This is a genomic window from Frigoribacterium sp. Leaf186 (assembly GCF_001423905.1).
Taxonomy (GTDB): domain Bacteria; phylum Actinomycetota; class Actinomycetes; order Actinomycetales; family Microbacteriaceae; genus Frigoribacterium.
Genome location: NZ_LMPQ01000010.1, coordinates 368,618 through 413,817, shown reverse-complemented (window position 1 = coordinate 413,817; position 45,200 = coordinate 368,618). Strand labels below are relative to the sequence as shown.

Below are 45,200 nucleotides of genomic sequence, written 5' to 3'. Positions count from 1 at the left end.
CCGCCCTCGTCTCCGCTCCACCTTCCATCGCCTGCTGCCAGTCAAGAGTTCCTCCCCCTCCTGTCCCTCCGCCGCTGATCCGGTACGTACCGGATCAGCGAAGGAGAGTTCGTCCCTCCCTGGCTGTACGTCGACGCGGCCGCAGCGGCCGTCCGGTGGAGCGAGCAGGCGCGGGGCGGCTCACACCGGCGGCAGCGGGTCGTACTGGATGCCGCGCCGCACCTGCCGGGCGCGCTCCACCCCGCCGAGGCGCGCCACCAAGTGCAACGCCATGTCGATGCCCGCCGACACCCCGGCCGAGGTGATCACGTCGCCGTCGTCGACGAGGTGGGGGCGGGTCTTCGTCATGCGGCCAGGCCAAGCGCCCCCACTACGGGGCAGCTGCCCGCCCGCCGCTTACGTCGCCCCGTGCCCCGCCGATAGAGCGCCGTGAGCACGGATCGCTCGCACACCCCGGCCACGGATCGGCCCCCCGCACTCCACCGACCCCACCGGGACAGGCATGCCACTCGAATCCGTGACGCAAGCGGCGCTGCAGAGCGCCCTCGACGGTCTCTCGCTGCGCCAGAAGACGATCGCCGCGAACATCGCGAACGTCAACACGCCGAACTACACCGCCAAGCGGGTGCAGTTCGAGGAGGCGCTGGGCCGGTCGGTCGCGGCCGGCAGCGGGGCGGTCCAGGCGTCCACGTCGCGCAGCCTCGAGCCCACGCGCCTCGACGGCAACAACGTGAACCTCGACACCGAGACCCTGTCGAACGTCGACACCGTGCTGCGGTACCAGTTCGCCACGCAGGCCATGAACTCCGAGCTGACGGCCGTCCGCGCCGCGTTCAGGACGAACTCGTGACCGCCTTCGACGCGATCGGCATCGCGAGCACCGGCCTCACCGTGCACCGCAAGTGGCTCGACGCCGTCTCGGACAACATCGCCAACGTCAACACCGTCAAGTCGATGGACGACACCGCGTTCCAGGCCCGCTACGTCGAGGTGCAGGAGGGCGCCGGCACCTCGGGCGTCTTCGTCAAGGCCGACCGCTACGGCAGCGAGGCCGGCCGCGTCACGTACCTCCCCGACCACCCGCTGGCCGACGCCGAGGGGTACGTGCGCATGCCCGACATCGACCTCGGCGCCCAGATGGGCGACCTGATCATGGCGCAGCGTGGCTACCAGGCCAACGCCGCCGTGGTCGACCGTGCCAAGACGGCCTACGAGGCCGCACTCCAGATCGGACGTGGCTGATGCCCATCGCAGGAATCCAGGCCCTCGGGGCGGTGCAGCAGTCGGGCTACGCCGACGTGGGCTCGCTGATGCGGGCCGGCGGCGCGTCCGACGTGACGGGCGCGACCGGCACGACCGGCGCCTCCTCGGCCTCCGGCGCGACCTTCGGCGCGACCATGACCGGTGCCGTCGAGGGGTTGCAGCAGCTGCAGTCCGAGGCGAAGACCCTCGCCGTCAAGGCGGTCACGGGTGACCTGACCGACATCCACGACGCGACCATCGCCGCGACGCGCGCCCAGGTGACGCTCGAGCTGGTCAGCGCCGTCCGCAACAAGGGCGTCGACGCCTTCAACGAGATCATGAGGATGCAGGCCTGATGCCCACCGCCGTCAAGGGCCAGCTCGCCAAGCTGGGTGCCGCCCTGAAGAGCTTCACGGTCGCGCAGCGCACGATCGCCGTCATCCTGCTCGCCGCCCTCGTGCTGGGCGTCGTCGCGCTCGTCAGCTGGCTGGGCAAGCCGACCTACACGCCGCTGTTCAGCGGCATCGACCCCACCGACGCGAGCGCCATCGTCGAGCTGCTGCAGGCCGACGGCGTGCCCTACCAGCTGACCGCGGGCGGCGGCACGATCCTCGTGCCCGAGGGCGTCGTCTACGACGAGCGCCTCAAGGCCGCCGCCGCCGGGCTGCCCGCCGCGAGCGCGGACGGCGGTTACTCGCTGCTCGACACGATGGGCGTCACCTCGTCGGAGTTCCAGCAGAACGTCACCTACAAGCGCGCCATCGAGGGCGAGCTCGCCAACACGATCAAGGCGATGGACGGCGTGCAGAACGCCAGCGTCCAGCTCGCGATCCCCGAGGACTCGGTCTTCGTCTCGGAGCAGCGCGACCCCACCGCCTCGGTCTTCGTCGAGACGCGGGCCGGCGCGACGCTGGACTCCAAGCAGGTGCAGGCCATCGTCAACCTGACCAGCGCCTCCGTCGAGGGCATGAAGGCCACCGACGTGGCCGTCACCGACGCCTCGGGCACGGTGCTGTCGGCCGTCGGCAGCGGAGCCGTGGGAGGCGCGGGCGGCGACGCGAGCGACTACGAGTCGAAGGTCCAGGCCTCGGTGCAGGCGATGCTCGACAAGATGGTCGGCCCGGGCAACTCGTCGGTCGTGGTCGCCGCCGACCTCGACCAGAGTTCGGGCACCAAGGTCACCGAGTCGTTCTCGCAGCCCGAGAGCGGCCCGATCGCCCTCAACGAGTCGGGCTCGACCGAGGAGTACGGCTCGGGTGCGAACGGTGCCGGCGGCACCGGCGCGACCGGCGTGCTCGGCCCCGACAACATCGCCGTGCCGACCGGCACCGACGGCACGACCACGGCCGGCACCGGCACCGGCGCCGACGGTGGCTACACCAACGAGTCGACCACCAAGAACAACGCCGTCGACAAGGTCACCGAGAGCCTGAACGTGCCGGCCGGCGAGGTCAGCCGACAGACCGTGTCCGTCGCGCTGAACTCGGCCGCGGCCAACGGCGTCAACATGCAGAGCGTGCGCGACCTCGTCAGCGCCGCCGCCGGCATCGACGCGGCCCGCGGCGACACCGTGCAGGTCGCCCAGGTCGACTTCGACACGACGGCCGCGGACGCCGCCGCCGAGGCGCTCAAGGCCACCGACGCGGCGAGCGCGAGCGAGGCCATGTGGGGCACGATCCGCACCGTGGGCATCGTCGCGGCCATCGCGATCGCCGCCGTCGTGGGCCTGATCGTCTTCGCCCGCCGCAGCCGTCGCCAGGACCGCGAGGATGTCGACCTCGGCGAGCTCGCCCCGCAGAACGGCGCCCAGACCTGGGACGCCACGATGCCGCTGTCGCTCGACGACGCCGTCGCCACCTCGCGCCTGACCCTGCCCGGCATGGGCGAGGCCAAGACCGAGCTGCTCGAGGTCGACGCCCCGACGCCCTCGCCCGAGTTCGTCTCGGCCGAGCGCCGCCGGGCCGAGATCGACGCGATGGCCGAGCGCGACCCGGGCAAGACCGCCGAGCTGCTGCGCGGCCTGATGGACGACCGGCAGCCCGCATGAGCCTCGTCCCCACCGCGTTCGGCGCCCCCGCGGCGCCCGGCGTCGGCAAGCCGCTGACCGGGTCGCAGAAGGTCGCCGTCATCCTGATGCAGATGGACCAGGCCCGCGCCGCCGCCGTCATGAAGGAGTTCAGCGAGGTCGAGGCCGAAGAGATCGCGGCCGAGATCGTGCGCCTGCGACGCGTCGACCCGTCGCTCGCCGACGCGACCGTGGCCGAGTTCCACGACCTCAGCGTCAGCGGCCGCTACCAGCGCCGGGGCGGCCACGACGTCGCCGTCGGGCTGCTCGAGGCCTCGTTCGGCTCGGAGCGTGCCGCCGGCGTCATGGAACGCATGGCGTCGAACATGGCCGGCAAGTCGTTCGAGTTCCTCGACGAGGCCGAGGCCGGCCAGGTGGTGACGCTGCTCGACGGCGAGCTGCCGCAGACGATCGCCCTGGTGCTCGCGCACCTGCGCCCCCAGCAGGCGTCCGCCGTGATGTCGGGCCTCGACGTCGAGCTGCGCGCCGACGTCGCCCAGGCCATCGCGACGATGGGCACGGCCACGCCCGAGTCGGTCGGCATCGTCGCGGCCACGCTCAAGGTGCGGGCCGGCGCCGTCGTCGCGCCGCGCGAACAGGTCGAGGTCGTCGGGGGCATCCAGCCGCTGATCGAGATCCTGAACCGCAGCGACGTGGCGACCGAGAAGGCGTTGCTCGAGGGCCTCGACGAACGCGACCCCGAGCTGGCCGAGGAGGTCCGCTCGCGCATGCTGACCTTCGAGGACGTCGTCAAGCTCGAGTCGCGCGACATCCAGCAGGTGCTGCGCGGCATCGACGCGGCGATCCTCGCCACGGCGATGAAGGGTGCGCCGACCGCGGTGACCGAGGTCATCCGCGGCAACGTGTCCGAGCGCAACCGCGAACTGCTGGACGACGAGCTGCAGTCGATGGGCCCGGTCCGCAAGTCGCAGATCGAGGAGGCGCGGGCGTCGGTCGTGCGCGCCATCCGCGAGCTCGAGGCGATGGGCGCGATCACCATGCATCGCTCCGACGACGACGCCCTCGTCGAGTAGCCCACCCGCCGTCCCGCGCCGGTGCGGGACGGCGGCCCCCCTTCGGGGCGAGGGCTAACGCCCACCGGCCGCAGGCCGAGAGTCGCCTCTGAGCACGGATCGCTCACCCACCCCAGGCCACGGATCGGCCGTCACCCCCGAACGCCGAACGGCCCGTGATGCTCGAATCCGTGATGACCCCCGAGGGCGCTGCCCCGGCCTTCGCGCGCGTCAGCTACCCGTCCGTCTCGCTGCCGGGGTCCGACGCCGCCACCTCCCGTCAGGCGCACGACGCCCGGGCCGAGGCCCGCGGTCACGCCGCCGGGTACGCCGCCGGCCTCCGCGCCGCCGAACTCGAACTCGCCGCCCGCCGCGCCGTGCTCGAGGCCGAGCACTCCGACCTGCTGCACCGGCTGCAGGCCGCGACCGTGTCCGCCGTCGGGGCCCTGGCCGCCTCGGCCCGGGCCCTCGACGCCCGCGTCGCCCCGGTGCTGGACGACGCCGAGGAGGCGCTGGTCGCGACCGCCTTCGAGCTCGCCGAGGCGGTCCTCGGGTACGAACTGCGTGCCTCCGAGTCCGTCGACGCCGTCTCGCCCGGGGCCGACGCCACCGCCCGGGGCGCGGGTGCCACCGACCCGTCGACGCGCACCGCCGACCCCGCCCCGGCCGACCCCCGCGCCGGGCGCACCGCCCGCGCGGCCGTCGCCCGGGCGCTCGCCGTGACCGACCCCGGCGATGTCGTGACCGTCCGCCTGCACCCCGCCGACCTCGCGCAGCTCGACGCCGCGACGCTCGACTCCGTCGCCGCGGACGTGGCGTTCGTGGCGGACGCCTCCCTCGCCCGCGGCGACGCCGAGGCCGAGCTGCGCGTCGGCCAGGTCGACGCCCGACTCGGCACGGCGCTCGACCGTGCCCGGACGGCGCTGCTCGGCGACCCGGCGTCGGACGGGGGCGCCTCGTGACCCTCACCGCGCCTCCTGCCCTCACCGCGCCTCCCGCCCTCACCCTGTCTGCTGCCCTCACCGCGACGGGCGACGTCGCCGCCTCGGCGGGCGTCGCCGTCGTCGACGCGCGTCGCCCCCGCGTGCCGGCCGTCGTCGCCCCGCGCCTCGCCGCCGCCCGTGCCGCGTCCCGCCCGCAGCGCGTCGGCCGGGTCAGCTCGGCCGTCGGCCTCGGCCTCACCGTGCGCGGCCTCGACGCGGCCGTCGGCGAGATCGTCTCGGTCGGCGACGGACGCGCCGACGCCGGCTCGGACCTCGCCGAGGTCGTCGCGACCACCCCCGACGGCGTCCGCTGCATGCCGCTCGGCCGCCTGACAGGCATCACCACGGGCACGCCCGTCCGTTCGACCGGGCGACCCCTGCTCGTCCCGACCGGCACCGGCCTGTTCGGGCGCGTGCTCGACGGCCTCGGCCGACCGATCGACGGGAAGGGGCCGCTCGTCGGCTCCGACGGCGGCCGGGTCGACCTCGTGCCGCTCGACCACGAGACCCCGTCGGCCATGCACCGCGCCCGCATCGACACGCCCCTGCAGCTCGGCGTGCGCGTGCTCGACACCCTGACCACGGTCGGCAAGGGCCAGCGCGTCGGCCTGTTCGCCGGCTCGGGCGTCGGCAAGTCGTCGTTGCTGTCGATGATCGCCCGCGGCTCGGACGCCCAGGTCAGCGTGATCGCCCTCGTCGGCGAGCGCGGCCGCGAGGTGCGGGAGTTCCTCGAGGACGACCTCGGGCCCGAAGGCCTCGCCCGCTCGATCGTCGTCGTGTCGACGAGCGACGAGCCCGCCCTGATGCGTCTGCGTGCCGCGTTCGTCGCGACCCGCATCGCCGAGTCGTTCCGCGACCAGGGCGCCGATGTCGTGCTCATGATGGACTCGCTCACGCGCGTGGCGATGGCCCAGCGCGAGATCGGCCTCTCGGTCGGCGAACCGCCCGCGACCCGGGGCTACCCGCCGTCGACGTTCTCGGTGCTGGCCGGCCTGCTCGAGCGCGCCGGGACGGACCGCGTCGGCTCGGTGACCGGCCTCTACACGGTGCTGGTCGACGGCGACGACCACAACGAGCCGATCGCCGACGCCGCCCGCAGCATCCTCGACGGGCACGTCGTGCTCGACCGGAAGCTCGCCGTCACGGGGCACTTCCCGTCGGTCGACGCCCTCGGCTCGGTGTCGCGCGTCGCGTCGAAGGTGACCAGCCCGCCCCAGCGCGCCGCGGCGACCACGCTGCGCAAGGTCATGGCCGCGCGTCGCGCCGCCCAGGACCTGCTCGACGTCGGCGCCTACCAGCGGGGCAGCAACCCGCTCGTCGACGCGGCCGTCGACCACCAGGGCGCCATCGACGCGTTCCTGCAGCAGGGCATGGACGACCGCGCGGCCTCGGCCGACTCGTGGAACGCCCTGGCCTCGCTGACCTCGCGCCTCGGAGGGATCTGATGGCCCGCCCGTTCTCGCTGCTCGGCCTGCTGAGGCTGCGGCACGCCCAGCAGGACCAGGCCGGGGCCGTCCTCGCCGACGCCAACGATCGCCTCCGCGAGGCCGCCGACGAGCGCATGCGGGCCAAGCGCACCCTGGCCGACGAGCCGTCCGAGGTCACCGACGCGGCGATGCTGAGTGCCCTGGCGGCATCGCGGGCCTCGTCTCGCGGCATGCTCGCCGAGCTCGACGCGGTCACGCAGCGGCGTCAGGCCGACGCCGACGCCGCACAGGCGGCCTTCACCGAGGCCCGCCGTGCCGCGCTCGGCCTCGAGAAGCTCGAGGCCGTGCACGTGGCGGCCGAGGCGGCCGCCGACCTGCGCGACGAGCAGATCGCGCTCGACGAGATCGCCTCGCGCCCCCGGCCCGACGGCTCGCCGTCCGGCACCGACCCCGAGAACCCAGGAGGCGCGGCGTGAGCCCCGTGACCGAGGTCCTGTCACGAATCCAGGACATCCAGTCGACCATCGCCCAGCTGCGCGCGGGAGCGACCGGTGCGGCGACGACCGCGACGGCCACCGCCGCGTCCACGACGTCGGCCACGGCGTTCGCCGACGCCCTCGCCGGGACCTCCGGCACGGGCGCGACGGCGACCAGCGCCTCCGTGGACGCCGTGGCCGGATCGGTCGCCGGCGGCAGCGGTGCCGACGGCTCGGACGTCGTCGAGGCCGCGAAGAAGTACCTCGGGGTGCCCTACGTGTTCGGCGGCGAGGACCGCACGGGCATGGACTGCTCGGGCCTCGTGCAGACCGTGTTCAAGGACCTCGGCGTCAGCATGCCGCGCGTCGTGCCCGACCAGGCGAAGATGGGCGCCGAGGTGTCGTCGCTCGCCGAGGCGAAGCCCGGCGACCTGCTCGTGCCCAAGGGCGAGGGCCACATCGTGATCTACCTCGGCGACGGCAAGGTGCTGCACGCACCCCGCCCGGGCAAGGACGTGCAGATCGTCGACAACTGGTACAAGGACTCCGACCTCGGCACCATCAGGCGGATCGTGCCGGCCGAGGGGACGGCGGGTGCCGCGTCGGCGTCGAGCGCGTCGTCGGCGCTGTCGGGCCTGTCCGGCCTGTCCGGTCTCTCGGGTCTGTCGGGCTCGTCGGGTCTGTCGGGCCTCGGGGGTCTCTCGGGTCTGTCCGGCGCGTCGGGTGCGGCGTCGTCGGGGACCGACCTGACGACCGCGGCCCTGCAGAAGCTGATGAGCGCGGGGGTGGCCTCGTGAGCCTGTCCCGTGCGCTGCCGTTCGCGCCTCCCGCGCTGTCCGACGCGTCGTCGCTGCGCGCCCCCGCCGGGTCGCGTGCGCCGGGCGCCGGTGGTGCACGAGACGCCGACCGGGCCGCGGCCGGTTTCGGCGCGGCCATGCGCGACGAGCACGCGTCGACCCGGGCCGCCGACCGGCGTGACGCCGGGCCCGCCGAGCGTGACGGCCGCCCGGTCGACAAGAACGCCGACCGGAACGCCGACCGGAACGCCGCCCGCACCGCGGACCGGAACACCCCGGTCGCCCGGGAGGCCTCGACCCCCGTCTCGGACGAAGCAGTGGCCTCGTCGTCGCTCGACCCTGCGTCCGTCTCACCGTGGCGCCGGTCGTTCGCCGATGCGACCTCGGCGTCGACTGGTGCAGCGGGCGAGCCCGGAACCGCGACGGCCGCCGACGAGCCCACCCCGACGACGGACGGCGAGTCCGCCGCGTCGACGGTCGCCGCCGGCGAGACGGTCCCCGAGACTGCCGCCGGTCTCACCGGCACGGGCCTCGGCGCTTCCGCCCTCGGCGCCGCTGCGGCCCTCTCCGCTGCGGCCCTCACCGACCCGGCCTCGGCCCCGACGGCCTCGGCCGCGCTCTCGTCGCGCCCCTCCGCCTTCGGCGATCCGGCACGCACCGGAGCGTCGACCCCCGGTGACGCCCCGGCCGTGACCAGCGATCCGGTCCGTACCGGATCGGGCGCCTCGTCGACGTCCGCCGTGCCCGCGTCCGCCACCGCCTCCACGGCACCCGGGACCGACTCGGTGCCCGACCCGTCTGTCGCCGGCTCGGGCGCCGCGTCGTCGTCCGCCGTCACCTCGACCGGAGCTGCTGCCTCCGCTGCTGCTGCCGCCGGGATCGCTCTGCCCGCCGCCACCGTCGCGCCCGCGGCCCTCGCCGCCTCCTCGTCCGTCGGGATCGGGGCCCCGTCCGCGACCGACGGCACGGGGGCAGCGAGCGCGGGCGCAGCCGGCACTCCCGCCGAGTCGACTCCGGTGAGCCCGCTCGATCCGGCCCGTGTCGGATCGTCCGTCCGTCCCGACGCGTCCTCCGTCAGCGGTGATCCGGTCCGTACCGGATCAGCACCCGCGAGCCCTGCCCCCTCGACCGCCGCGTCGTCGGACGGCGGCCCCCTCGCCTCGTCAGCCACCCTCACGTCCGGCGCGACCGGCGCGACCGGCGCGACCGGCTCGACCGGCGCAGCCGGCACGTCCGGTCCCTCGACCTCGTCGTCGACGGTGCCCGGTGCCGCCACCGCCTCGGCGTCGACCCCGGCGACCGCACCCGTCGACCCGATCGTGCTCGCCGTCCCCGGGGTCGGCGCGACGTCCGCGGCCCCTGCGACCAGCGCCTCCTCGTCCGCGACGACGGCCTCGGCGGCCACGCAGCCGGCGCCGCTCACGCAGCAGCTCTCCCGCCCGCTGTTCACGCTGGCGGCCGCGGGCCCCGGCGTGCACGTGGTCACCGTCGACGTCGCCCCCGAGGCGCTCGGCCCGGTCACCGTCCGCGCCCACGTCTCGGCCCAGGGCCTGCACGTCGAGATGTTCGCGGCGTCGGACGCCGGTCGCGACGCCGTCCGGGCGATCCTCGGCGACCTGCGCCGCGACCTCGCGACGGCCGCGAACGCGGCTGGCACGGGCCAGGGAGGCGCGGGTCAGCAGACCAGCGTCGACCTCTCGTCCCAGAACCAGCCGTCCGACCCCCGGGGCGACCGCTCCGGCCAGGCCGGAGCGGCCGGCGCCCAGGCCGGCGCCGACGGCGGCTCCGGCCGTCAGGTGCGCGACGCTGCCCGTTCCGCCCGCGCGCTGCGCGACGCCACCGACCCCCTCGACGCGACGGGTGCGGTCGACCGTGCCCGCGCCTCCTCGTCCCTCTCGACGTCGATCGACGTCCTGGCCTGAACCGGAGACCCCATGCCCTCGATCGACCAGATATCGGGAACCGTCGACGTCGCGACCCAGATCGCCGCCGCCAATGCCGCGAAGGGCGGCTCGAGCCGTTCGACGTCGAACACGATGGACAGCGAGATGTTCATGAAGCTGCTCGTCACGCAGCTGAAGAACCAGGACCCGTCGACCCCGATGGACACCAACGCCATGATGTCGCAGACCACCCAGCTGGCGATGATGGAGCAGGTCACGGCCCAGACGACGACGGCCAACGAGAACTTCTCGCTGCAGATGCGCATCGCCGCCTCGAACCTCGTCGGTCGCGAGGTCAGCTACACGGGCGCCGACGGCGCCGAGGTGACGGGCACCGCCACGAGCGTGTCGTTCGCCGAGGCCGTCCCGAAGGTCACGGTCGGCGGGAAGGAGGTCGCGTTGGATCTCGTCTCGGGCATCGCCGCCACGAAGGCGTGACTCGACCCGCACCACCCGCGACACCCGCAGCACCCGCGACACCCGCAGCACCAGCACCACCAGCAGCACCCCTCGAACCACACCGGGAGCAGGACGCGACCGGACCCACCCGCGCAGGACGCGCCTCCAGAGTTCTCCCCAGCTGAAAGGCAGCACCCATGCTCCGCTCCCTCTACTCCGGCATCTCGGGCCTCCGGTCGCACCAGACGATGCTCGACGTCACCGGCAACAACATCGCCAACGTCAACACCGCCGGCTTCAAGTCGTCGACCACCCAGTTCCAGGACACGCTGTCGCAGATCACGCAGGGCGCGGGCGGCCCGCAGACCGGCATCGGCGGCACGAACCCCGCCCAGATCGGCCTCGGCGTGCAGGTCGCCGGCATCTCGACCAACTTCTCGCAGGGCTCGGCGCAGGCCACCGGCAAGGCGACCGACCTGATGATCTCGGGCGACGGCTTCTTCGTCACGCGCCTCGGCAACGACACCGTCTACACGCGGGCCGGCGCCTTCGACTTCGACGCCGACGGCCGCCTCGTCTCGGGCGACGGCAAGATCGTGCAGGGTTACTCGGCGACCAACGGCGTCATCAACGACGGAGGCGCGCTCGGCGACATCACGCTGCCCCTGAACGCGGCGGCCCCGGCCTCGGCGACCTCGAGTGCGACCGTCGGCGGCAACCTGCCGAGCGAGTCCGCGGTCGGCGACAAGATCGTCCGCGACACGAAGGTCTTCGACGCCAACGGCCTCGAGCGCACCCTGACCCTGACCTTCACCCGCACGACCGGCGGCTGGGACGCGAGCGCGACCGACGGCAATGGCGGGGCCACGACCTCGCTCGCCTTCACCGACGGCAAGCAGACCGGCGCGGCGGCACTCAACCTCAACGGCGTCACCGTCGACCTGTCGGGCGTCACCGGCTTCGCTGCGCTCAACACGACCTCGATCACCGACCAGAACGGTCGCGCGGCCGGCACCCTGCAGGGCTTCTCGCTCTCGAAGGACGGCACCCTGATGGGCCAGTTCAGCAACGGGTCGACCGTCGCCCTGGGCCGCGTCGCCCTCGCCACCTTCGCCAACCCCGGCGGCCTCGAGAAGGAGGGCAACTCGGGCTACCGGGCGACCGCCAACTCGGGTGCCGCGACGGTCGGCGCCCCCGGCTCGCCCGGCATCGGCTCGCTGGCCAGCGGCTCGCTCGAGATGTCGAACGTCGACCTCTCGCAGGAGTTCACCAACCTGATCGTCGCCCAGCGCGGCTTCCAGGCCAACGCCCGCATCATCACCACCTCGGACGAGGTGCTGCAAGAGCTGACGAACCTCAAGCGCTAGTCGCAGGACGCTGCGGCGGCCCACCGCACCCTTCGCACCGCGTTCCGTGCACCGCACCCGATCTCGTCGCGGTGCGCTGCACGGAACGCGGTGCGTTCGTCATGCGGAAGCGCGGCGCCAGTCAGGAGGCGCGGTGCCGGTCAGGAGGCGCGGCGCGCGTCACCGGGGGACGCGCGCGAACGCGGCGCGCAGCCGGGCCCCGCGCTCGGGGTTGAGCTGTTCGACCCAGCCGATGCGACCCCACAGCTGGGCCGCGAAGTCGGGGTGCCCGGCCCGGTTCTGCGCCTCGAGGCCGGTGCGGGCCGCGTTGTGCAGCACGGCCCGCAGCCGGTCGTACTCGGAGCGCACCGTGTTCGTGCCCTGGTTGACGACGACCCCGGTGACGACCTGCCGCGTCGCCGCGCCGCGCACGCGGGTCTTCGCCGGGTTCAGCTCGTGGCCCTCGTCGCCGACGATGCGTCCGACGCCCCGCACGAAGGCGTCGGCTCGCCCGGCGAGCGTCGCGTCGCCGCTGAAGGCGAGGTCGTCGGCGTAGCGCGTGTAGGTCGCCCCGGCCGCGCAGGCGTACCCGGCCAGCCGCGAGTCGAGTCGTCGCAGGGCGACGTTCGCGAGCGCCGGCGAGGTCGGCGCGCCCTGGGCGAGGTGGGCGACCGAGAGCGCGTGGCGCAGGGCCGAGCGCTGCTCGGGGCTGCCGCCGGCGGGCATGCCCGACAGGACGCCCGGCGGCACGGAGTTCGTGCACAGCCCGGTGAGCACGTGGGCGACGGCGTCGGTCAGCCCCTCGCGACGCAGCGCGCCGAACACCTGCCCGGCGGTCACCCGGGCGAAGAACGAGGTCAGGTCGAGGGCGATGACGACCTCGCGGCCGACGTGTCGGCGGGCACCGCTGATCGCGCCTCGCCCCGGGACGAATCCGTGGGCCGCGTCGTGCAACGGCACCGCGGCGAGCACCTCGTCGAGCACGATGCGCTGCAGGTCGCGCAGCCGGAAGCCGGGCACCTCGAGCAGCCGTGGCGTGCGTCCGGGGCGGGTGCGCCACTCGTACCGGTGGTGCTGCAGGGGTCCGCGTTCGACGCGGCGGTTCCAGCGACCGGGGTCGGCGAACCAGTCGAGCTCGCCCACGGTCAGGTGCAGCAGTCGGGCGACGTCGGCCACGGTGCCCACGCGCAGGAGGCGCGGGTCGGCCGAGCGCGCCTCCTGCGTCACCGGCGCGTGGTGGACGATGCGCAGCGGGCGGCCGTGCACCCTCGCGTCGGCCACTGCGTCGCCGAAGGCCGGGTCGCGGGCGATGAGGGTGACGAGGGTCCGCGGGTCGTCGTGGGGTGCGCGGGGCAGGGCACGGACGAGAGCGCGGGCCAGGGGCCGCCAGAACCGGGTCGGCCCGTCGATCGCCTCGCCGGCCGCGGCCGTGAGCCCACGGACCGTCCACTCGGCGGCGAGCAGGGCGTCGGCGAGGCCGACGGCCACGGCGTCGGGCCCCGGGTCGGGCTCGCGGGCCAGGGCCGCCGACGCGGGGGAGGGGCCGCTCACCCGGTCGCCGTTCGCGCGACGGCTGCGAGCCCGGCTGCCGTTCGCCGGTCGGCGGTCCGCCGGCCGGTGGCGCGGGCGGCCGCGTCGGGGACGACGGGGTCGGGGTGGGTGCGGCGGTGCCTCGGCGACTCGTGCATCGGTGCGGGCCCCTCGCCGCGCGGAGCGCGGTCTCGGGCTGGCGGAGCGGTGCCGTGGTCGATCTGCGTGCCCCGGGGTAGCCCCGGAGAGGAGGGCACGACGCGCGTGCCGCCCACCTCGCCGAGACACCGTCGCATGCGGTCACGCTAACGGAGGCCACCGACGCCCGTGATCCCTCGCGGGGTGGAGCCGGTGCCGGCCGGGGTGCCCGCCCGGGACGCGAAGGAGGCGCGGTGCCTGCCCTGCAGACGCCGCGCCTCCTCGGCTGCCCGGCTGTGGTGCCGGGGCTCGACGACTAGTAGGTCGTCGGCATCGAGTTCATGAGGGCGGGCACGACGGCGACGACGTACACGATGCTCAGGATGATGAAGACGGCGCTGAGGATCACGCCGGCGAGGGCGAGGCCGTGGCCGCGCTCGCCGGTCTTCTTGATCTGCGACAGGGCGATCAGGCTGACGATGAGGCCCGCGAGGCTGAAGACGAACGCGAGGATGAACCCGACGATCGAGAGGACGTTGTAGCGCGCGGCACTGCCGGCGGACTGGGGCATGGCGGTGTTGGACATGAGGACTCCTAGGTGTGGTGACGTCGGGTGACGTGAGGCAAGACGAGATGGACCGCTTTGAGACGAGAATGCCTCAAACAGACCGGTCGCGCACGGAAGTCTGACAGAAACCTGAGATCACGTGTGGCCGACGTACCGACCGGCCTTGTGGTTCATCGCCAGCACGAGGTTGAGCACGACGGCGCCGAGGGCCGAGAGCAGGACGATCCAGGGCGAGACGACGGTCAGCGAGGTCAGGACGATCAGCACGTCGAAGCCCATCTGCACGTAGCCGGCGCGCAGCCCGGCCCGTTCTTGCAGGACGAGGGCGAGGATGTTGATGCCGCCGAGGCTGGCCCCGTGGCGGAAGAGGATCAGCAGGCCGACGCCGACGAGCAGGTTGCCGGCGAGGGTGCCGTAGACGGGGTTGATGCCGTCGATGTCGAACATCAGGGGGTGCAGGTACGAGAACGCGGACAGCATCACCACGGTCAGCACCGTGCGCAGGGTGAACGGCCAGCCCTTCTTCCACACCGCGAGGGCAAAGAACGGCACGTTCACCAGGACGAACAGGACGCCGAAGGTCCAGCCCGTGGCGTAGCTGGTCAGCAGGGCGAGGCCCGCCGTGCCGCCCGAGACCGCCCCGCTGGCCTTCAGCAGGAACAGCCCGAACGACGCGAGGAACACGCCGGTCACGACGCCCATCACGTTCTCGCCGAGCGTGTGCTTGGTGGTGTCGACGGTCTCGATCGAGCCGGTCAGGGCCGGGTCGTCGATGCCGTGGCGGGCGGGGGCCACGGCGTCGGGCGTCGCGGCGTCCGGTAGCCCGGCGGGCGACGACTCGGTCGGGGCCGACGAGGCGTCGGGTGCGCCCGGTCTGGCGGCGCTCGTCGTCGGTGCGTCGTAGCCGCGGGCGGCGGGGGAGGAGGCGGTGGTGACGTCGTCGGCGCGGGCGGCGGGGGTGGTGCCGGGGCGCGACTCGTCGAGGGGTTCGTGGGTCACCGGCACATCCTGCCAGCCCCTCGTTTCGCGCACGTGACGCGCCGCGCCCGCCTGCCGCGCGGCCTGCCGCGCCTGCCGCCCAGCCTGCCGCACCGTCGAGTGGACAAGACGCCGCCGCACTCGACGGCGTCTCGTCCACTCGACGGTGTCGTGCAGCAGTGGTCAGGCCGCGCCGGCCACGACGACGGCGAAGGGCACGATGACGGCGAGCAAGGCGACGAGCGCCACGAGGGCGCAGAGCACCGGGCGTCGCGTAGTGATCGGAATGACGCCCGGGACGACCTGGGCGGCCTTCTTGCCCGAGAAGACCTGATCGGCGGGCATGATCGTGAGCCGTGCATGCTGGGCGATCGCGCGCAACTGTTCGCCGGGCCAGTTGGCCTCGGTGAGGACGATGCGGCGGCCCTTGCCGTCCCGAACGGTGAGGTATGCGAGGTTCTGCACACCCAGGTTGAGGGTGCACAGGATTCCGCGCTGTGAGCCGTCGAGCTCCACCGTCGTGGTGCGTCCCCACCTGCGTCTGCTCACGGCACTGTCGGACACCGTGAGGCGCGTCGTTCGCAGATACAGCCACAGTCCGATCCCTGCGATGGCGATCGTCGCAATGACGACGGGGATGAACGCACCACCCAGGCGGTATCCGCCGAGGAGGAACGCCACGGGAATGAAGATCAGGCGAGCTTTGGCCTTCGACCAGAAGTGCGACCAGTCGGGGCGGTATGTCACGGGCGGGGTGGTCGTCGCGTTCATGCACATTCTTTCTGTGGGGAGGTTCGGTGTGGGGATCGGGGTTCAGGACGCCAAGACAGGCCTCTCGCGAGATGGTTGACGAAAGTGGCTGGCTCGCTCGTCATGCGCTCGACGCCGCGACGACCGAGGGAGTTCTGAGTGACCAGATGGCCAGGCCGAGAAGGACCGCGGCGACCATCGTCAGGCACACGGTGATGACGAGCGTCGCCCAAGGGTGCCGCTGGAACGGCGACAGCATGCCGGGCGCCAAGGCGTCTGCCTCCGCAGGGCTCAACAGGCCGTTCCCGTTGGAGTACCTGAGTGGAAAGTGGCGCGAGATCCGTTCCAGGTCGGGAGTGGACCAACAGGCGCCGGTCAGCCGCATGATCGGCTGCCTGCCCCGTCCCAGAATGAGCCGGAGAACGGGCCGAGGGCCGTCAACGTTGGCAAAGATCCCCGAAGTCGGGCGTGTCCTCGCGATGTGTCGAGCCACGAAGAAGCGTGAGTAGCTCAATCCGTCGTCCAGCAAGATGACGCGGGTGGTCAACATGTAGATGCTGATGCCACCGAGGACGAATGCCAGGACTACTGCGGCAAGCGCCCAGCCCAGCGCTGAATCCCGGACGGTGAACGGGATCAGGCCCGTTGACCCGACTGAGATGATCACGTTTCGTGCGTAGTGTCGCCACCGTGGACGCAGAACACGATTCACACCGCTGCCCTTCCACGTCGGTGACGCCTGATCACTCACGCCGACCTCGAGATCCGGAGGTGCCGCGCGATGTCGTCGACCTCGGGTACGACGAGATCCGCGGGTCGGGGGTGGGGGCACTCGGTGACGAGGAGAACGACCTGGCGGGCACCGTCCGCATCGGGGACGACCCAGGACCACGTGACGCGCGTGACCGCAGCACACGACGTCGGGTCCAGGCAGGGTCCGAGAATGCGCACGTTCTCGGTTCGGCAGGCGGGGCCCATGATCGTCGAGGGGTGGTCGTGGTCGGGTCGGTCGATCCTCCGGCCTCGACCGAGAGCATCGAGGTGCGGACAGGAGACATCCTCGGCGTCTTGCACGATGACCACTGCGGCCCAGCCGATCAGGCCGGCTGAGGCGTCGATGCGCGCCAAGGCGAAGTCGAAGTCCACCAATGCGGCCATGAGCTCTTCCACACCCTGCAGCCCTCCACCGTCGGACAGATCGACGCGCTGGGGCGAGTGCCTGTCGTGTACGAGTCGCCAGGCGTCGTCATGGGTGAAGGTGATGTTCACGGAGCATCCCCAGTTCGTGAGCCCTGGACCTCTCGAGTCGTCCGAGACGTCGATCGGGACATGGCGATCAGGCGGGCGAGAACGCTCGTGAACGCGACGACCGAGATGACCGTGGAGACCGTCGCCACCCCGACGAGCAGCTCGGTCTGCGAGGACTCGAGAGTCGGGCCAGCGCCGGAGCGGAGGAAGACCACGCCCACGATCGACAGGGCGATGAGGCGGATGCTCGGGGCGAGCATTCGTGTCTGCAAGGCACTGTTCCCGGCGGCTGCGTCGACGTGCAGCCCCCGGTTGAACTCGGGCCCGAACGAACAGGCCTGCTGGGGCGCTGGCCCGGGCAGCTGCGTCTTCGTGAGTCCGGCCGAGTTCAGGACTTCGAACAAACGGTTGCGACTGGTGTCGTCCGGGGCCCAGAGCGTCATGGGCAACGTCACTCGTTCGACCCCCGAACGGTCGACGAGCGCGAGGGACCCCGCCGTCTTGCGAGAACGAAGGGCGTACGACACCAACTCGGTGTCGGAGGCCACCCGGCGGGTGCCTGTGACGAAGGCCATGCTCACGGAGAGTTGATCTCGCAGGTGCAACCCGTCTGCTTCCGCCCAGAGACAGGCTCGGTGCGCGAAGCGTCGCGGCGATCGGGGGCGGACGGCGTGTTCGCGGCGGTAGCGCCTCGTCGGGACCGGTAGCCATTCGACACAGGACGCCGAGACCGTCACACCCGTGCAGGCGAGTGCGACGCTGAGAACGGTCTCACCGACCACGAAGGGTGACGCGTCCTTCAGCTGCACGGTCAGCCAGGAGGTCACGGCGACCACGACGAACGCGAGAACGACCGTGATTGTCGCAGCCACCTCGACGCCGAGCCAGAAGCGCTTCTCTCGAGTGGGTCGGAGGCCGACGAGGACGAGGTCGCCGGGGGCCGGGGTTCCCGACAGGAACGGGTCGGCAGCGACCAGGGGTACGTCGAGCTGCTCAGCGAGTGACGCGAAGCCGGCACTCCGCATCATGAGGTCGGGACGCAGGTATCTGTGCCCCGGCCACCATTCGTGCAGGGGCCAGACGAACGTGCCCTGTCGGGTCTCGATCCACGCTGCGCCCTCCTGGCCGAACGGCGTCAGCGGAAACGTCTGCGACTCCGACGAACTCCAGCCGACCCGGATGACGTCCTCTCGGGGGGAGAGCACGCGGAGGCGCCCCCGAGCATCGACGAGGACGAGGGCGCCCCGATCGTCGAGTCCAGCAGCGACGTGCGCTCGAGCCCCGGCCAGGAGGGGGCTCCTCGACGTAGCGGTGACGAAGGGGACCGCTGCCCGTGTCGACGTCAGCCCGTCCACGAGAACGTCCTGACGATCGAGTCGAGATGGGCGATCTGCGCTCCGAGCAGCGACGTCCCGAGAGTGGACCCGGACAGGACGAGGAAGTTTCCCGGTGAGTCCCGGATGTCCGTCGCGTAGTGGACGGTGCCCTGCGACAAGGAAGCCGACGTCCTCGCTGTTCCTGCAGCGATCGCATCGAGGTCGAACGCGTCGTGCAGGACACCTGTCCACTCGTGCACCGATCGGCTCACCCGCTGGACGCATCGAGACCAGGCGACCTCTGCGTCCTCGAGAGCTCCGATGGAAGACGGGGGAAGTCCCAGTCGGAGCAGAGCCCTGGTCGGGTCGCCCTCCTGCGGGCCCGCACGCACGACGAGCGACATGAGCGACATCGGTCCGATGCCCGTCCGAGATGTTCCGGCGAAGAAGTACAGATCGAGTGCGCCGACCGCACGTGCTCGCGTGACCGGTGTCACGAGGGCCTCTCGGTAGCGGCGCCGCGCCAACGTGACGTCCCGAGAATCCCTGTCGGGGAGTCCGTCGAACGCTGCCCTGGCCAGTCGTTCGCATTCGACCGAGCTGTCGTTCCTCAGATCGGCACGTCGCCAGGACGCGGGAAACGTGAGCGAGAAGGTCTCGCTCACAGGGAGCCCACGACCGGTTCGCGTCGTTTCTGTCGATACGACCCGTCGGTGAGGTCGGACACGATCGTCTTGATCGTGACCACGTCTCCGACGTGTCCCACGAGTCCCACTGGTCCGCTGATGCCAGCCCAGAGCATCCCGGGGCCGTAGTGGGCGGTGGCGGAAGGCCCACCCCGTGCCAGGCGTCGGACGAGGAAGAGCTCGAGGCCACCGCCGCCCACCAGCTCGTCCACGAATCGGACCGTCGGATTGCGTCCGATGGCATCCGCTCGGGCCAAGAGCTCACGACGAGCCTGCGCCCTGACGGCATTGGCATGCTTCGGTGCGGCCGCGTTGGCTCGAACGGCCGCCCCGGAGTGGGTCACCGACGTCTTCGTGGCCGTCACGGCCCGGCTGACAGCGCGGAGTCCGCCCAGGCCGACGCAGGCCATCCCGAGGTTGGCGATGTCACCGAGCACGTCTGCGGGTGTCGCGTCGCCGGCCACGGCCTGGGCCAGCGTGATCAGGAGTGAGAGGGCCGCCACGGCGATCGAGAGTCCGAGCAACAGCGGAGCCAAGGGGCCGGCGAACATCGCGGCGAGGCCGAGGACGAAGCCGAGAATGCTGAGGACGTCCTTGGTGATGTTCAGGGCTTCTTGCGCGTCGTGCACCACCTGCTTCACCCCGTCCCACCAGGTGTCGCGCAGCTCGTCGTCGCCGGCCAGGCGGATGGCCGCGATCGCGCGGTCGTTGAGGGCGCCGTACTCGCCCGAGGCGTCGCCTCCGCTGCCGACGAGGCGAGTGATCACCGCCTTCGCGTCGGCGAGGTCGGCGTCGGCGAGCTCGACGGCCCGCGTCCGGGCCGCCTCTTGTCGCTCGACCTCGACGGGGTCGGTCTCGCCGGGGACGACGAACCTGTCGGCCGTGCGCCGCGCCTCCTTCGCGTCGTCGGCGTCGAGGCGGGCTCGATCGGCCTGCCGCTGCAGGTCGTCGAGGCCGTCCGCGTACGTGTCGAGGGCGGCGGCGAGATCGAGGTAGCGCTGCTTCGCCCGGTCGATCGCGTCGGCGAGGGGTTCGGCCGACGTCGTGAAGGTGCGCCCCGACTCGGAGTCCCACCCGTCGGCCTTCGCCAACCGCCGCAACCGTCGCGACTGCGTCTCGATCGACGTGCCCGTGGCCCGAGCGGCGGCGGCCGACGACCGGATCTCGGTCGGATCACCGGGGACGGGGTGGGCGGGCAGGTCGAGGGGGCTCCAGTCCCACGGGCGACTCACGACGCACCCGCCGCGTCCGACGGCTCGAGGGCCCGGGCGAGGTCGCCGTCGACCTGCGTGAAGGTCTTGCCGGCGCTCTCGGCCATGGCGCCCACCGCCGCGACCGACTCGAGCATGCGCCCGCGGGCGATCGCCCAGTCGTCGGAGAACGCCTCGACGGCCGACCGCAGTCGTGGCGAGCCGATGCCGTCACTCGCGGCACCGGCGCTGCCGGACGACAGCTCGGCGTGCAGGGTCTGGAGGTCGCGCGACAACGCGGCCAGCGCCTCCAGATCGATGTCGATGTACCGCGCCACGGCGGCTCCCCTCGTCGATATGAGCAATGTCACACACCATAGCGAACGTGATGGCCGCAGCGGCAGCCCTGGGGACAACTCCCTGCGATGCCGCCGAACCCCCACACCTAACGCCCCGCCACCACCGGCCGATAGTGCTCCGTAGCCGCTCAGGACGAGCAGCGACACCTGCCCCCACGGACGGAGGCAGCGGACACAGACCTAGGACGGGCCGATGATCGTCGTCACGCGACTCAACGACAGCAGATTCGCTGTCAACCCTGACCTCATCGAGCGCATCCACGAGACGCCCGACACGGTCCTGATCATGGTCGACGGCGCCAAGTACGTCGTGACCGAGCCGATGGCCGAGGTCATCGAGATGATCGCCCGCTACCGGGCTCGCATCGTCTCGCTCGCCTACGACGAGCCCTCCGCGACCGCGCCGGCCAGCCGGGCGCTCGGCAACCGCACCTCGACCGGCCCCCAGCTCGGCATCGTCCGCGGCTCGAGCGGCTCGGGCGGCTCGAGCGGTTCAGGAGGCGCGGGTCGCGTCACCGAGTTCCGTCCCCCCGTGCAGGCTCCCGCCGTGCACGCCCCGTCCGACACCACGCAGGGACGCTGACCGTGGATCCCGCAACGATCATCGGCATCGTCCTCGCGCTGGGCGCCCTGTTCGGCATGATCCAGCTCGAGGGCGTCAGCATCGCCGGGCTGCTGCTGCCCGCCCCGATCATCCTCGTCTTCGGTGCCACGATCGGCGTCGGCATCGCCGGCACGACGATCAAGGACGCCATCCTCAGCTTCAAGAAGATCCCCCGCGCGTTCACCGGCAAGGTCGTCCCGCCGCAGTCGGTCATCGACGGCGTCGTCTCGCTCGCCGAGAAAGCCCGCAGCGAGGGCCTGCTCTCGCTCGAGCAGGAGGCCGAGAAGCTCGACGACCCCTTCATGAAGGGCGCCCTGCAGAACATCGCCGACGGCACCGACGGTGAAGAGCTGCGCATCCTGCTCGAGGACGAGATGGAGTCCCGCCTCGCCGCCGACCGCACCGCCAGCAAGTTCTTCATGAGCCTCGGCGGGTACGCCCCGACGGTCGGCATCGTGGGCACGGTCGTCAGCCTCACCCACGTGCTCGAGAACCTCGCCGAGCCCGACAAGCTCGGCCACATGATCGCCGCGGCGTTCGTCGCGACCCTGTGGGGCCTGCTGACGGCGAACTTCCTGTGGCTGCCGCTCGGCGCCCGCCTGAAGAAGCTCGCCGACCTCGACGAGGCCCGCATGACGCTGCTGCTCGAGGGGGTGCTGGCCGTCCAGGCGGGAAGCCAGCCGCGCCTCCTCGGCGAACGCCTCAAGGCGATGGTGCCGACCCACGCGCTCGAGGGCGCGGCGGGCAAGGGCGCCAAGGCGAAGGTCGGCGCGAAGAAGGCCGGCGACGACCAGGGGCTGGCGGCATGAGCGGCTCGCGCGGCGCCCGGAAGAAGAAGGGGCACGGCGAGGACGAGCACCCCGACGAGCGCTGGATGGCCTCGTACATGGACATGATCACCGTGCTCATGTGCATGTTCATCGTGCTCTACGCGATGTCGACCGTCGACCAGGACAAGTACATGGCCCTGCGCAACTCGCTCGCGACCGGCTTCGGCCAGACCGAGGTCGGCAAGATCGACACGGCCTCGGGCACGGTCGTCGCCGCCGACGACGTCACGCCCGAGGGCGCGGGCTACTCGACCGGCACCGAGACCGACATGAGCAAGACGGCCGCGTCGGGCGAGGAGCAGACCGCCGAGCAGGCCGCCGCCGCCTCGACCGCGGCGCAGGCCGAGCTCGACGACCTCACGGCGATCAAGGCGGCCGTGGCGGCGAACCTCGAGGGCTCTGGCCTCAGCAGCGACGTCGAGTTCGCGGTCGACGCCCGCGGGCTGACGATCCGCCTGATCGGGTCCGAGACGTTCTTCGGCACGAACAGCGCCGACCTCAGCGGCACCGCCGTCAGCGTGATGAACGCGATCGGCCCGGTCCTCAAGACCGCCGGCCACGACGTGTCCGTCGAGGGCCACGCCGACCAGCGCAGCTCGACCGCCCCCTTCGCCACCAACTGGGAGCTCTCGTCCGCCCGCGCCACCCAGGTGCTGCGCGACCTGGTCGAGCGGGGCGGCATGGCGCCCGACCACATCCAGTCCGTCGGCTACGGCTCGTCGCGGCCGCTCAGCACCGGCACGGCCGACGCCGACCTCGCCGCGAACCGTCGCGTCGACATCGTCGTCCTGTCGAACCAGTCCGACGCGGTCAGCGCCCTGCTGCCGCAGCTCGAACAGGCGGCGGCCGCCGGGGGAGGCGCGGTGACCGACGGTCGCAACCCCACCGTCCAGCAGGCGGCCGACACCTCGACCACGGCCGAGGCTCCCGCGCAGAAGCAGCCGAAGGCCGAGACGAAGGAGCACGCGACCGAGAAGGAGGAGACGTCAGGGCACTGACCCCGTCGACCCAGTACGGGGGGTACGCGTGATCCTGGGCTAACGCTCAGGTGGGGTGGGCCGATAGCTCCGTCCGTGACACTCCTCGACGCCCCGACGGGCAGCACCGCGACGACCGTGACGGTCGGTGCGTCGGCGCGCCCGCAGAAGACCGTCGAGGTATACGACTTCCGCCGCCCGACGACGCTCGCCCGCGAGCACTCGCGCGTCCTCGAGCTGGCCTTCGACACCTTCGCCCGCCAGTGGGGCACGCAGCTCACCGCCAAGGTGCGGGTGCTGTCGTCGGTCACCTGCGAGCAGGTGCAGATGCTCACCTACGACGAGTACGCCTCGTCGCTGCCGGCGACCACCGCGATGGTGCTCTGTGCACTCGAGGGCGTCTCGGCCAAGGCCGTCATCCAGTTCCCGTCGTCGGCCGCCCTCACCTGGGTCAGCCACATGCTCGGCGCGGTGAAGCCCACGGCGCTGCCCGAGCGCACGTTCACGCCGGTCGAGCAGGCCCTCGTCCGCCGCCTGATGGACGACGCCCTCGACGACCTGCGCTACTCGTTCGGCACGATGCTCGCCGACCCGATCAGCGTCGGCGGGTTCCAGTACAACTCGCAGTTCGCCCAGGCTGCGCAGAAGTCCGACCTGATGATCGTGGCCTCGTTCGAGATCCGCGTCGGCGAGCGCGTGGCGCCCGGCACGGTCGCGATCCCCGCCGACGTGCTGCTGTCGCAGCTCGGCGAGTCCAACCCGACGATCGACGCCGCCGACGCCCGCGACCTGCTCGGCGCCCAGCTGGCCTCGGTGCCGGTCGGCGTCTCGCTGACCTTCGCCCCCGCCGCGGTGCTGCCGAGCGTCGTGCTCGGGCTGGCCGTCGGCGACCTGCTGCCGCTGCCGCACCCGCAGCACCGCCCCCTCGAGATCAGCGTCGACGGTCAGGCCGTCGGGCGTGCCGCCGTCGGGGCCGCGGGCTCGCGACTGGCCGGCATCGTCGTCTCCACCTCCCTGACCGGCACCGAAGAAGGAACCTCATGACCGGCACGACCATCACCCTGCACACCGCGGCGGCCGAGGCGCTGGTCGCCCAGCTGCCGACCCCCACGCCGCTGCGTGCCGTGGCCGTCGACGCGGCGTCCGCCCCCGGTCTGAGCGTCGCGGGCTCGTCGGTCGTCGTCACGTCGTTCGTCGGGTCGGTCTCGGCCGACACCGCGGTCGTCCTGACCGACATGGACCAGCTCGCCGCCGCCGCGGGCACCGACAACCCCCTGGTGTCGGTCTCGGACGTGCTGCGCCCCGCCCTCGAGGCGGCGACCGGCGTGCTCGGCACCGGAGTGCTCGGCGAGAGCCGCCGCGAGTCGGCCGACGCCCTGCTCGCCGACCCCGAGACGGTCGTCTTCGAACTCACGGCCGCGGGCCAGCCCGCCGGCTGGTTCGCCCTGCGCCTCCGCGAGACCGGCACGATCGCCGGCCCGTCGTCGGCGTCGCCGAGCGCGGGCGCGGTGTCGACCGGCAACCTCGGCCGCATCAACAACGTCGAGATGGCGCTGACCGTCGAGATCGGCCGCACCCGCATGTCGGTCCGCGACGTCCTCGGCCTCGAGCCCGGCGCCGTCATCGAGCTCGACCGCTCGGCCGGTGCGCCCGCCGACGTGCTGCTCAACGGCCGCCTGATCGCGCACGGCGAGGTCGTCGTCGTCGACCAGGACTACGCCGTCCGCATCACCAAGATCCTCGACGTCGCCGACGGTCTCGCCTGATCGTGGACACCGTCGTCGTCGGCCTGCGGGTCGTCCTCTCGTTGGGCGTGGTCCTCGCCCTGCTCTGGGTGCTGCAGAAGCGCCTGGTGAAGGGCGGTCGTGCGGGCACCCGCGCCACGTCGCAGGTCTCGGTCGTCGCCCGTCAGGGCGTCGGGGCGAAGGCGAGCGTCGTCGTCGTCGACGTCGAGGGCGAGCGCCTGGTGCTCGGCGTCACCGAGTCGTCGGTGACCGTGCTGGCCGCGGCCGACCGTCCGGTCGACGCCGGTGCCCTCACGCTCGTCCCCGAGCCCCGCGTCGACGATGTCGCGCCCGAGGCCCAGGAGGCGCGGGTCACCCCGATCGCGCCCGTCGCCTTCGCGTCCGTCCTGTCGGCCGAGAGCGCCGCGGTCCGCGACGAGCTGCCGGCCCGTCACGTCGACGCGACCCCCCTCGACTCCACCCCCGCCGAACTGCTCCGCCCCCGCGGTGCCGCCCGTCGTGCCGCCGCCTCGCGGCCCCGCGACCTCGCCGAGCGCCGCAGCGGCCGCGGCCGTGCCGCGAAGTCGATCGAGGGCTCGATCCTGGCCCCCGACACGTGGCGCCAGGCGGCAGCGGCCCTCCGCAGCGGACGAGCCGGATGACCGGCCGTCGGTCGTCCGCCCCCTCGACCCGCCCCTCCTTCGCCGTCGCCCTGCGTCGGCTCGTCCGCCCGACGCTCCGCGACGGCCTGCACGGCGCCCCGCTCGGCCGCTCGGTGGTCGGCACGGCCCCGGTCCGCTTCGCCGAGACGCGCTTCGCCCGGGCGGTCGTCGTCACGCTGCTCGCCCTCGTCGTGGCGTCGGCCCTCGTCATGCTGATCGGTCAGCAGGCGAACGCCGCACCGGTCGCCCCGACGGCCCCCACCGCCCCCACGGCCCCGGCCACGGACGGCACCGGCACCGAGGGCACCACCGGCACGACGCCCACCGACTTCACCGAGACCGACCAGACGACGTCGGACGGCACGGGCACCGGCGGCCTGAACATCGACATCAACGGCCCCGACGGGGCACCCAGCCAGGCCGTCGTCACCCTGATCGGCATCACGCTGCTGAGCGTCGCCCCCGCGCTGCTGCTCATGATGACGTCGTTCACGAAGATCTTCGTGGTGCTCGCGATGACCCGCAACGCCCTCGCGCTGCCGTCGATCCCGCCGAACCAGGTGCTCGCCGGGCTGGCCCTGTTCTTGAGCCTGTTCATCATGGCTCCGATCCTGACCCACATCAACACGGACGCCGTGCAGCCCTACCTCGACGGCCGCCTCGACCTGCAGGGCGCGATCGACGCCGGCATCGCGCCGCTGCGCGAGTTCATGCTCGCCCACACCCGCGAAGAGGACCTCGCGCTGATGACCCGCTCAGCGGGCCAGCCGAACCCCGACAGCCAGGCCGACGTGCCTCTGCTGACGCTCATCCCGTCGTTCATGATCAGCGAGCTGCGCGCCGCGTTCATCATCGGCTTCGTCATCTTCATCCCTTTCCTCGTCATCGACCTCGTCGTCAGCGCCGCCCTCATGTCGATGGGCATGATGATGCTGCCCCCCGTGATGATCTCGCTGCCCTTCAAGATCCTGCTGTTCGTCCTCGTCGACGGCTGGGGACTCATCATCAAGAGCCTCATCGAGAGTTACCAGGTGGGTGCCTGATGGATTCCAACGCCGTCCTCGACCTCTCGATGCAGGCCCTCATCATCACGGGCAAGCTCGCCGCGCCCGTGCTGATCACCTCGCTCGTGGTGGGGTTCGCCATCTCGCTGCTGCAGTCGATCACGCAGATCCAGGAGGTCACGCTCTCGTTCGTGCCCAAGGCCGTCGCCGTGGGCATCGCCCTCGTCGTCTGCGGGCACTGGATGATCAGCGAGATGGTGTCGTTCACGACGACCGTCTTCGACCGCATCCCGCAGCTGCTCAGCGGCGGGTAGGGGCGACCGTGTCGTTCGACCTGAGCTGGCTCGAGGCCACGCTGCTCGCCGCCGTCCGCATGACCGCGTTCATCGTGGTCGCGCCTCCGTTCTCGTACCGGGCGTTCCCAGCGCGGGTGAAGGCGATGCTCGGCATCGGCCTGGCGCTCGCCGTCGCCCCCCGGGTCGCCCCCGGCTACGTCTCGCTCGAGACGGGCCCGTTCGTCATGGCGCTCGTCCTCGAGATCGTCGTCGGCGCCGTCCTGGGCTTCTTGGTGTTCGTCGCCTTCGCGGCGGTGCAGGCCGCCGGCAGCCTGATCGACCTCTTCGGCGGCTTCACGCTCGCCCAGGCGTTCGACCCGCAGTCGATGGTCAACGGCGCGCAGTTCACCCGGTTGTTCCAGATGACTGCGCTGGCACTGATGTTCGCGACCGGCGGCTACCAGCTGATCATCGGCGGGCTCACGCGCTCGTTCGACGCCGTCCCGCTCGGCCTCGGCATGGACCTCACCCGCCCGGTCGAACTGCTCACCACGGGCGTCAGCCAGCTCTTCCTCTCGACGATCCAGATCGCCGGGCCGCTCTGCGTCGTGCTGTTCCTCGCCGACGTCGGCCTCGGCCTGCTCTCGCGCGTCGCGCCCGCCCTCAACGCCTACGCGATGGGGTTCCCGCTCAAGATCCTGATGACGGTCATGCTGGCCGGCGGCGTGTTCCTCGCGCTGCCCGGCGTCGTGGCCTCGCTCACCGGCGACGCCGCCGACATGCTGCTGGGGGTGGGCTGACATGGCGGACGACTCCGGCGAGCGTTCAGAGGCCGCGACCGACAAGCGCATGAAAGAGGTCCACTCGAAGGGCCAGCTGTCCCGGTCGCAGGACCTCAGCGCCTGGGTGGGCGTCGGCGCGGCCGCCGTGATGATCCCGTCGACCATCGAGCGGGCCTCGTCGGCCGGAGTCGACCAGATCTTCTCGATCCGTCAGGCGATCGCGCACCCCGACTCGTCGACGGTCGTCACCGAGCTGATGCAGGGCGCCGGGTCGATGGCCGCCACGATCGGGCCGATGCTCGCGGTGGTCGGCGTGGCCGTTCTCGCCACCGCGATCGTGCAGGGCGGCGTCCACATCAAGCGCATGACCGGCAACTACGAGCAGTTCAACCTGCTCAACGGCCTGAAGAACACCTTCGGCACCCAGGCGCTCTGGAACGGCGCGAAGGCCCTCATCAAGACGACCGTCGTCGGCCTCGTGCTCTGGTTCGCGATCCAGGGCCTCATGCCCGTGCTGATGAGCGGCGGCGGGCTCAGCGTCTCGGCCGTGCTCGAGGAGGCCAAGGCAGGCACCGGCATCCTGATCAGGGCGGCGATCGCGGCCGGCCTGCTGCTCGCCTTCGCCGACGTCTTCGTCGTCATGCGTCGCAACCGCAAGAAGACGCGCATGACCAAGAAAGAGGTCAAGGACGAGAACAAGTCGAGCGACGGCGACCCCCTGGTCAAGTCGCAGCGGCGGTCCCGCCAGCTCGCGATGAGCCGCAACCGCATGATCGGGGCCATCGCCGACGCCGACGTCGTCATGGTCAACCCGACCGACTACGCCGTCGCCGTGAAGTACGAGCCCGGCAAGTCGGCCCCCCGCGTCGTCGCGAAGGGCGCCGGCACGGTCGCGGCCCGCATCCGCGAGCAGGCCACCGCCGACGGCGTGCCGCTCGTCGTCGACGTGCCCCTGACCCGCGCCCTGCACGCCGCCTGCGGCCTCGGCGACGAGATCCCGGTCGACCTCTACACGCCCGTGGCCCGCGTGCTCACCTTCGTCATGGCGCTCAAGGCCCGCGGCACGCTGACCGGCACGCACACCCCGCCCCGCGTCACGACGGCCGACGAGGTCGCCGGCGTCCTCGCCCCCGAGTCGCTCGAGGCCGACGCCGTGCCGCGCCGCATCCGCATCGCCCGCGAGGTCGCGACGGCCGCGACGGCCGCGACCGCCGCGGGCTCCGCGGGCTCCGCGACCTCCCGCACCGCGCCTCCCGCGCCCCCACGCTCCGTCCGCCCCGCCACCTCTGGAGGCACCCGATGAAGTCCACCCTGCCCAAGCTCGCCGTCCCGGTCGGCATCGTCGGCATCGTGCTGTTGCTCGTCGTGCCGGTGCCCGCACCGCTGCTCGACGTGCTGATCATCCTCAACATCCTGTTGGCGCTGGTGATCCTGCTGACCACGCTGTTCGTCAAGAAGCCGCTCGACTTCTCGGTGTTCCCGTCGCTGCTGCTCGTCGCGACGCTGTTCCGCCTCGGGCTGAACGTCGCGTCGACGCGGCTCGTGCTGGGCGACGGCTACGCGGGCGACGTCATCGCCGCGTTCGGCCACGTCGCGGTGAGCGGCTCGATCATCATCGGCTCGGTGATCTTCCTGATCCTGGTCGTGATCCAGTTCGTGGTCGTCACGAAGGGTGCCGAGCGCGTCGCCGAGGTGGGCGCGCGCTTCACCCTCGACGCCATGCCCGGCAAGCAGATGGCGATCGACGCCGACCTCAACGCCGGCCTGATCACCGACGAGGTCGCCAAGCAGCGTCGCGCCGACGTCAGCGCCGAGGCCGACTTCTACGGTGCGATGGACGGCGCGTCGAAGTTCGTCAAGGGTGACGCCATCGCCGGCATCATCATCATCATCATCAACCTGGTCGGCGGCATCGCGATCGGCGCCCTGCAGAACGGCATGGCCATCGGCGACGCCCTGTCGCACTACGGCCTGCTCACCATCGGCGACGGCCTGACCACCCAGATCCCCGCCCTGCTGATGGCCGTCTCGACCGGCATGATCGTCACCCGCTCGGGCGCCGACACCGAGATGGGCGCACAGGCCGCGTCGCAGCTCGGCCAGTCGCGCATCGCGCTCGCCGTCGCCGGCGTCGCCGCGATCGGCATGGGGTTCATCCCCGGCATGCCGATCGTCGCCTTCCTGCTGATCGGCGGCGGCTTGCTCGTCGTCGCGTACCGGCTCGGCGTGGCCGCCAAGGCCGAGGAGGCGCGCGCGGCCCTCGCAGAACAGCAGGCGGCGGTCGTCGCCCCCACCGACACCACCGACGACCTGCTCGAGCAGATGCGGGTGCACGCCCTCGAGATCCTGCTGGCGCCCGACCTGGTCGACATGGTCGGCGGCGGCTCGGACGACCTGCTCGGTCGCGTCAAGGCGCTGCGCCGCAAGATCGCCGTCGACCTCGGCATCGTCGTGCCGCCGGTCCGCACCCGCGACAGCGTCGACCTGCCGCCCGCGACGTACTCCATCCGAATCGCGGGCGTCGAGGCCGGCCGCGGCCAGGCCCCGGCCCGCTCGGTGCTCGCCCTCGGCGACCAGCTCGACGGGCTGCCCGGCACCGCGACCGTCGAACCCGTCTTCGGCCTGGCCGGCAAGTGGGTGCCCGCCGAGATGCGGCACAGCGCCGAGATGACCGGCGCGACCGTGATCGACCGCGTCTCGGTGCTCGTCACCCACCTGTCGTCGATCATCGCCGACAACGCCGCCCGACTGCTGACCCGCGAGGACGTCCGCGTGCTCACCGAGGGCGTCAAGCAGGTCAACGCACCCGCCGTCGACGACCTCGTGCCGAACATGCTCTCGCTCGCCGAGCTGCAGCGCGTCCTGCAGGGGCTGCTCGCCGAGCGCATCCCGATCAACGACCTCGCCCGCATCTGCGAGGGGCTGACGCTGCGGGCCAAGGTGTCGACCGACCCGGAGGGACTCGTCGAGGCGGCCCGCGCCTCCTTGGGCCCCGCGCTCACGGCGCAGTACCTCGACGGGCGCGTGCTGCGGGTCATCATGATCGACCCGACCCTCGAGCAGTCGATGCTCGAGGGGTTGCGGCCGAGCGACCAGGGCACCCAGATCCTGCTCGACGGCCACCGGGTCGAGCAGGTGCTCGGCTCGCTGCGCGAGGCCGTGCAGGCGGTCGAGGCGCAGGGGCTCGGCGCGGTGCTGGTCTGCGCGCCGGCGCTGCGACCGGCGATCCACCGGCTCGTCTCGGCCCAGCAGAACGGCCTGCCCGTGCTCTCGTACCAGGAGGCCACCGCCGCCGGGTCGACCATCGAGACCGTCGGCGTCGTCCGCGCGACCGACTCGATCGTGGCCTGAGATGGCGACCACGATCGTCATGACCGGCGACTCGCTCGACGAGCTGCGCCGCGAGGTGCGGGCGACCCACGGCGCCTCGGCGCGCATCGTCGCCGCCCAGAAGGTCACCGTCGGGGGAGTCGCCGGCTTCTTCGCCCGCAAGCACTACGAGGTCACCGTCGAGGTGCCCGACCCCGCGATCGACCTGCCCGTCGCCCGCGTGCGCATCACGACGCCGGTGCCGGCCGAACGCGCGGGCATCGCGGCGCTGCTGGCCTCGGCCGACGAGGCCGAGGACGCCCTGCGGTCGGGCACGCCCGTGCCGCGGGCCGCGTGGTCGGCGTCGATGGCCCCCGGTGACGCGGTCGCCTCGAGCACCCCGGTGCGTGACGGGTTCGACGACGTGCTGACCGGGTCGGCCGCGCCGGTGAGCCCCCGTCGGGCCGCCCGGGCGGCCGCTGCGGCGGGCGGGGGCGCTGCCTCGGCGGCGGCGACCGCCTCGACGGCCTCGGCGGCGACCGCAGGAGGTGCGGTGCCGGTCGCGCCCCCGGTCGACGTGTCGACGCGCACCGACGCCTTCGCCTCGATCATGGACGACCTCACCTTCAACGGCATCGCGCCGGCGGCCGGTGCTGCCGGTGCTGCCGCCGGTGCCGCGGGCGCCTCCGCCTTCGCCGACGGTGACGCCGCCGACCCCGACGCGCCGTACGGGGCCGCTCCCCGCCGCACGGCCGCCTCGCTCGCGGCCGCCGCCGACGCCCTCGCCGCGCAGGCCCGGGCCGTGGCCACCCCGGGCGTGCCGCCCGCCCCCGACGTGTCGCGCGGGGCAGGCGACCTCGTCGTCGTGGTCGGTCGCCCCGGCGACGCGTTCCGCGTGGCCGCCCAGATGGCGTCGACCTTCGGACTCCGGTCGGTCGACGTGTCCGACCGTCGCAGCGGCATCCTGGCCCGGGCGACCGGCGTGCACGAGAACTCGGCCGTCGTGACGGCCCTCGCCTGGGACGCCGCGGCCCCCGCCACCCTCGAGGCGATCGCCGCCGACCAGGTCTGGGTCGCGGTCGACGTCGGACGCAAGCACGACGACACGGCCCGCTGGGTCGAGGCCGTCCGCGCGGTCGCGCCCGTGGCGGCGGCCGCGGTGGTCGGCGAGGACGACACGGCGACCCCGGGCACGGTGCACCTGCTCGGCGTGCCGGTGGGCTGGCGCGAAGGAGGCGCGGGCCGCTGAGCCGCGCCTCCTGCGGTCGCCGTCCTGCCGCGGTGGTGCCCCGTGGCCGCCGCCTCCTCGTGGTCGCCGACCCGCGCCTCCTGCCTGTCGTCGCGACCGGACGGCCCCGCGCTCAGTAAGCTGGCCCGATGCTGGTGCTGACACGCAAGGTCGGAGAACGCATCGTGATCGGCGACGACATCGTCATCACGGTGCTCGACTCCCGTGGCGACGGCGTGCGCATCGGCATCGACGCGCCCCGCGGCGTGAAGATCCAGCGCGAAGAGGTCATCAAGGCCGTGACCGAGGCCAACGTGGAGGCGGCGAAGGCCCCCGACGACGCCGAGGCCCGCCTGCGCGCCGCCCTCGGCGCCCCCGCGCCCCGCGCCGACCAGTAGGACCGCACTCGTCGCATGGGCCCGGTCGGACCGTGACGCCGCCACGCCGCCACGAAATGAACACACCGCCACCCTTTTGCGTGGCGTCGTACCCACATCGTGGCGGGATGCGGCAAACAGGCCGCGCCCCGGTCAGCGCGCCCCGAACACGCTCCGCGACGGCTCGGGCGACGGCACGGCCGTGGCGTCGGTGACGACGGGCGCCCCGGCGACGAAGTCGCGCAGCTCGCGGCCGTGGACGACCTTCGCCGGCAGCGGGTCCGACGAGTAGAGCCGCGGCATGCGGTCGGTCGGCAGCGGCGACGGCGACCCGATCAGGACGACGTTGCCGAAGCGGCGGCCCTTGAGCGTGGCCGGGTCGGCGACGGCGACGACGTGCTCGAAGACGGTGGCGAGGGTCGACGCCTGCCCCCGGGCGAAGGCCAGGCCGGCGCCGTCGGCCGAGTTGACGATGAGCATGCCGGTCGGCGACAGGAACTCGGCCGCCGCCGTGTAGAACTCGAGCGACGTCACGTGCGCGGGGATCTGCGAGCCCCCGAACACGTCGACGATCAGCAGGTCGACCGTGCCACGCAGCCCGGCGGGCAACTTCACCATGACCTCGCGGGCGTCGCCGTAGCGCACCCGGATCGAGGCCCCGCGCGGCAGCGGCAGCGTCTCGCGCACCAGGGCCACGAGGTCGGCCTCGAGCTCGATCACCTGCTGGCGCGAGCCCGGCCGGGTGGCCTCGACGTAGCGCGGCAGGGTCAGCGCGCCCGCCCCGAGGTGCAGCGCCGTCACCGGCCCCTCGGGCAGCAGGTCGACGGCGTGGCCGATGCGTCGGACGTACTCGAACGCCAGGTGCGTCGGGTCGTCGAGGTCGACGTGCGACTGGGGCGTGCCGTCGACGACGAGCGTGTACGAGCCCGGCCGGTGTCGGTCCTCGTCCACGCGGGCGAGGCCCGCCTCGATCGAGATCTCGACGGGCGGTTCGTCGTGCTGTGCGGCCATGCGTCCAGCCTCCCATCACCCGGACCAGGAGGCGCGCGCGGTCCCGCATCCCGAGGAATGCCTGTGCATGCGCCCGGGTTATACCGAAGCTCGAGCGAAAGGTCAACGACAGGGCTTGCCAGGCGTGTCCGGGGCGACCTAGTATGGACCTTTGCGCTCCCCGTGCGTCCTGTCGTCATATTGCGGTCGACAACGTCTCGAGACACCCACCCCCGAATATGACGGCGGGGTGGATGGTGTCCGCCGGGTAGGGCCGTTCACACACTCACCACATACTGTCCGACAGTGATGACCCGACGGGGTCCACGGAGGTTACTTCCTTGGCTGCTGCGAACAACGCATCCACCAATTCACCCAAGAACGGTCGCAACGCATCGCGGCTCTCGTTCGCCAAGATCACCGACACGCTGACGGTCCCCGACCTGCTCGCGCTGCAGACCGAGAGCTTCGACTGGCTCGTCGGCAACGACATCTGGAAGGACCGCCTCGCCGAGGCGACCGAGCAGGGTCGCACCGACCTGGCCCTCCACTCGGGCCTGGAAGAGATCTTCGAAGAGATCTCGCCGATCGAAGACCTCGGCGAGACCATGCAGCTCTCGTTCACGGCTCCCGAGCTCGAAGAGCCCAAGTACACGATCGACGAGTGCAAAGAGCGTGGCAAGACCTACGCCGCGCCGCTCTACGTGAACGCCGAGTTCATGAACCACCTCACCGGTGAGATCAAGACCCAGACGGTCTTCATGGGCGACTTCCCGCTCATGACCGAGCGGGGCACGTTCATCATCAACGGCACCGAGCGTGTCGTCGTCTCGCAGCTCGTCCGCAGCCCGGGCGTCTACTTCGAGCGCGCCTCCGACAAGACCAGCGACAAGGACATCTACTCGGCTCGCGTCATCCCGAGCCGTGGTGCCTGGCTCGAGTTCGAGATCGACAAGCGCGACCAGGTCGGCGTGCGCATCGACCGCAAGCGCAAGCAGAGCGTCACCGTCTTCCTCAAGGCCCTCGGCCTGACGAGCGAAGAGATCATGGAGGAGTTCAAGGGCTTCGCCTCGATCGAGGCGACCCTCGAGAAGGACGCCATCCTCACCAAAGAAGAGGCGCTCAAGGACATCTACCGCAAGCTGCGCCCGGGCGAGCAGGTCGCTGCCGAGGCCGCGCGTGCGCTCCTCGACAACTTCTACTTCAACCACAAGCGCTACGACCTGGCCAAGGTGGGTCGTTACAAGATCAACCGCAAGCTCGGCATCGACGCGCCGCTCGGCGACTCGGTCCTGACCGTCGACGACATCGTCGCGACGATCAAGTACCTCGTGTCGCTGCACGCCGAAGAGAAGTCGATGGACGGCACGCGCGACGGCGAGCCCGTCCAGCTGCGCCTCGACGTCGACGACATCGACCACTTCGGCAACCGTCGCATCCGCGCGGTCGGCGAGCTGATCCAGAACCAGGTCCGCACCGGCCTGTCGCGCATGGAGCGCGTCGTCCGCGAGCGCATGACCACGCAAGACATCGAGGCGATCACGCCGCAGACCCTGATCAACGTGCGCCCCGTCGTCGCCGCGATCAAGGAGTTCTTCGGTACGTCGCAGCTGTCGCAGTTCATGGACCAGAACAACCCGCTGTCGGGTCTGACGCACAAGCGTCGCCTCAGCGCGCTCGGCCCGGGTGGTCTGTCGCGTGAGCGTGCCGGCGTCGAGGTCCGCGACGTCCACCCCTCGCACTACGGCCGCATGTGCCCGATCGAGACCCCTGAAGGCCCGAACATCGGTCTGATCGGTTCGCTGGCGTCGTTCGCCCGCATCAACTCGTTCGGCTTCATCGAGACGCCGTACCGTCGCGTGGAGAAGGGCAACGTCACCACGACGATCGACTACCTCACCGCCTCCGAAGAGGACGACTACGTCGTCGCCCAGGCGAACGCGCCCCTGAACGACGCCTTCGACTTCGTCGACGACAAGGTGCTCGTCCGCAAGAAGGGCGGCGAGGTCGAGCTCGTCGACAAGGCCGAGGTCGACTACATGGACGTCTCGCCGCGCCAGATGGTGTCGGTGGCCACGTCGCTGATCCCGTTCCTCGAGCACGACGACGCGAACCGCGCCCTGATGGGTGCCAACATGCAGCGTCAGGCCGTCCCGCTCGTCCGCAGCGAGAGCCCCCTCGTCGGCACCGGCATGGAGGGCTACACCGCGATCGACGCCGGTGACGTCGTCACCGCCGACGCCGCGGGCGTGGTCTCCGAGGTGTCGGCCGACGTCGTCACCGTGCAGCTCGACGAAGGCGGCACGCAGGACTACTACCTGCGCAAGTTCGACCGTTCGAACCAGGGTGCGAGCTACAACCACCGCGTGATCGTCGACGCCGGCCAGCGGGTCGAGGTCGGCGAGGTCATCGCCGACGGTCCCGCGACCGAGAACGGCGAGCTCGCGCTCGGCAAGAACCTGCTCGTCGCGTTCATGCCGTGGGAGGGCTACAACTACGAGGACGCGATGATCCTGTCGCAGAACCTCGTGAAGGACGACACGCTCTCGTCGATCCACATCGAGGAGTACGAAGTCGACGCCCGCGACACGAAGCTCGGCAAGGAGGAGATCACCCGTGACCTCCCCAACGTCAGCCCCGATCTGCTGGCCGACCTCGACGAGCGCGGCATCATCCGCATCGGCGCCGAGGTGCGCCCCGGCGACATCCTCGTCGGCAAGGTCACGCCCAAGGGCGAGACCGAGCTCAGTGCCGAAGAGCGCCTGCTGCGTGCGATCTTCAACGAGAAGAGCCGCGAGGTCCGCGACACGTCCCTGAAGGTGCCCCACGGCGAGCAAGGAACGGTCATCGGCGTCAAGGTGTTCGACTCGCAGGACGGCGACGACGAGCTCGGCTCGGGCGTGAACCAGCGCGTGGTCGTGTTCATCGCCCAGAAGCGCAAGATCACCGCGGGTGACAAGCTCGCCGGTCGTCACGGCAACAAGGGCGTCATCTCGACGATCCTCCCCGTCGAGGACATGCCCTTCCTCGCCGACGGCACCCCCGTCGACATCATCCTCAACCCGCTCGGCGTGCCCGGCCGCATGAACTTCGGCCAGGTGCTCGAGATCCACCTCGGGTGGATCGCCGCGCAGGGCTGGAACGTCGAGGGCATCCAGGAGTGGGCGAAGAACCTGCCGGAAGAGGCGCTCAGCGCCGCTCCCGGCACGAAGGTCGCCACCCCGGTGTTCGACGGTGCCGCCGAGCGCGAGATCGAGGGTCTGCTCGACTCGACCCTGCCGACCCGCGACGGTGAGCGCCTGATCGGTTCGTCCGGCAAGGCGCGCCTGTTCGACGGTCGCTCGGGTGAGCCGTTCCCGAACCCGATCTCGGTCGGTTACATGTACATCCTGAAGCTGCACCACCTCGTCGACGACAAGATCCACGCGCGTTCGACGGGCCCGTACTCGATGATCACGCAGCAGCCGCTGGGTGGTAAAGCACAGTTCGGTGGTCAGCGCTTCGGCGAGATGGAGGTCTGGGCCCTCGAGGCCTACGGCGCCGCGTACGCGCTGCAAGAGCTCCTGACCATCAAGTCGGACGACATCCTCGGCCGCGTGAAGGTGTACGAAGCCATCGTCAAGGGCGAGAACATCCAGGAGCCCGGCATCCCCGAGAGCTTCAAGGTCCTCATCAAAGAGATGCAGTCGCTCTGCTTGAACGTCGAGGTCCTCTCGGCCGACGGCCAGACGGTCAGCCTGCGCGACACGGACGACGAGGTCTTCCGTGCCGCCGAAGAGCTCGGCATCAACATCTCCTCCCGCTTCGAATCGTCGAACGTCGACGAGATCTAAGCCCCCTTCCCACAACGACACGTCGATACATCTGACAAGGGATTAAATTTTGATCGAAGCAACAACTTTCGACGAGCTGCGGATCGGCCTCGCCACTGCCGAGAACATCCGTGCCTGGTCGCACGGTGAGGTCAAGAAGCCGGAGACCATCAACTACCGCACGCTGAAGCCCGAGAAGGACGGCCTCTTCGGAGAGCAGATCTTCGGGCCCTCGCGTGACTGGGAGTGCGCGTGCGGCAAGTACAAGCGCGTCCGCTTCAAGGGCATCGTCTGCGAGCGCTGCGGCGTCGAGGTCACCAAGTCGTCCGTGCGTCGTGAGCGCATGGGCCACATCGAGCTCGCCGCCCCCGTCACGCACATCTGGTACTTCAAGGGCGTCCCCTCGCGCTTGGGCTACCTGCTCGACATGGCCCCGAAAGACCTGGAGAAGGTCATCTACTTCGCGGCCTACATGGTCATCTCGATCGACGAAGAGGGCCGTCACGCCGACATGCCCGGGCTCGAGAACGAGCTCCGCCTCGAGATCAAGCAGCTCGAGTCGCAGCGCGACACGCGCATCGCCGACCGCCTGAAGAAGCTCGAGGACGACCTGGCCGTCCTCGAGGAAGAAGGCGCGAAGAGCGACCAGAAGCGTCGTGCGAAGGACGGCGCCGAGAAAGAGATGTCGCAGACCCGCAAGTCGTTCGACGAGGACATCAACCGCCTCGAGCGCGTGTGGGAGGACTTCCGCAACCTCAAGGTCGGCGACCTCAAGCCCGAGGACGCCGTCTTCCACGAGCTGCAGGACCGCTTCGGCATCTACTTCGAGGCCCACATGGGCGCCGAGGCGATCAAGAAGCGCCTCGAGGCCTTCGACCTCACCACCGAGGCCGAGAACCTCCACCTGCAGATCTCCGAGGGCAAGGGTCAGAAGAAGATCCGCGCCATCAAGCGCCTGCGCGTCGTCAGCTCGTTCCTGGCCACCGGCAACTCGCCGGCCGCCATGGTCCTCGACGTCGTCCCGGTCATCCCGCCCGAGCTGCGCCCGATGGTGCAGCTGGACGGTGGCCGCTTCGCGACCAGCGACCTGAACGACCTCTACCGTCGCGTGATCAACCGCAACAACCGCCTCCGTCGCCTGCTCGACCTCGGTGCCCCCGAGATCATCGTGAACAACGAGAAGCGCATGCTGCAAGAGGCCGTCGACGCCCTGTTCGACAACGGTCGTCGTGGTCGCCCCGTCACCGGTACCGGCAACCGCGCCCTGAAGTCCCTGAGCGACATGCTCAAGGGAAAGCAGGGTCGCTTCCGCCAGAACCTGCTCGGCAAGCGCGTCGACTACTCGGGTCGTTCGGTCATCATCGTCGGCCCGACGCTGAAGCTGCACCAGTGCGGTCTGCCCAAGCAGATGGCCCTCGAGCTCTTCAAGCCGTTCGTCATCAAGCGCCTGATCGACCTGAGCCACGCTCAGAACATCAAGTCGGCCAAGCGCATGGTCGAGCGTTCGCGCCCGCAGGTCTGGGACGTCCTCGAAGAGATCATCCGTGAGCGCCCCGTGCTGCTGAACCGTGCACCCACCCTGCACCGTCTCGGCATCCAGGCGTTCGAGCCCCAGCTGGTCGAGGGCAAGGCCATCCAGCTGCACCCGCTCGTCTGCGCGGCGTTCAACGCCGACTTCGACGGTGACCAGATGGCCGTGCACCTGCCGCTGTCCGTCGAGGCCCAGGCCGAGGCGCGCATCCTGATGCTCGCGTCGAACAACATCCTGAAGCCGTCCGACGGTCGTCCGGTGACCCTGCCCGCACAGGACATGATCATCGGCCTGCACTACCTCACGACGGTCACCGAGGGTGCCGAGGGCGAAGGCCGTGCCTTCTCGTCGGTCGCCGAGGCGATCCTCGCGAAGGACCAGGGCTCGCTCGACCTCAACGCGATGGTCAAGATCCGCATGAACGGCGTGCACTTCGCCGAGGGCGAGGCTCCCGAGGGCTACGAGGTCGGGCAGGACATCCTGCTCGAGACGACCCTCGGTCGCGCGCTCTTCAACGAGAACCTGCCGGCGGACTACCCGTTCGTGCAGCAGGTGACCGACAAGGGCATGCTCTCGACGATCGTCAACGACCTCGCCGAGCGCTACCCGAAGGTCGCCGTCGCGGCAGCCCTCGACAACATCAAGGACGCGGGCTTCTACTGGGCCTCGCGTTCGGGTGTCACCGTGGCGCTGTCCGACGTGCTCACGCCTCCCCGCAAGCCCGAGATCGTCGCGGGCTACGAGAAGCAGGCCGCGGCGGTGCAGTCCGAGTTCGACAAGGGCCTCATCTCCGACGCCGAGCGTCGTGCCGACCTGATCAAGATCTGGACGGAGGCCACGAACGAGGTCGCCGCCGAGATGCGGTCGAACTTCCCGGTCGACAACACCATCAACCGCATGGTGACGTCGGGTGCTCGTGGTAACTGGCTGCAGGTGCGCAACATCGCCGGCATGCGAGGCCTGGTGAACAACCCGAAGGGTGACATCATCCCCCGCCCGATCATCTCGTCGTACCGCGAGGGTCTGTCGGTGGCCGAGTACTTCATCGCGACGCACGGTGCCCGCAAGGGTCTGGCCGACACGGCCCTCCGTACGGCCGACTCGGGGTACCTGACCCGTCGTCTCGTCGACGTGTCGCAGGACGTCATCATCCGTGAAGACGACTGTGGCACCTCGCGTGGCCTCGAGATGCCGATCGCCGCACCCGACGTCAACGGCGTCATGGTGCGCGACGCGACCGTCGAGAACACCGTGTTCGCACGGTCGCTCGCGGCAGCCGCGGTCGACGCCAAGGGCACGGTGCTGGCCGAGGCCGGCGCCGACGTCGGAGACGTGCTGATCGACGAGCTCGTGGCAGCAGGCGTCGAGACCATCAAGGTCCGATCCGTCCTCACCTGCGAGGCCGCCGTCGGCGTCTGCGCCCAGTGCTACGGCCGTTCGCTGGCCACCGGCAACCTGGTCGACATCGGTGAGGCCGTCGGCATCATCGCGGCCCAGTCGATCGGTGAGCCCGGCACGCAGCTGACCATGCGCACCTTCCACACCGGTGGTTCGGCCTCGGCCGACGACATCACGCAGGGTCTGCCCCGCGTGACCGAGCTGTTCGAGGCCCGTACCCCCAAGGGTGCGTCCCCGATCGCCGACTCGGCCGGTCGCATCACGATCGAAGACACCGACAAGGCTCGCCGCGTCATCCTGCAGCCCGACAACGGCGACGAAGAAGTGATCTACCCCGTGCTCAAGCGTTCGACCCTCCTCGTCGAGGACGGTCAGCACGTCGAGCTCGGTGAGCAGATCATCGCCGGTGCGGTCGACCCGAAAGAGGTCCTCCGGGTCAAGGGCGTCCGCGCGGTGCAGCAGCACCTCGTGGGTGGCGTCCAGGACGTCTACCGCTCGCAGGGCGTGCCGATCCACGACAAGCACATCGAGGTCATCGTCCGTCAGATGCTCCGCAAGGTCACCGTCGTCGACCACGCCGACACCGACCTGCTGCCCGGTGAGCTCGTCGACCGGTCGAAGTACAACGAGATCAACCGTGCGGCACTGACCGAGGGCAAGCGGACCGCGTCCGCTCGTCAAGAGGTCATGGGCATCACGAAGGCCTCGCTGGCGACCGAGTCGTGGCTGTCGGCCGCGTCCTTCCAAGAGACGACCCGCGTCCTGACGCAGGCGGCGATGGAGGGCAAGAGCGACCCGCTGGTCGGTCTGAAGGAGAACGTCATCATCGGAAAGCTCATCCCCGCGGGCACCGGCCTGTCGCGTTACCGCGACGTGTCGGTCGAGGCGACGGAAGAGGCGAAGGCCGAGCGGTACCCCAACCGCGTCTTCACCGACGATGCGTCGTTCAACGAAGCCGACCTGAGCTTCGTGGACTTCGACTCGTTCTCGTCGGACGACTTCACGCCCGGCACCTACAACTGAGCGACTGAAGGAGGCGCGGTGAGGGTCTGACCCCCACCGCGCCTCCCGAAGGCCTCGCCTCGAAGGGCCCCGGCCCGCACCTCGTGCGGACCGGGGCCCTTCGTCGTGCCCCCGGTCGGCCTGCACCCCTTCGAGGGGCACCCGCTCTGGGACGTGTCGGCGACGACGCCCCGGCCGTAGCGTGAGGCAAGCTCGGTCCCGACCCCGAGCGTCGAACGGCCTCGTCGTCCTACCCCCGAGGCCCTGTACTTCCGAGGAGGTACGCGTGGCTTCCATGACCGAGATCCTGATCTTGCACGGGCTGTTGCCGATCGAGCAGCTCGACGTGATCCCGCGCGGCCCCGCCGAGGAGGAAGCCTCCATCCGCGACCTGCTGTCGCGAGGGGTCGTCACCGAGATGCAGGTCGCCCGCGCGCGGGCGACCGCAGCCGACCTGGACTTCGTCGAGCTGATCGACTACCCGGTGGACCGTTCGGCCGTGACGATGGTGCCCGCGGCCGTCTGCCGCCGCCACAAGGTGCTGCCGATCGGGGTGCGCGACGGCGCGCTGATCCTCGCCATGGAGGATCCGGGCGACGTGTTCGCCATCGACGACGTCCGCGCCGGCCTCCGCATGGGCGTCGACCCCGTCGTCGCCGAGAAGAACGACCTGCGCGCCGCGATCGACCGCTACCTGCGGGCCGACGACGAGCTGAACGACCTCACGTCGACCCTCGAAGAGGAGAAGGCGCACGAGACGACGGCCGACATCACGGACGGTCCCGACGACGACGTGCCCATCGTGCGCTTCGTCAACCTCCTCGTCAGCCAGGCCATCACCGACCACGCCTCGGACATCCACATCGAGCCGTCCGAGACCGACGTTCGCATCCGTTACCGCATCGACGGCGTGCTGCACGAGATGCAGCCGGCGCCGAAGGCGATCCAGAACGGCGTCATCTCGCGACTCAAGATCATGAGCGAGATCGACATCGCCGAGCGCCGCAAGCCGCAGGACGGCCGCATGTCGGTGCGCCACGGCGGGCGACAGATCGACCTGCGCGTGGCGACGCTGCCGACCGTGTGGGGCGAGAAGGTCGTCATGCGCATCCTCGACAACTCGAACACGTCGATGAGCCTGCGCGACCTCAACCTGCTCGAGCGCAACTTCGACGTCTACGCCGAGTCGTACTCGAAGCCGTACGGCATGATCCTCGTCACCGGCCCCACGGGTTCGGGCAAGTCGACGACGCTGTACACGACGCTGAACGCCGTGGCCCGCCCCGAGATCAACGTCATCACGGTCGAGGACCCGGTCGAGTACCGCATGAAGGGCATCAACCAGGTGCAGGTCAACCCCAAGGCGGGCCTGACCTTCGCGAGTGCGCTCCGCAGCATCCTGCGGTCCGATCCCGACGTCGTGCTGCTCGGCGAGATCCGTGACCACGAGACGGCCCAGATCGCCATCGAGGCGTCCCTCACCGGCCACCTCGTGTTGAGCACCCTGCACACCAACGACGCGCCGAGTGCCATCACCCGGCTCACCGAGATGGGCATCGAGCCGTTCCTGGTCGGGTCGGCGATCGACTGCGTCGTCGCCCAGCGCCTGGCGCGTCGGCTCTGCGACCGGTGCAAGACGCCCACGGCCTACTCGCCGCTGCAGCTCGCGCACCTGAAGTTCCGGGTCGAGCCCGATGAGAACCCGACGGTGTACCAGCCCGTCGGCTGCCAGCAGTGCTCCAACACCGGGTACCGCGGCCGCATCGCCCTGCACGAGGTGATGAGCGTCTCCGAAGACATCGAGCGGCTCGCGGTGAGCCGCGCGTCCAGCGCCGAGATCGGCCGGGTCGCCCGCGAGCAGGGCATGTTGAGCCTGCGTCAGGACGGCTGGGAGAAGGCCAAGCTCGGCCTCACCAGCGTCGAAGAGATCCTGCGGGTCGTCGCGTGACGCCTGCCTCCGGCCGAGTCCGGACCGACCACGAGGGGGCCCTCGCATGAGCGCTTCGATCTACGACATCCCCGACGACGCGGCCGCCGAGGCCGCCGCCCTGGCGGGCTGGACGCCCGGCCGCCCGGGCAACGAGGTGCGGTCGTCGACGACGGCCACCGCCACGGCGCCGACGACCACCCCGTCCGCCGCCTCGTCGTCGTTCCCGCCGGCCCCCGCCTCGCCCGGTGCCGTCGCCCCGTCGCCCGTCTACAGCCTCGACGGCGGCCAGGACCCGGTCATGGGCTGGACGCCCACCCGCGCGCCGTCCAGCCGTCGGGCCGCCCGCCTGGCCGAGGCGCTGGTCGACAAGGCCGCGCTCGCCGACCAGGAGGCCCTGCTCGTCCCCGACACCGGCCCGTCGCCCGTCCTGCCCCGCCCGTCGGCGGCCCCGTCGTCGGCCGCCGCGCCGTCCTCGGTGGCCGCTCCGGCGGCGACGGCCCCGGCGCCGCTCAGCCCGCCGCCCGCCGGCCACGTGCTGCCCTCGGCGACGCGACCCGGCTGGGTCGACCCCCGCTTCGACGACCCCATCCGCGCCTCCCGGGCTCAGGCCACCCCCACGCAGGAGGCGCGGGCCGGTTCCGCGACCGACCTCGCGTCCACGGCGTCCCCCGGCGCGGCCTCGGCGACGCCCGGCACGGCGGCCTCGCCGTTCGCCTCGGCCGGTGTCGTCTTCCCGTCGGCCGAGGTCGCACCGGCCAGCCCGACCGGAGCGTCGGCCTGGGACGCCCCGGCCCCGCAGCACGTCGCCGCCGACGCGCCGACCGCCGCGCTCACGACGCCGGAGCACACCGCCGACTTCCACGGCATCGAGCTGCACCGCCACCCGCGCGACCACGCGCACGCCGGCCTCGTCTCGGCGCTGATCCAGGTCGTGCTGCAGAACGCCTCCGACCTCCACGTCACGACCGACGCGATGCCGACGATCCGGGTCGACGGCGACCTGCGTCCCGCCCTGACCGGCGGCGCCGTGTGGGACGCGGCCATCGTGCGCACGGCGCTCGAGAGCCTGCTGACGCCCGAGCAGCAGCAGCGCTTCGACGACGAGCTCGAGCTCGACTTCGCGTACTCGCTCTCGGACGAGTCGCGGTTCCGCGTGAACTTCTACCAGCAGCGCGGCTCGCTGGGGGCGGCGTTCCGACTCATCCCGACCGAGATCAAGCAGCTCGGCGACCTGGGCGTGCCCGAGTCGGTGTCGACCTTCGCCAAGCTGCCGCGTGGCCTGGTGCTCGTCACGGGCCCCACGGGCTCGGGCAAGTCGACGACGCTCGCCGCCCTGATCGACCTGGTCAACCGCACGCGGGCCGACCACATCGTGACGGTCGAGGACCCGATCGAGTTCATGCACCAGCACAAGAAGTCGCTCGTCAACCAGCGCGAGGTCGGCCACGACACGCACAGCTTCGCGGCGGCGCTCAAGCACGTGCTGCGCCAGGACCCCGACGTCATCCTGATCGGCGAGCTCCGCGACCTCGAGACCATCTCGGTCGCGCTGACCGCCGCCGAGACCGGCCACCTCGTGTTCGCGACCCTGCACACGCAGAGCGCGGCGCAGACCATCGACCGCGTCATCGACGTGTTCCCGCCGTACCAGCAGGACCAGGTGCGGACGCAGCTCGCCTCGACGCTGCAGGGCGTCGTCTGCCAGACGCTGCTGCCCAAGGCGAGCGGCCGCGGCCGGGTCGTGGCGACCGAGATCATGATGATGACCCCCGCCATCGGCAACCTCGTGCGCGAGGGCAAGACGTACCAGATCGCCTCGTCGATGCAGGCGGGCCGTGACCTCGGCATGCACACCATGGACCAGAAGCTCGCCGACCTGGTGAACACCGGTGTGGTGACGCACAAGGCCGCCATGGAGAAGGTGCACGACCGTGAAGGGTTCGACCGCCTCGTGACGCGCGTGATCAACAAGTCCGAGAGCCAGGGCCTCGACAGCGGCATCGACTTCGGCGACTCGTTCTCGGGCGGGGCCGCCTGATGGCCGGGGCAGTCGCCTACGCCTACAAGGGGCGGGACGGGGCCGGCAAGGTCGTCAAGGGCAAGGTCGACGCCTCGAGCGAGGGCGCGGTCATCACCCGCCTGCGCACGATGGGCGTGCAGCCGATCTCGATCAGCGAGGCGGGCGCCGGCACGGGCCTGCAGCGCGAGGTGTCGATCCCCGGGCTCGGCGACCGCGCGGTCAAGATGAAGGACATCGCGGTCATGTCGCGCCAGATGGCGACCATGATCGGCTCGGGGCTGTCGCTGCTGC

40 protein-coding genes are annotated in these 45,200 nt (G+C 71.3%); 29 read left to right on the top strand and 11 right to left on the bottom strand.

The features are described from left to right. Nucleotides 1-180: 180 nt before the first annotated feature. Nucleotides 181-348: a hypothetical protein gene (locus ASG05_RS15855; RefSeq protein WP_235491443.1), complete on the bottom strand. Its 168-nt coding sequence runs from the start codon at nt 346-348 to the stop codon at nt 181-183. Nucleotides 349-502: 154 nt separating this feature from the next. On the opposite strand from ASG05_RS15855, the gene ASG05_RS08675 reads away from it, so the two are divergent. The 12 genes from ASG05_RS08675 (at nt 503) to ASG05_RS08620 (ending at nt 11,712) form a co-directional block, all read left to right on the top strand. Then, nucleotides 503-850: a flagellar basal body protein gene (locus ASG05_RS08675; RefSeq protein ID WP_056259808.1), complete on the top strand. Its 348-nt coding sequence runs from the start codon at nt 503-505 to the stop codon at nt 848-850. After that, a complete protein-coding gene (locus ASG05_RS08670) occupies nt 847-1,242 on the top strand; it encodes a flagellar basal body rod protein FlgC (RefSeq protein WP_043596823.1) in 396 nt (131 codons plus the stop codon). The genes ASG05_RS08675 and ASG05_RS08670 overlap by 4 nt, the downstream gene beginning before the upstream one ends. Beyond that, entirely contained in the window at nt 1,242-1,598 is a 357-nt protein-coding gene (fliE, locus tag ASG05_RS08665; protein ID WP_056259807.1) for a flagellar hook-basal body complex protein FliE, read from the top strand. Before ASG05_RS08670 ends, fliE begins: the two co-directional genes overlap by 1 nt. After that, on the top strand, nt 1,598-3,289 hold the full coding sequence (gene fliF / locus ASG05_RS08660; RefSeq protein ID WP_056259805.1) for a flagellar basal-body MS-ring/collar protein FliF: 1,692 nt from the start codon (nt 1,598-1,600) through the stop codon (nt 3,287-3,289). Before fliE ends, fliF begins: the two co-directional genes overlap by 1 nt. Further along, nucleotides 3,286-4,341, top strand: a complete 1,056-nt coding sequence (fliG, locus tag ASG05_RS08655; RefSeq protein ID WP_056259804.1) for a flagellar motor switch protein FliG — start codon at nt 3,286-3,288, stop codon at nt 4,339-4,341. The genes fliF and fliG overlap by 4 nt, the downstream gene beginning before the upstream one ends. A gap of 158 nt (nt 4,342-4,499) precedes the next feature. Further along, entirely contained in the window at nt 4,500-5,282 is a 783-nt protein-coding gene (locus ASG05_RS08650; protein WP_056259802.1) for a hypothetical protein, read from the top strand. A 122-nt stretch (nt 5,283-5,404) separates the two neighbouring features. After that, the gene (locus ASG05_RS08645; protein ID WP_056260762.1) at nt 5,405-6,748 is read left to right on the top strand and encodes a FliI/YscN family ATPase; all 1,344 of its coding nucleotides are present in this window, start codon (nt 5,405-5,407) and stop codon (nt 6,746-6,748) included. Further along, a complete protein-coding gene (locus ASG05_RS08640; protein WP_200936792.1) occupies nt 6,748-7,206 on the top strand; it encodes a hypothetical protein in 459 nt (152 codons plus the stop codon). Before ASG05_RS08645 ends, ASG05_RS08640 begins: the two co-directional genes overlap by 1 nt. Then, nucleotides 7,203-8,003, top strand: a complete 801-nt coding sequence (locus ASG05_RS08635; protein ID WP_056259800.1) for a C40 family peptidase — start codon at nt 7,203-7,205, stop codon at nt 8,001-8,003. Before ASG05_RS08640 ends, ASG05_RS08635 begins: the two co-directional genes overlap by 4 nt. Further along, on the top strand, nt 8,000-9,925 hold the full coding sequence (locus ASG05_RS08630) for a flagellar hook-length control protein FliK (protein ID WP_056259798.1): 1,926 nt from the start codon (nt 8,000-8,002) through the stop codon (nt 9,923-9,925). The genes ASG05_RS08635 and ASG05_RS08630 overlap by 4 nt, the downstream gene beginning before the upstream one ends. A gap of 12 nt (nt 9,926-9,937) precedes the next feature. Then, entirely contained in the window at nt 9,938-10,384 is a 447-nt protein-coding gene (locus tag ASG05_RS08625; RefSeq protein WP_056259796.1) for a flagellar hook assembly protein FlgD, read from the top strand. Between the two features lie 158 nt (nt 10,385-10,542). Further along, nucleotides 10,543-11,712 (top strand): flagellar hook protein FlgE, encoded by a 1,170-nt coding sequence (locus ASG05_RS08620; protein ID WP_056259794.1) that lies wholly within the window; start codon nt 10,543-10,545, stop codon nt 11,710-11,712. Between the two features lie 159 nt (nt 11,713-11,871). Here ASG05_RS08620 and ASG05_RS08615 read toward each other — a convergent pair whose 3' ends face one another. The 9 genes from ASG05_RS08615 to ASG05_RS08570 all read right to left on the bottom strand — a co-directional run bounded on the left by ASG05_RS08615 (nt 11,872) and on the right by ASG05_RS08570 (nt 20,433). Then, nucleotides 11,872-13,242 carry a reverse transcriptase family protein gene (locus ASG05_RS08615; protein ID WP_056259792.1) on the bottom strand — a complete coding sequence of 457 codons (1,371 nt, stop codon included), beginning with the start codon at nt 13,240-13,242 and terminating at the stop codon, nt 11,872-11,874. Between the two features lie 433 nt (nt 13,243-13,675). Then, nucleotides 13,676-13,945, bottom strand: a complete 270-nt coding sequence (locus tag ASG05_RS08610) for a DUF4190 domain-containing protein (RefSeq protein ID WP_056259790.1) — start codon at nt 13,943-13,945, stop codon at nt 13,676-13,678. Nucleotides 13,946-14,062: 117 nt separating this feature from the next. After that, complete coding sequence (locus tag ASG05_RS08605) at nt 14,063-14,701, bottom strand: YitT family protein (RefSeq protein ID WP_235491486.1); 639 nt, start codon at nt 14,699-14,701, stop codon at nt 14,063-14,065. A gap of 387 nt (nt 14,702-15,088) precedes the next feature. After that, nucleotides 15,089-15,676, bottom strand: a complete 588-nt coding sequence (locus ASG05_RS08600; protein ID WP_056259789.1) for a hypothetical protein — start codon at nt 15,674-15,676, stop codon at nt 15,089-15,091. A gap of 100 nt (nt 15,677-15,776) precedes the next feature. Continuing rightward, the gene (locus tag ASG05_RS08595) at nt 15,777-16,322 is read right to left on the bottom strand and encodes a hypothetical protein (RefSeq protein WP_056259787.1); all 546 of its coding nucleotides are present in this window, start codon (nt 16,320-16,322) and stop codon (nt 15,777-15,779) included. A gap of 80 nt (nt 16,323-16,402) precedes the next feature. Beyond that, the gene (locus ASG05_RS08590; RefSeq protein WP_056259784.1) at nt 16,403-16,924 is read right to left on the bottom strand and encodes a hypothetical protein; all 522 of its coding nucleotides are present in this window, start codon (nt 16,922-16,924) and stop codon (nt 16,403-16,405) included. After that, nucleotides 16,921-18,108, bottom strand: coding sequence for a hypothetical protein (locus ASG05_RS08585; RefSeq protein ID WP_157490143.1), 1,188 nt, complete (start codon nt 18,106-18,108; stop codon nt 16,921-16,923). Before ASG05_RS08585 ends, ASG05_RS08590 begins: the two co-directional genes overlap by 4 nt. Nucleotides 18,109-18,880: 772 nt before the next feature. Beyond that, nucleotides 18,881-20,137 (bottom strand): hypothetical protein, encoded by a 1,257-nt coding sequence (locus tag ASG05_RS08575; RefSeq protein WP_056259778.1) that lies wholly within the window; start codon nt 20,135-20,137, stop codon nt 18,881-18,883. Further along, nucleotides 20,134-20,433 carry a hypothetical protein gene (locus ASG05_RS08570; protein ID WP_056259776.1) on the bottom strand — a complete coding sequence of 100 codons (300 nt, stop codon included), beginning with the start codon at nt 20,431-20,433 and terminating at the stop codon, nt 20,134-20,136. Before ASG05_RS08570 ends, ASG05_RS08575 begins: the two co-directional genes overlap by 4 nt. A gap of 214 nt (nt 20,434-20,647) precedes the next feature. On the opposite strand from ASG05_RS08570, the gene ASG05_RS15850 reads away from it, so the two are divergent. The 13 genes from ASG05_RS15850 to csrA all read left to right on the top strand — a co-directional run bounded on the left by ASG05_RS15850 (nt 20,648) and on the right by csrA (nt 32,247). Further along, nucleotides 20,648-21,037: a flagellar FlbD family protein gene (locus ASG05_RS15850; RefSeq protein WP_082486566.1), complete on the top strand. Its 390-nt coding sequence runs from the start codon at nt 20,648-20,650 to the stop codon at nt 21,035-21,037. Nucleotides 21,038-21,039: 2 nt separating this feature from the next. Next, on the top strand, nt 21,040-21,867 hold the full coding sequence (locus tag ASG05_RS08560; protein ID WP_056259774.1) for a motility protein A: 828 nt from the start codon (nt 21,040-21,042) through the stop codon (nt 21,865-21,867). Further along, nucleotides 21,864-22,886 (top strand): flagellar motor protein MotB, encoded by a 1,023-nt coding sequence (locus ASG05_RS08555; RefSeq protein ID WP_082486565.1) that lies wholly within the window; start codon nt 21,864-21,866, stop codon nt 22,884-22,886. Before ASG05_RS08560 ends, ASG05_RS08555 begins: the two co-directional genes overlap by 4 nt. 75 nt (nt 22,887-22,961) lie before the next feature. Further along, the gene (locus tag ASG05_RS08550; protein WP_235491442.1) at nt 22,962-23,909 is read left to right on the top strand and encodes a FliM/FliN family flagellar motor switch protein; all 948 of its coding nucleotides are present in this window, start codon (nt 22,962-22,964) and stop codon (nt 23,907-23,909) included. Next, the gene (gene fliN / locus ASG05_RS08545; RefSeq protein ID WP_056259771.1) at nt 23,906-24,631 is read left to right on the top strand and encodes a flagellar motor switch protein FliN; all 726 of its coding nucleotides are present in this window, start codon (nt 23,906-23,908) and stop codon (nt 24,629-24,631) included. Before ASG05_RS08550 ends, fliN begins: the two co-directional genes overlap by 4 nt. Nucleotides 24,632-24,633: 2 nt before the next feature. Continuing rightward, a complete protein-coding gene (locus ASG05_RS08540) occupies nt 24,634-25,251 on the top strand; it encodes a flagellar biosynthetic protein FliO (protein WP_056259770.1) in 618 nt (205 codons plus the stop codon). Continuing rightward, nucleotides 25,248-26,294 (top strand): flagellar type III secretion system pore protein FliP, encoded by a 1,047-nt coding sequence (fliP, locus tag ASG05_RS08535; RefSeq protein WP_369814049.1) that lies wholly within the window; start codon nt 25,248-25,250, stop codon nt 26,292-26,294. The genes ASG05_RS08540 and fliP overlap by 4 nt, the downstream gene beginning before the upstream one ends. Continuing rightward, entirely contained in the window at nt 26,294-26,569 is a 276-nt protein-coding gene (fliQ, locus tag ASG05_RS08530) for a flagellar biosynthesis protein FliQ (RefSeq protein WP_056259768.1), read from the top strand. The genes fliP and fliQ overlap by 1 nt, the downstream gene beginning before the upstream one ends. A gap of 8 nt (nt 26,570-26,577) precedes the next feature. Beyond that, nucleotides 26,578-27,330 (top strand): flagellar biosynthetic protein FliR, encoded by a 753-nt coding sequence (locus ASG05_RS08525; protein ID WP_255354550.1) that lies wholly within the window; start codon nt 26,578-26,580, stop codon nt 27,328-27,330. A gap of 1 nt (nt 27,331) precedes the next feature. Then, nucleotides 27,332-28,615, top strand: a complete 1,284-nt coding sequence (locus ASG05_RS08520; RefSeq protein ID WP_056259766.1) for a flagellar biosynthesis protein FlhB — start codon at nt 27,332-27,334, stop codon at nt 28,613-28,615. Further along, entirely contained in the window at nt 28,612-30,663 is a 2,052-nt protein-coding gene (locus ASG05_RS08515; RefSeq protein ID WP_056259764.1) for a flagellar biosynthesis protein FlhA, read from the top strand. The genes ASG05_RS08520 and ASG05_RS08515 overlap by 4 nt, the downstream gene beginning before the upstream one ends. 1 nt (nt 30,664) lies before the next feature. Continuing rightward, nucleotides 30,665-31,870 (top strand): hypothetical protein, encoded by a 1,206-nt coding sequence (locus ASG05_RS08510; protein ID WP_056259762.1) that lies wholly within the window; start codon nt 30,665-30,667, stop codon nt 31,868-31,870. Nucleotides 31,871-31,998: 128 nt separating this feature from the next. After that, nucleotides 31,999-32,247, top strand: a complete 249-nt coding sequence (gene csrA, locus ASG05_RS08505) for a carbon storage regulator CsrA (RefSeq protein WP_043596512.1) — start codon at nt 31,999-32,001, stop codon at nt 32,245-32,247. 132 nt (nt 32,248-32,379) lie between these two features. Here the strand turns inward: csrA and ASG05_RS08500 are convergent, their stop codons facing one another. Beyond that, nucleotides 32,380-33,237 carry a spermidine synthase gene (locus tag ASG05_RS08500; RefSeq protein ID WP_056259760.1) on the bottom strand — a complete coding sequence of 286 codons (858 nt, stop codon included), beginning with the start codon at nt 33,235-33,237 and terminating at the stop codon, nt 32,380-32,382. A 320-nt stretch (nt 33,238-33,557) separates the two neighbouring features. Here ASG05_RS08500 and rpoB point away from each other — a divergent pair, with 320 nt between their 5' ends. The 4 genes from rpoB (at nt 33,558) to ASG05_RS17005 (ending at nt 44,927) form a co-directional block, all read left to right on the top strand. Further along, nucleotides 33,558-37,049: a DNA-directed RNA polymerase subunit beta gene (rpoB, locus tag ASG05_RS08495; RefSeq protein ID WP_056259758.1), complete on the top strand. Its 3,492-nt coding sequence runs from the start codon at nt 33,558-33,560 to the stop codon at nt 37,047-37,049. Between the two features lie 49 nt (nt 37,050-37,098). Then, nucleotides 37,099-40,980, top strand: a complete 3,882-nt coding sequence (locus ASG05_RS08490) for a DNA-directed RNA polymerase subunit beta' (protein ID WP_056259757.1) — start codon at nt 37,099-37,101, stop codon at nt 40,978-40,980. Nucleotides 40,981-41,245: 265 nt separating this feature from the next. After that, nucleotides 41,246-42,907, top strand: a complete 1,662-nt coding sequence (locus ASG05_RS08485; protein ID WP_056259755.1) for a GspE/PulE family protein — start codon at nt 41,246-41,248, stop codon at nt 42,905-42,907. A gap of 46 nt (nt 42,908-42,953) precedes the next feature. Further along, nucleotides 42,954-44,927, top strand: coding sequence for a PilT/PilU family type 4a pilus ATPase (locus ASG05_RS17005; protein WP_304437632.1), 1,974 nt, complete (start codon nt 42,954-42,956; stop codon nt 44,925-44,927). Nucleotides 44,928-45,200: the final 273 nt, after the last annotated feature.

Bases quoted from the DNA above. Each gene is read 5' to 3' on its own strand.
- fliF (WP_056259805.1), top strand. From the start codon at position 1,598: ATGCCCACCGCCGTCAAGGGCCAGCTCGCCAAGCTGGGTGCCGCCCTG.
- ASG05_RS08555 (WP_082486565.1), top strand. From the start codon at position 21,864: ATGAGCGGCTCGCGCGGCGCCCGGAAGAAGAAGGGGCACGGCGAGGAC.
- ASG05_RS08500 (WP_056259760.1), bottom strand. From the start codon at position 33,237: ATGGCCGCACAGCACGACGAACCGCCCGTCGAGATCTCGATCGAGGCG.
- ASG05_RS15855 (WP_235491443.1), bottom strand. From the start codon at position 348: ATGACGAAGACCCGCCCCCACCTCGTCGACGACGGCGACGTGATCACC.
- ASG05_RS08620 (WP_056259794.1), top strand. From the start codon at position 10,543: ATGCTCCGCTCCCTCTACTCCGGCATCTCGGGCCTCCGGTCGCACCAG.
- ASG05_RS08600 (WP_056259789.1), bottom strand. From the start codon at position 15,676: ATGAACGCGACGACCACCCCGCCCGTGACATACCGCCCCGACTGGTCG.
- fliE (WP_056259807.1), top strand. From the start codon at position 1,242: ATGCCCATCGCAGGAATCCAGGCCCTCGGGGCGGTGCAGCAGTCGGGC.
- fliG (WP_056259804.1), top strand. From the start codon at position 3,286: ATGAGCCTCGTCCCCACCGCGTTCGGCGCCCCCGCGGCGCCCGGCGTC.
- ASG05_RS08640 (WP_200936792.1), top strand. From the start codon at position 6,748: ATGGCCCGCCCGTTCTCGCTGCTCGGCCTGCTGAGGCTGCGGCACGCC.
- ASG05_RS08510 (WP_056259762.1), top strand. From the start codon at position 30,665: ATGGCGACCACGATCGTCATGACCGGCGACTCGCTCGACGAGCTGCGC.
- ASG05_RS08520 (WP_056259766.1), top strand. From the start codon at position 27,332: ATGGCGGACGACTCCGGCGAGCGTTCAGAGGCCGCGACCGACAAGCGC.
- ASG05_RS08515 (WP_056259764.1), top strand. From the start codon at position 28,612: ATGAAGTCCACCCTGCCCAAGCTCGCCGTCCCGGTCGGCATCGTCGGC.
- ASG05_RS08610 (WP_056259790.1), bottom strand. From the start codon at position 13,945: ATGTCCAACACCGCCATGCCCCAGTCCGCCGGCAGTGCCGCGCGCTAC.
- fliQ (WP_056259768.1), top strand. From the start codon at position 26,294: ATGGATTCCAACGCCGTCCTCGACCTCTCGATGCAGGCCCTCATCATC.
- ASG05_RS08625 (WP_056259796.1), top strand. From the start codon at position 9,938: ATGCCCTCGATCGACCAGATATCGGGAACCGTCGACGTCGCGACCCAG.
- ASG05_RS08650 (WP_056259802.1), top strand. From the start codon at position 4,500: ATGCTCGAATCCGTGATGACCCCCGAGGGCGCTGCCCCGGCCTTCGCG.
- ASG05_RS15850 (WP_082486566.1), top strand. From the start codon at position 20,648: ATGATCGTCGTCACGCGACTCAACGACAGCAGATTCGCTGTCAACCCT.
- csrA (WP_043596512.1), top strand. From the start codon at position 31,999: ATGCTGGTGCTGACACGCAAGGTCGGAGAACGCATCGTGATCGGCGAC.
- ASG05_RS17005 (WP_304437632.1), top strand. From the start codon at position 42,954: ATGAGCGCTTCGATCTACGACATCCCCGACGACGCGGCCGCCGAGGCC.
- fliP (WP_369814049.1), top strand. From the start codon at position 25,248: ATGACCGGCCGTCGGTCGTCCGCCCCCTCGACCCGCCCCTCCTTCGCC.
- ASG05_RS08675 (WP_056259808.1), top strand. From the start codon at position 503: ATGCCACTCGAATCCGTGACGCAAGCGGCGCTGCAGAGCGCCCTCGAC.
- fliN (WP_056259771.1), top strand. From the start codon at position 23,906: ATGACCGGCACGACCATCACCCTGCACACCGCGGCGGCCGAGGCGCTG.